The 55153-nt window shown below is 41.2% G+C and carries 62 protein-coding genes, 2 tRNA genes and 2 other annotated features (2 of these 66 running past the window's edge); of the genes, 47 read left to right on the top strand and 17 right to left on the bottom strand.

Annotated features, from left to right (window positions below; genetic code table 11):
* From HMPREF1516_RS07840 to trpA, 11 genes are all read left to right on the top strand, one after another.
* Positions 1 to 1356, top strand: partial view of an ABC transporter ATP-binding protein gene (locus tag HMPREF1516_RS07840; protein WP_001180126.1) — the 3' portion only. The gene continues 387 nt to the left of window position 1, outside the view; 1356 of the gene's 1743 nt are visible here — the last part of the coding sequence; its start codon lies off the left edge, out of view; its stop codon occupies positions 1354 to 1356.
* Between the two features lie 104 nt (positions 1357 to 1460).
* Complete coding sequence (locus tag HMPREF1516_RS07835; protein WP_000922228.1) at positions 1461 to 2153, top strand: sugar transferase; 693 nt, start codon at positions 1461 to 1463, stop codon at positions 2151 to 2153.
* Positions 2154 to 2195: 42 nt separating this feature from the next.
* Positions 2196 to 3425 carry a DegT/DnrJ/EryC1/StrS family aminotransferase gene (locus HMPREF1516_RS07830; RefSeq protein WP_001134487.1) on the top strand — a complete coding sequence of 410 codons (1230 nt, stop codon included), beginning with the start codon at positions 2196 to 2198 and terminating at the stop codon, positions 3423 to 3425.
* 34 nt (positions 3426 to 3459) lie between these two features.
* Positions 3460 to 3691, top strand: a binding site (T-box leader).
* A gap of 161 nt (positions 3692 to 3852) precedes the next feature.
* A complete protein-coding gene (gene trpB, locus HMPREF1516_RS07825; protein WP_033606253.1) occupies positions 3853 to 5031 on the top strand; it encodes a tryptophan synthase subunit beta in 1179 nt (392 codons plus the stop codon).
* Positions 5028 to 5253: a binding site (T-box leader), on the top strand. (Overlaps the previous gene by 4 nt.)
* Before the next feature lie 377 nt (positions 5254 to 5630).
* Positions 5631 to 6992, top strand: coding sequence for an anthranilate synthase component I (trpE, locus tag HMPREF1516_RS07815; protein WP_033606252.1), 1362 nt, complete (start codon positions 5631 to 5633; stop codon positions 6990 to 6992).
* On the top strand, positions 6989 to 7555 hold the full coding sequence (locus HMPREF1516_RS07810; RefSeq protein ID WP_033606251.1) for an aminodeoxychorismate/anthranilate synthase component II: 567 nt from the start codon (positions 6989 to 6991) through the stop codon (positions 7553 to 7555). Before trpE ends, HMPREF1516_RS07810 begins: the two co-directional genes overlap by 4 nt.
* Positions 7556 to 7565: 10 nt before the next feature.
* A complete protein-coding gene (trpD, locus tag HMPREF1516_RS07805; RefSeq protein ID WP_000658690.1) occupies positions 7566 to 8570 on the top strand; it encodes an anthranilate phosphoribosyltransferase in 1005 nt (334 codons plus the stop codon).
* Positions 8567 to 9334, top strand: a complete 768-nt coding sequence (gene trpC, locus HMPREF1516_RS07800; protein ID WP_033606250.1) for an indole-3-glycerol phosphate synthase TrpC — start codon at positions 8567 to 8569, stop codon at positions 9332 to 9334. The genes trpD and trpC overlap by 4 nt, the downstream gene beginning before the upstream one ends.
* Positions 9321 to 9920, top strand: coding sequence for a phosphoribosylanthranilate isomerase (locus HMPREF1516_RS07795; protein ID WP_033606249.1), 600 nt, complete (start codon positions 9321 to 9323; stop codon positions 9918 to 9920). The genes trpC and HMPREF1516_RS07795 overlap by 14 nt, the downstream gene beginning before the upstream one ends.
* A complete protein-coding gene (gene trpB, locus HMPREF1516_RS07790; protein ID WP_033606248.1) occupies positions 9898 to 11121 on the top strand; it encodes a tryptophan synthase subunit beta in 1224 nt (407 codons plus the stop codon). Before HMPREF1516_RS07795 ends, trpB (HMPREF1516_RS07790) begins: the two co-directional genes overlap by 23 nt.
* Complete coding sequence (gene trpA / locus HMPREF1516_RS07785; RefSeq protein WP_033606247.1) at positions 11114 to 11890, top strand: tryptophan synthase subunit alpha; 777 nt, start codon at positions 11114 to 11116, stop codon at positions 11888 to 11890. The genes trpB (HMPREF1516_RS07790) and trpA overlap by 8 nt, the downstream gene beginning before the upstream one ends.
* Here trpA and HMPREF1516_RS07780 read toward each other — a convergent pair.
* Complete coding sequence (locus HMPREF1516_RS07780) at positions 11862 to 12521, bottom strand: prepilin peptidase (protein ID WP_009730487.1); 660 nt, start codon at positions 12519 to 12521, stop codon at positions 11862 to 11864. The two genes, trpA and HMPREF1516_RS07780, sit on opposite strands and share 29 nt — an antisense overlap.
* Positions 12522 to 12590: 69 nt before the next feature.
* Here HMPREF1516_RS07780 and HMPREF1516_RS07775 point away from each other — a divergent pair, with 69 nt between their 5' ends.
* Both HMPREF1516_RS07775 and HMPREF1516_RS07770 read left to right on the top strand, forming a co-directional pair.
* On the top strand, positions 12591 to 13046 hold the full coding sequence (locus HMPREF1516_RS07775) for a GNAT family N-acetyltransferase (protein ID WP_033606246.1): 456 nt from the start codon (positions 12591 to 12593) through the stop codon (positions 13044 to 13046).
* Between the two features lie 79 nt (positions 13047 to 13125).
* Positions 13126 to 14385 (top strand): S41 family peptidase, encoded by a 1260-nt coding sequence (locus HMPREF1516_RS07770; protein WP_033606245.1) that lies wholly within the window; start codon positions 13126 to 13128, stop codon positions 14383 to 14385.
* A 532-nt stretch (positions 14386 to 14917) separates the two neighbouring features.
* Here the strand turns inward: HMPREF1516_RS07770 and HMPREF1516_RS07765 are convergent.
* Positions 14918 to 16063 (bottom strand): low temperature requirement protein A, encoded by a 1146-nt coding sequence (locus tag HMPREF1516_RS07765; protein WP_000209242.1) that lies wholly within the window; start codon positions 16061 to 16063, stop codon positions 14918 to 14920.
* A gap of 803 nt (positions 16064 to 16866) precedes the next feature.
* Between HMPREF1516_RS07765 and HMPREF1516_RS07760 the strand changes: the two genes are divergently transcribed.
* Together HMPREF1516_RS07760 and HMPREF1516_RS07755 are read left to right on the top strand one after the other, a co-directional pair.
* Entirely contained in the window at positions 16867 to 18156 is a 1290-nt protein-coding gene (locus HMPREF1516_RS07760) for a hypothetical protein (RefSeq protein WP_004256070.1), read from the top strand.
* 9 nt (positions 18157 to 18165) lie between these two features.
* Complete coding sequence (locus HMPREF1516_RS07755) at positions 18166 to 19254, top strand: AI-2E family transporter (protein ID WP_001055024.1); 1089 nt, start codon at positions 18166 to 18168, stop codon at positions 19252 to 19254.
* Positions 19255 to 19394: 140 nt separating this feature from the next.
* Here HMPREF1516_RS07755 and HMPREF1516_RS07750 read toward each other — a convergent pair.
* Together HMPREF1516_RS07750 and HMPREF1516_RS07745 are read right to left on the bottom strand one after the other, a co-directional pair.
* Positions 19395 to 19467 (bottom strand) — tRNA-Lys (locus tag HMPREF1516_RS07750).
* 62 nt (positions 19468 to 19529) lie between these two features.
* Positions 19530 to 20045: a DUF308 domain-containing protein gene (locus tag HMPREF1516_RS07745; protein ID WP_000672740.1), complete on the bottom strand. Its 516-nt coding sequence runs from the start codon at positions 20043 to 20045 to the stop codon at positions 19530 to 19532.
* A gap of 540 nt (positions 20046 to 20585) precedes the next feature.
* On the opposite strand from HMPREF1516_RS07745, the gene HMPREF1516_RS07740 reads away from it, so the two are divergent.
* The 8 genes from HMPREF1516_RS07740 (at position 20586) to HMPREF1516_RS07700 (ending at position 26647) form a co-directional block, all read left to right on the top strand.
* Positions 20586 to 20999 carry a hypothetical protein gene (locus HMPREF1516_RS07740; RefSeq protein WP_033606244.1) on the top strand — a complete coding sequence of 138 codons (414 nt, stop codon included), beginning with the start codon at positions 20586 to 20588 and terminating at the stop codon, positions 20997 to 20999.
* Between the two features lie 242 nt (positions 21000 to 21241).
* A complete protein-coding gene (locus HMPREF1516_RS09670) occupies positions 21242 to 21760 on the top strand; it encodes a hypothetical protein (protein ID WP_050595438.1) in 519 nt (172 codons plus the stop codon).
* 36 nt (positions 21761 to 21796) lie between these two features.
* Positions 21797 to 22018, top strand: a complete 222-nt coding sequence (locus tag HMPREF1516_RS07730; protein WP_033606243.1) for a hypothetical protein — start codon at positions 21797 to 21799, stop codon at positions 22016 to 22018.
* A 196-nt stretch (positions 22019 to 22214) separates the two neighbouring features.
* A complete protein-coding gene (locus HMPREF1516_RS07720; protein WP_033606241.1) occupies positions 22215 to 23522 on the top strand; it encodes an FtsK/SpoIIIE domain-containing protein in 1308 nt (435 codons plus the stop codon).
* Positions 23523 to 23871: 349 nt separating this feature from the next.
* The gene (locus HMPREF1516_RS07715; protein ID WP_033606240.1) at positions 23872 to 24141 is read left to right on the top strand and encodes a hypothetical protein; all 270 of its coding nucleotides are present in this window, start codon (positions 23872 to 23874) and stop codon (positions 24139 to 24141) included.
* A 133-nt stretch (positions 24142 to 24274) separates the two neighbouring features.
* Entirely contained in the window at positions 24275 to 25312 is a 1038-nt protein-coding gene (locus HMPREF1516_RS07710; protein WP_033606239.1) for a replication initiation protein, read from the top strand.
* A gap of 21 nt (positions 25313 to 25333) precedes the next feature.
* Positions 25334 to 25516 (top strand): DUF3173 domain-containing protein, encoded by a 183-nt coding sequence (locus tag HMPREF1516_RS07705; RefSeq protein WP_025271966.1) that lies wholly within the window; start codon positions 25334 to 25336, stop codon positions 25514 to 25516.
* Positions 25517 to 25519: 3 nt separating this feature from the next.
* Positions 25520 to 26647: a site-specific integrase gene (locus HMPREF1516_RS07700; protein WP_033606238.1), complete on the top strand. Its 1128-nt coding sequence runs from the start codon at positions 25520 to 25522 to the stop codon at positions 26645 to 26647.
* Positions 26648 to 26728: 81 nt separating this feature from the next.
* Here the strand turns inward: HMPREF1516_RS07700 and HMPREF1516_RS07695 are convergent.
* Both HMPREF1516_RS07695 and HMPREF1516_RS07690 read right to left on the bottom strand, forming a co-directional pair.
* Positions 26729 to 26801: transfer RNA gene (locus HMPREF1516_RS07695), tRNA-Lys, on the bottom strand.
* 264 nt (positions 26802 to 27065) lie between these two features.
* Complete coding sequence (locus HMPREF1516_RS07690) at positions 27066 to 28337, bottom strand: replication-associated recombination protein A (protein ID WP_033606237.1); 1272 nt, start codon at positions 28335 to 28337, stop codon at positions 27066 to 27068.
* Positions 28338 to 28452: 115 nt separating this feature from the next.
* Here HMPREF1516_RS07690 and HMPREF1516_RS07685 point away from each other — a divergent pair, with 115 nt between their 5' ends.
* The 7 genes from HMPREF1516_RS07685 (at position 28453) to pepF (ending at position 33901) form a co-directional block, all read left to right on the top strand.
* Entirely contained in the window at positions 28453 to 28923 is a 471-nt protein-coding gene (locus tag HMPREF1516_RS07685) for a DUF3013 family protein (protein ID WP_033606236.1), read from the top strand.
* A 9-nt stretch (positions 28924 to 28932) separates the two neighbouring features.
* Complete coding sequence (locus HMPREF1516_RS07680) at positions 28933 to 29361, top strand: NUDIX hydrolase (RefSeq protein ID WP_000451512.1); 429 nt, start codon at positions 28933 to 28935, stop codon at positions 29359 to 29361.
* Positions 29358 to 29723, top strand: coding sequence for a hypothetical protein (locus tag HMPREF1516_RS07675; protein WP_000575306.1), 366 nt, complete (start codon positions 29358 to 29360; stop codon positions 29721 to 29723). Before HMPREF1516_RS07680 ends, HMPREF1516_RS07675 begins: the two co-directional genes overlap by 4 nt.
* Before the next feature lie 64 nt (positions 29724 to 29787).
* Positions 29788 to 30261: a GNAT family N-acetyltransferase gene (locus HMPREF1516_RS07670; RefSeq protein WP_000614821.1), complete on the top strand. Its 474-nt coding sequence runs from the start codon at positions 29788 to 29790 to the stop codon at positions 30259 to 30261.
* 137 nt (positions 30262 to 30398) lie between these two features.
* On the top strand, positions 30399 to 31349 hold the full coding sequence (prmA, locus tag HMPREF1516_RS07665) for a 50S ribosomal protein L11 methyltransferase (RefSeq protein ID WP_084647665.1): 951 nt from the start codon (positions 30399 to 30401) through the stop codon (positions 31347 to 31349).
* Position 31350: 1 nt separating this feature from the next.
* On the top strand, positions 31351 to 32094 hold the full coding sequence (locus HMPREF1516_RS07660) for a 16S rRNA (uracil(1498)-N(3))-methyltransferase (RefSeq protein WP_001188222.1): 744 nt from the start codon (positions 31351 to 31353) through the stop codon (positions 32092 to 32094).
* A gap of 10 nt (positions 32095 to 32104) precedes the next feature.
* Positions 32105 to 33901 carry an oligoendopeptidase F gene (gene pepF, locus HMPREF1516_RS07655; RefSeq protein WP_033606234.1) on the top strand — a complete coding sequence of 599 codons (1797 nt, stop codon included), beginning with the start codon at positions 32105 to 32107 and terminating at the stop codon, positions 33899 to 33901.
* Between the two features lie 168 nt (positions 33902 to 34069).
* Here the strand turns inward: pepF and HMPREF1516_RS07650 are convergent, their stop codons facing one another.
* On the bottom strand, positions 34070 to 34459 hold the full coding sequence (locus HMPREF1516_RS07650) for a nuclear transport factor 2 family protein (RefSeq protein ID WP_000106208.1): 390 nt from the start codon (positions 34457 to 34459) through the stop codon (positions 34070 to 34072).
* A gap of 148 nt (positions 34460 to 34607) precedes the next feature.
* Here HMPREF1516_RS07650 and HMPREF1516_RS07645 point away from each other — a divergent pair, with 148 nt between their 5' ends.
* Both HMPREF1516_RS07645 and HMPREF1516_RS07640 read left to right on the top strand, forming a co-directional pair.
* Positions 34608 to 34955, top strand: coding sequence for a winged helix-turn-helix transcriptional regulator (locus HMPREF1516_RS07645; RefSeq protein ID WP_033606233.1), 348 nt, complete (start codon positions 34608 to 34610; stop codon positions 34953 to 34955).
* Between the two features lie 145 nt (positions 34956 to 35100).
* Positions 35101 to 35769 (top strand): MIP/aquaporin family protein, encoded by a 669-nt coding sequence (locus HMPREF1516_RS07640; protein WP_000714833.1) that lies wholly within the window; start codon positions 35101 to 35103, stop codon positions 35767 to 35769.
* A 254-nt stretch (positions 35770 to 36023) separates the two neighbouring features.
* On the opposite strand, the gene queF is transcribed toward HMPREF1516_RS07640, so the two are convergent.
* The 7 genes from queF to HMPREF1516_RS07600 form a co-directional block, all read right to left on the bottom strand.
* Positions 36024 to 36515 carry a preQ(1) synthase gene (gene queF, locus HMPREF1516_RS07630; protein WP_000082585.1) on the bottom strand — a complete coding sequence of 164 codons (492 nt, stop codon included), beginning with the start codon at positions 36513 to 36515 and terminating at the stop codon, positions 36024 to 36026.
* An 18-nt stretch (positions 36516 to 36533) separates the two neighbouring features.
* Positions 36534 to 37250, bottom strand: coding sequence for a 7-carboxy-7-deazaguanine synthase QueE (gene queE, locus HMPREF1516_RS07625; protein WP_000196476.1), 717 nt, complete (start codon positions 37248 to 37250; stop codon positions 36534 to 36536).
* The gene (gene queD / locus HMPREF1516_RS07620) at positions 37243 to 37686 is read right to left on the bottom strand and encodes a 6-carboxytetrahydropterin synthase QueD (protein WP_000464584.1); all 444 of its coding nucleotides are present in this window, start codon (positions 37684 to 37686) and stop codon (positions 37243 to 37245) included. The genes queE and queD overlap by 8 nt, the downstream gene beginning before the upstream one ends.
* Complete coding sequence (queC, locus tag HMPREF1516_RS07615) at positions 37686 to 38339, bottom strand: 7-cyano-7-deazaguanine synthase QueC (RefSeq protein WP_000820632.1); 654 nt, start codon at positions 38337 to 38339, stop codon at positions 37686 to 37688. Before queC ends, queD begins: the two co-directional genes overlap by 1 nt.
* Positions 38340 to 38541: 202 nt before the next feature.
* Positions 38542 to 38856 carry a thioredoxin gene (gene trxA / locus HMPREF1516_RS07610; protein WP_001029581.1) on the bottom strand — a complete coding sequence of 105 codons (315 nt, stop codon included), beginning with the start codon at positions 38854 to 38856 and terminating at the stop codon, positions 38542 to 38544.
* 15 nt (positions 38857 to 38871) lie between these two features.
* Positions 38872 to 39093, bottom strand: a complete 222-nt coding sequence (locus tag HMPREF1516_RS07605) for a DUF4649 family protein (protein WP_000570266.1) — start codon at positions 39091 to 39093, stop codon at positions 38872 to 38874.
* A 98-nt stretch (positions 39094 to 39191) separates the two neighbouring features.
* Complete coding sequence (locus tag HMPREF1516_RS07600; RefSeq protein ID WP_033606232.1) at positions 39192 to 39572, bottom strand: MarR family winged helix-turn-helix transcriptional regulator; 381 nt, start codon at positions 39570 to 39572, stop codon at positions 39192 to 39194.
* 196 nt (positions 39573 to 39768) lie between these two features.
* Between HMPREF1516_RS07600 and HMPREF1516_RS07595 the strand changes: the two genes are divergently transcribed.
* Together HMPREF1516_RS07595 and HMPREF1516_RS07590 are read left to right on the top strand one after the other, a co-directional pair.
* Positions 39769 to 40143 (top strand): CidA/LrgA family protein, encoded by a 375-nt coding sequence (locus HMPREF1516_RS07595; protein WP_000781326.1) that lies wholly within the window; start codon positions 39769 to 39771, stop codon positions 40141 to 40143.
* Positions 40140 to 40835: an LrgB family protein gene (locus tag HMPREF1516_RS07590; protein ID WP_001288934.1), complete on the top strand. Its 696-nt coding sequence runs from the start codon at positions 40140 to 40142 to the stop codon at positions 40833 to 40835. The genes HMPREF1516_RS07595 and HMPREF1516_RS07590 overlap by 4 nt, the downstream gene beginning before the upstream one ends.
* A gap of 33 nt (positions 40836 to 40868) precedes the next feature.
* Here HMPREF1516_RS07590 and HMPREF1516_RS07585 read toward each other — a convergent pair whose 3' ends face one another.
* The 3 genes from HMPREF1516_RS07585 to HMPREF1516_RS07575 are packed head-to-tail and all read right to left on the bottom strand — an operon-like array spanning position 40869 to position 42678.
* Positions 40869 to 41597 (bottom strand): hypothetical protein, encoded by a 729-nt coding sequence (locus HMPREF1516_RS07585; RefSeq protein WP_000498781.1) that lies wholly within the window; start codon positions 41595 to 41597, stop codon positions 40869 to 40871.
* A 15-nt stretch (positions 41598 to 41612) separates the two neighbouring features.
* Positions 41613 to 42308, bottom strand: coding sequence for an ABC transporter ATP-binding protein (locus tag HMPREF1516_RS07580; RefSeq protein WP_000173184.1), 696 nt, complete (start codon positions 42306 to 42308; stop codon positions 41613 to 41615).
* A 4-nt stretch (positions 42309 to 42312) separates the two neighbouring features.
* Positions 42313 to 42678, bottom strand: coding sequence for a GntR family transcriptional regulator (locus HMPREF1516_RS07575; RefSeq protein WP_000119122.1), 366 nt, complete (start codon positions 42676 to 42678; stop codon positions 42313 to 42315).
* A gap of 140 nt (positions 42679 to 42818) precedes the next feature.
* Between HMPREF1516_RS07575 and nrdR the strand changes: the two genes are divergently transcribed.
* The 13 genes from nrdR to alr form a co-directional block, all read left to right on the top strand.
* A complete protein-coding gene (nrdR, locus tag HMPREF1516_RS07570; protein ID WP_001203678.1) occupies positions 42819 to 43292 on the top strand; it encodes a transcriptional regulator NrdR in 474 nt (157 codons plus the stop codon).
* A complete protein-coding gene (locus HMPREF1516_RS07565; RefSeq protein WP_033606231.1) occupies positions 43293 to 44456 on the top strand; it encodes a DnaD domain protein in 1164 nt (387 codons plus the stop codon). It abuts the gene before it with no gap.
* Positions 44457 to 45353 (top strand): primosomal protein DnaI, encoded by an 897-nt coding sequence (gene dnaI, locus HMPREF1516_RS07560; RefSeq protein WP_000446480.1) that lies wholly within the window; start codon positions 44457 to 44459, stop codon positions 45351 to 45353.
* Positions 45350 to 46063, top strand: coding sequence for an NADPH-dependent oxidoreductase (locus HMPREF1516_RS07555; protein WP_000140864.1), 714 nt, complete (start codon positions 45350 to 45352; stop codon positions 46061 to 46063). Before dnaI ends, HMPREF1516_RS07555 begins: the two co-directional genes overlap by 4 nt.
* Positions 46064 to 46076: 13 nt before the next feature.
* Positions 46077 to 47387: a ribosome biogenesis GTPase Der gene (gene der, locus HMPREF1516_RS07550; protein WP_001207690.1), complete on the top strand. Its 1311-nt coding sequence runs from the start codon at positions 46077 to 46079 to the stop codon at positions 47385 to 47387.
* Positions 47388 to 47614: 227 nt separating this feature from the next.
* The gene (locus HMPREF1516_RS07545) at positions 47615 to 48481 is read left to right on the top strand and encodes a TPM domain-containing protein (protein WP_000749681.1); all 867 of its coding nucleotides are present in this window, start codon (positions 47615 to 47617) and stop codon (positions 48479 to 48481) included.
* 160 nt (positions 48482 to 48641) lie between these two features.
* Positions 48642 to 49238, top strand: coding sequence for a LemA family protein (locus HMPREF1516_RS07540; RefSeq protein ID WP_000812471.1), 597 nt, complete (start codon positions 48642 to 48644; stop codon positions 49236 to 49238).
* Between the two features lie 132 nt (positions 49239 to 49370).
* A complete protein-coding gene (locus HMPREF1516_RS07535) occupies positions 49371 to 49661 on the top strand; it encodes a hypothetical protein (protein ID WP_000415951.1) in 291 nt (96 codons plus the stop codon).
* Positions 49662 to 49802: 141 nt separating this feature from the next.
* Complete coding sequence (secA, locus tag HMPREF1516_RS07530; protein WP_001274109.1) at positions 49803 to 52316, top strand: preprotein translocase subunit SecA; 2514 nt, start codon at positions 49803 to 49805, stop codon at positions 52314 to 52316.
* 79 nt (positions 52317 to 52395) lie between these two features.
* Entirely contained in the window at positions 52396 to 53427 is a 1032-nt protein-coding gene (locus HMPREF1516_RS07525) for a 3-deoxy-7-phosphoheptulonate synthase (RefSeq protein WP_000232185.1), read from the top strand.
* Position 53428: 1 nt separating this feature from the next.
* Positions 53429 to 54460 carry a 3-deoxy-7-phosphoheptulonate synthase gene (locus HMPREF1516_RS07520; protein ID WP_033606230.1) on the top strand — a complete coding sequence of 344 codons (1032 nt, stop codon included), beginning with the start codon at positions 53429 to 53431 and terminating at the stop codon, positions 54458 to 54460.
* Between the two features lie 45 nt (positions 54461 to 54505).
* Entirely contained in the window at positions 54506 to 54868 is a 363-nt protein-coding gene (gene acpS, locus HMPREF1516_RS07515; RefSeq protein ID WP_025169591.1) for a holo-ACP synthase, read from the top strand.
* Positions 54858 to 55153, top strand: the start of a protein-coding gene (gene alr, locus HMPREF1516_RS07510; protein ID WP_000648091.1) for an alanine racemase. Its footprint extends 808 nt past the window's final position; 296 of the gene's 1104 nt are visible here — the first part of the coding sequence; its start codon is at positions 54858 to 54860; its stop codon lies off the right edge, out of view. Before acpS ends, alr begins: the two co-directional genes overlap by 11 nt.

Genomic DNA, 55153 nt, shown 5'->3' with positions numbered 1-55153 from the left:
GAGACTATCAGTGATATGTTTTCAGGGATTTTATCCAGCTTTATCTCAGCAGTTTTTATCTTTCTGACAACTCTGTATACCATGTTGGTGCTGGATTTTCGTTTGACAGCTTTAGTTTTGCTATTTCTACCCTTGATTTTCCTTTTGGTCAATCTCTATCGGAAAAAGTCAGTGAAAGTCATCGAAAAAACTAGAAGTCTCTTGTCGGATATCAATAGCAAGCTAGCAGAAAGTATTGAAGGGATCAGAATTATCCAAGCCTTCAATCAAGAGAAGCGCCTGCAGGCAGAATTTGATGAAATCAACCAAGAACACTTGGTCTACGCCAACCGTTCTGTAGCCTTGGACGCCCTCTTTTTACGACCTGCCATGAGTTTGCTGAAACTCCTAGGCTACGCCGTTTTGATGGCCTACTTTGGTTACCGTGGTCTTTCTATCGGGATAACGGCCGGAACCATGTATGCCTTTATCCAGTACATCAACCGTCTTTTTGATCCCCTGATTGAGGTGACGCAAAACTTTTCAACCCTTCAAACTTCCATGGTGTCTGCAGGCCGTGTCTTTGCCTTGATTGATGAGACGACCTATGAACCTCTTCAAGAAGATGGGCAAGCCAAAGTCCAAGACGGCAATATCCGTTTTGAACATGTGTGCTTCTCATATGATGGCAAACACCAGATCCTAGATGATATTTCTTTCTCTGTTAACAAGGGAGAAACCATTGCCTTTGTAGGACATACAGGTTCTGGGAAATCTTCGATTATCAATGTCCTCATGCGTTTTTATGAATTTCAGTCAGGCCGCGTTCTCTTGGATGGTGTGGATATCCGAAACTACAGTCAGGAAGAGCTGAGAAAGAACATCGGTCTGGTCTTACAGGATCCCTTCCTCTATCACGGGACTATCAAGTCCAATATTGCCATGTATCAAGAACTTAGTGATGAAGAGATTCAGGCTGCAGCTGCCTTTGTCGATGCAGATTCCTTTATTCAGGACCTTCCGCTGGGTTATGATGCCCCTGTTTCCGAGCGTGGTTCGAGCTTTTCTACTGGTCAGCGCCAGCTTCTTGCCTTTGCCAGAACAGTCGCCAGTCAGCCTAAAATCTTGATTTTGGATGAAGCGACAGCCAATATTGACTCGGAGACAGAAAGTTTGGTTCAGGATTCTCTGGCTAAAATGAGAAAAGGACGGACGACCATTGCCATCGCCCACCGCCTTTCGACCATCCAGGACGCCAACTGCATTTATGTTTTGGACAAGGGACGCATCATTGAGAGTGGAACCCATGAGGAACTCTTGGCCTTGGGAGGAACCTATCACAAGATGTATAGTTTGCAGGCAGGGGCTCTTACCTAAAGAAGAATTCCTCTAAATTACAGATTTCTTGCACCGCCTTTTCCATTTTGTGGTATAATGAAAAATGTTGACAAATAGTATAATAAAAACAAAGGAGAAACAGCATGCTGAAATGGGAAGACTTGCCCGTGGAAATGCAATCAAGCGAGGTTGAGTCTTACTACCAGCTTGTCTCTAAAAGGAAAGGTTCGCTGATCTTCAAGCGTTGTCTGGACTGGGTTCTGGCCTTGGTTTTACTGATTTTGACTTCTCCCATCTTTCTTATCTTGAGCATTTGGATCAAGTTGGATAGCAAGGGACCTGTCATTTACAAGCAAGAGCGCGTGACCCAGTACAACCGTTCGTTCAAGATTTGGAAGTTCCGTACTATGGTAACGGATGCGGATAAAAAAGGAAGTCTAGTGACTTCTGCTAACGATAGCCGTATTACCAAAGTGGGAAATTTCATTCGCCGTGTGCGCTTGGACGAACTACCTCAGCTAGTGAATGTCCTTAAAGGCGAGATGTCCTTTGTTGGGACACGACCTGAGGTGCCACGCTACACGGAGCAGTATAGTCCTGAAATGATGGCGACCTTGCTCTTGCCAGCAGGAATCACCTCTCCAGCTAGTATCAACTACAAGGATGAGGACACGATCATCAGTCAAATGACGGAGAAAGGTCTGTCAGTTGACCAGGCCTATGTCGAACATGTCCTTCCTGAAAAGATGCGCTATAACCTCGCCTATCTCCGAGAGTTTAGTTTCCTTGGAGACATCAAAATCATGTTTCAAACCGTGTTTGAGGTACTAAAATAAAGTAGTCATGAGAAAATGAGTACAGATAAAAGGAGCAAATCAATGCCAAATTACAATATTCCATTTTCACCACCCGATATTACAGAAGCAGAAATTGCTGAAGTAGCGGATACCCTTCGTTCTGGTTGGATCACAACAGGTCCGAAGACAAAAGAACTGGAGCGTCGCTTGTCTCTTTACACACAGACACCTAAGACTGTCTGTCTCAACTCTGCGACTGCGGCTCTTGAGTTGATTTTACGTGTTTTGGAAGTGGGACCAGGTGATGAAGTCATCGTTCCAGCCATGACCTATACAGCTTCATGTAGTGTCATCACTCACGTAGGAGCAACACCTGTCATGGTGGATATTCAAGCAGATACGTTTGAGATGGATTATGACTTGCTTGAGCAAGCTATTACTGAGAAAACTAAGGTGATCATCCCAGTAGACCTTGCAGGGATTGTTTGCAACTATGATCGTTTGTTCCAAATTGTGGAGAAGAAACGCGATCTCTTTACTGCTTCAAGTAAGTGGCAAAAGGTCTTTAACCGTATTGTGCTTGTCTCTGATAGTGCCCATGCTTTGGGATCAACTTATAAAGGACACCCTGCGGGCTCTATCGCTGACTTTACTTCCTTCTCATTCCATGCCGTTAAAAACTTTACAACGGCTGAGGGAGGAAGTGCGACTTGGAAGGCCAATCCAGCGATTGACGACGAAGAAATGTACAAGGAATTCCAAATCCTTTCCCTTCATGGTCAGACTAAGGATGCTCTTGCTAAGATGCAATTGGGTTCATGGGAGTACGATATCGTAACACCAGCCTATAAGTGCAACATGACGGATATCATGGCTTCGATAGGTTTGGTACAATTGGATCGTTACCCTGGTTTGCTACAACGTCGTAAGGACATCGTGGATCGCTATAATCGTGGCTTTGCGGGTACTCGTATTCACCCACTGGCACACAAGACTGATACTGTCGAATCTTGTCGTCACCTCTACATCACCCATGTAGAAGGTGCTAGTCTAGAAGAGCGTAATCGTATTATCCAAGAATTGGCCAAAGCAGGAATTGCAAGTAATGTACACTACAAACCGCTTCCTCTCTTGACAGCTTATAAGAATCTTGGCTTTGATATGGCAGATTATCCAAGAGCCTATGCCTTCTTTGAAAATGAAATTACGCTCCCTCTTCATACAAAATTAAGTGATGATGAGGTTGATTATATCGTTCAGACTTTGGTGAGAATTTCCGAAGAAATACTCGGTTCAGGAAAAAAATCATAAAAAAATCTTGACAAAGATAGAACAATAACATATAATATTCTCAATAAATCAGAAAAGTAACTATATTCGATCTTCAGGGAGCCTGTGGTGATTGTGAACAGGTGGTTGGAAGTAGTGAAAGTGGGCTGATTTTAAAAATGAATTTGAAACAATGAAAATTCGGTGCGCACACCTTATAGTGCAACTTGTTGTTAGACAAGGCAGAGATGTAAAGGGGGATAGTCCCTTTACAATTGAGGTGGCACCGCGTTACCAACGCCCTCACATGGAAGTAGATTCTGTGTGTGGGCTTTTTTCTTTCGGTCATTTTGTTTATCTTTTATTAGGGCGTTAAGTCGCTTTGATGAACTTGAGTTCTATCTGCAGCTCCTTGCCTACTACTAAAAGCAAACAAAAAGCCGAATTAATATGGAAAGAGGAAAAATTTATGACAACTAAAGGTTATTTTGGACAATTTGGTGGTAGTTTTGTACCGGAGCCGATTCAGGCTTTGTTGGATGAGTTGGAAGTGACATTTGACAAGTACAAGGATGATCCAGAATTTTTGGCAGAATTTCGCCATTACTTGAAGGATTATTCAGGTCGCGAAACACCACTCTATTTTGCGGAAAGTTTGACAGATCACTTAGGTGGTGCTAAGATTTATCTCAAGCGCGAAGATCTTAACCACCTTGGTTCTCACAAGCTCAACAATGTTTTAGGACAAATTCTTCTTGCCAAACGTATGGGCAAAAAACGAGTGATCGCAGAAACAGGAGCTGGTCAGCACGGTGTTGCGACAGCAGCTGCTGCAGCTAAGTTTGGTATGGCCTGTGATGTCTACATGGGGGCAGAAGATGTGGAGCGTCAACGTCTCAATGTTTTCCGCATGGAGATGATGGGAGCAACTGTTCACGCGGTTGAAACGGGGACACGAACTCTCAAGGATGCGGTCGATGCAGCCTTTGGAGCATGGATGAATGACCTTGAAGCCTTCTATGTTTTGGGATCGGCTGTGGGACCTCACCCTTATCCTACTATTGTCCATGAGTTTCAAAAGGTCATCAGTGAAGAATCTCGTCGTCAAATCTTGGGAAAAGAAGGCCGTTTACCAGACTACGTCATTGCCTGTGTAGGTGGTGGTTCCAATGCTATCGGTGCTTTTTCACAGTATGTGGCTGATGAAGAAGTCAAATTGGTTGGGGTCGAAGCTGCCGGTCACGGACTTGACACAGACAAGCATGCAGCCACTATGACAAAGGGTAGTGTCGGAATTGTCGATGGTATGAAGACCTATGCAGTCTTTAAGGAAGACGGAGAGCTGGCGCCAGTTTACTCTATCTCAGCTGGTTTGGACTATCCAGGGGTTGGCCCAGAACACGCCTACTTTAAAGATTCAGGTCGCGTGGAATATGTGGCAGCGACAGACGAAGAAGCTGTTCAAGCCTTGCTCCTTCTTAGTAAGACAGAAGGGATTATCCCAGCGATTGAAAGTTCGCACGCCATCGCAGAAGCGGTTAAACGTGCACCGAAACTAAGTAAAGATGACATTATCATCATCAATGTCTCTGGTCGTGGAGACAAGGACGTAGCTGCGATTGCAGACTACCTAGAAGCTAAGAAATAAGAGATGGAAAAATTACAGTACTTTCTTTCCCAGAGAGCTTGTGGTTGCTGGAAACAAGCAGAGAAAGCTGTAAGGTTGGGTCCATCTGAAACGAGAGAAGAAAACATAATTCTCAAGGGAGTGCCCTTTATCGCACAGCCTGTTACAGGAAAGTTCTGAGACAGGAATGAGAGATAGGAGAAATCCTATAATTGAGGTGGCACCGCGAATTTCGTCCTCACGCAAGTTATTTTGCGTGGGGATTTTTATATATTTATCGTAGATATGGTCATCAGTTTTAAATTATGCTTCATCAATAGATAGATTTCTATAAAATATTTGCAAACGAAGTGAGCATTGAAACGCTATTTCCCGCCATAGTGGTATTCTAGAGAAGCAAAGATGCTTCTCTAGAACGGAATTTTTGAGAGTAAAATAGTTCGGGGAACTATTTTAGCTTGAGCCTAGAAATGAATGAGCGAGGAGCTCGAAAATTAGGTCTTTCATTTTATGGTTTTCTAAAATCATCCACTGGATAATTTTACCTCCCGTCCGCACTATTTAAGGGAAATAGAAAAAAGACAAAAAATTAAAAATAAGAAACTGAAAGGGAAATTACAATGGAACGAATCATTCATGGAGATGTCTTATCACCAATCTTGGCTTATATGCGCCTAAAGGGGCAACACAAGGTGATCTTAGAAAGTATTCCGAGAGACAAGGAAACCGCTCGTTTTTCTATCCTAGCCTATAATCCTGTTTTTGAGATTCAGTTTGAAAATGGAGTCCTCTATCAAAATGGGCAAGTGATTGATCGGGATCCTTTGGATTTCCTTTATGATGTGACTCATAAGAGCCAGCACCATTCAGACCTCCCTTTTGGTGGGGGAGCTATTGGCTTTGTCGGTTACGATATGATTTCTCTTTATGAAGAAATTTGCCAAATCCCTGAGGATACCATTGGGACGCCAGACATGCATTTCTTTGTCTATGAGAGCTACATGGTCTTTGACCATAAGAAGGAAAAAATCCATGTCATTGAGGATGCTCTATATAGCGATCGCAGTCAAGAGGATTTGGAAAAAGCCTTGAACCAAGTGCTGGAGGAATTACGCATCCCTGCTTCAAATGAATTTGAAGACTTGGATTTATCTCCGCTGGACTTCAAACCGCATATCGCTCCTCATAAGTTTGAGCAAATGGTCGAAACCGCTCGTGACTTGATTCGTAATGGTGATATGTTCCAATGTGTGCTCAGCCAGCGTTTCTCAGCAGAGGTTACTGGAAATCCATTTGACTTCTACAGAAATCTTCGCGTGACCAATCCATCTAATTACCTCTATTTCTATGATTTTGGGGATTATCAAATTATCGGTGCTAGTCCAGAAAGTTTGGTTTCTGTCAAAAATGGCATCGTGACAACCAATCCAATTGCGGGTACACGACCAAGAGGGACTACGGATGAAGAGGACAAGGCCTTGGCAACTGATTTATTTTCTGATGAGAAGGAAACAGCAGAACATCGGATGTTGGTAGACTTGGGGCGTAACGATATTGGCCGCATCTCTGAAACAGCCAGTGTCCAAGTTACCAAGTATATGGAAGTGGAGCTTTTCCGCTATGTCATGCATTTGACCAGCGTGGTGAAAGGGCGTTTGCTTCCAGAATTAACAGCCATGGATGCTTTGAAATCTACACTTCCAGCTGGAACAGTTTCAGGAGCACCAAAGATTCGGGCCATGAGACGCATCTATGAACTAGAAACGGAAAAACGAGGCGTATATGCAGGAGCAATCGGCTACTTGTCTGCGACGGGTGATATGGACTTCGCCATTGCCATCCGAACTATGATTCTCAAAAATCAAACAGCTTATGTGCAGGCTGGGGCAGGGATTGTCTACGACTCTATCGCAAAAAACGAATACCAAGAAACCATTAACAAGGCAAAATCTATGACTAGAATTGGAGAACTAAGACCATGATTTTATTGATTGACAACTATGATTCTTTTACCTATAACTTGGCGCAATACATCGGGAATTTTGCAGAAGTGCAGGTCTTGAGAAATGATGATCCCAAGCTGTATGAAGAAGCTGAAAAAGCAGATGGTCTGGTCTTTTCTCCTGGTCCTGGTTGGCCAGTTGATGCTGGAAAGATGGAAGACATGATTCGTGACTTTGCAGGTAAGAAGCCAATTCTAGGGATTTGTTTGGGTCATCAAGCTATCGCAGAAGTCTTTGGTGGGAAGCTAGGCTTGGCTCCAAAAGTCATGCATGGGAAACAGAGCTATATCAGCTTTGAAGCGCCATCTGTTCTCTATCAAGGCATTGAGGATGGTCGTCCAGTCATGCGTTATCACAGTATTTTGATTGAAAAAATGCCTGAAGACTTTGAAGTGACAGCTCGTTCGACTGATGACCAAGCTATTATGGGAATTCAACACAAAAACCTTCCAATTTATGGATTCCAGTACCATCCAGAAAGTATCGGAACGCCAGATGGCTTGTCTTCTATTCGGAATTTTATCGAGAAGGTTGTAAAGTGAGGAAACTAGGATGAAAGAGATTATTGAAAAATTAGCAAAATTTGAAAATTTATCAGGTGTGGAAATGACGGATGTCATTGAGCGTATCGTAACTGGACGTGTAACCGAAGCGCAGATTGCTTCTCTCCTTTTAGCTCTTAAGATGAAGGGGGAAACACCGGAAGAGCGCACAGCTATTGCTCAAGTCATGAGAGGACATGCCCAACACATTCCAACTGAAATCCATGATGCTATGGATAACTGCGGTACAGGTGGAGACAAGTCTTTCAGTTTTAATATCTCCACAACTGCAGCCTTTGTCTTGGCTGGTGGTGGCATTCATATGGCCAAGCACGGTAACCGTTCGATTTCTTCTAAATCGGGTTCGGCAGATGTCCTTCAAGCCTTGGGCATCAATCTTGACCTCAAACCAGCTGAACTAGGTAAGGTTTTTGATAAAACTGGCATCGTCTTTCTCTTTGCTAAAAATATGCACCCAGCCATGAAATACATCATGCCAGCTCGTTTGGAACTAGGAATTCCAACGATCATGAACTTGACTGGTCCACTGATTCACCCAATGGCCTTGGAAACACAGCTTCTTGGTATTAGTCGTCCAGAACTTCTAGAAAGTACAGCTCAGGTTTTGAAAAATATGGGTCGCAAACGTGCCATCGTGGTTGCTGGACCAGAAGGGCTAGATGAAGCTGGCTTGAACGGAACAACCAAGATTGCTCTTCTTGAAAATGGCGAAATCACCTTGTCAAGTTTCACTCCAGAAGATTTGGGGATGGAACGCTACGCTATCGAAGATATTCGTGGAGGGAATGCTCAGGAAAATGCAGAAATTTTGCTCAGCGTTCTTCAAAACGAACCAAGTCCATTCTTGGAAACGACGGTCTTGAATGCTGGTCTTGGTTTCTATGCTAATGGTAAGGTAGCTAGTATCAAGGAAGGTGTTGCCTTAGCCCGTCAAGTGATTGCTAGTGGCAAGGCCCTTGAAAAACTCAGACTGTTACAGGAGTACCAAAAATGAGTCAGGAATTTTTAGCACGAATCTTAGAGCAGAAGGCGCGTGAGGTCGAGCAAATGAAGCTGGAGGAAATCCAGCCCTTGCGCCAGACCTATCGCTTGGCAGAATTTTTGAAGAATCATCGTGACCGTTTGCAGGTAATCGCTGAGGTCAAGAAAGCTAGCCCTAGTCTGGGAGATATCAATCTCGATGTGGATATTGTGAAACAGGCCCAGACTTATGAAGCAAATGGAGCAGTGATGATTTCAGTTTTGACAGATGAGGTTTTCTTTAAAGGGCATTTGGATTATTTGCGAGAGATTTCCAATCAGGTAGAGATTCCGACGCTGAACAAGGATTTTATCATCGATGAAAAGCAAATCATCCGCGCTCGCAATGCAGGTGCGACAGTCATCTTGCTCATCGTGGCTGCCCTGTCAGAAGAACGCCTCAAGGAACTGTATGACTACGCGACAGAGCTTGGTCTAGAAATCTTGGTGGAGACTCACAATTTAGCTGAACTAGAAGTGGCTCACAGGCTTGGTGCTGAGATTATTGGGGTTAATAACCGCAACTTGACCACCTTTGAGGTCGACTTACAAACCAGTGTAGACTTGGCCCAGCACTTTGAAGAAGGTCGCTATTACATTTCTGAATCTGCTATTTTCACAGGGCAGGATGCGGAACGAGTAGCACCATCCTTTAACGGAATCTTGGTGGGAACAGCGCTCATGCAGGCAGAAGGTGTAGACCAGAGAATCAAGGAGTTGCAGATTGACAAAGGTTAAGATTTGTGGACTATCGACCAAAGAAGCGGTAGAGACAGCCGTATCAGCAGGGGCAGACTACATTGGTTTTGTCTTTGCGCCTAGTAAAAGACAGGTGACCTTGGAAGAGGCTGCTGAGCTGACAAAGCTCATTCCTGCAGATGTAAAAAAGGTTGGCGTATTTGTCTCACCAAGTCGGGTAGAATTGCTAGAAGCGATTGAAAAAGTTGGCTTGGACTTGGTTCAAGTTCATAGTCAGGTGGCGGATGATTTGTTTGAGGATTTGCCTTGTGCTAGCATTCAGGCTGTGCAGGTGGATGGAGAGGGTCATGTGCCTCATTCTTGGGCAGACTATCTACTCTTTGATGCCCCTGTGGCAGGGAGTGGCCAGACCTTTGACTGGGGTCAACTAGATACGACGGGACTAGCTCAGCCTTTCTTCATCGCAGGTGGGCTAAAGGAAGACAATGTAGCAAAAGCAATTCAACACTTTACTCCCTATGCAGTAGATGTATCGAGCGGAGTGGAGACAGATGGACAAAAAGATCAGGAAAAGATTAGAAGATTTATAGAGAGGGCAAAGCATGGCATATCAAGAACCAAATAAAGATGGATTTTACGGAAAATTCGGCGGACGTTTCGTCCCAGAAACATTGATGACAGCAGTTTTGGAGTTGGAAAAAGCTTATCGTGAAAGTCAGGCGGACCCAAGTTTCCAAGAGGAATTAAACCAACTTTTGCGCCAGTATGTAGGACGTGAAACTCCTCTTTACTATGCAAAAAACTTGACCCAGCATATCGGTGGCGCCAAGATCTATCTCAAACGGGAAGACCTCAACCATACAGGGGCCCACAAGATTAACAATGCCTTGGGACAAGTTCTTCTCGCTAAACGCATGGGCAAAAAGAAAATTATCGCAGAAACTGGTGCTGGTCAGCACGGTGTGGCAACTGCAACAGCTGCAGCCCTCTTTAACATGGAATGTACCATCTATATGGGTGAGGAAGATGTCAAACGCCAAGCACTCAATGTCTTCCGTATGGAGCTTTTGGGAGCCAAGGTTGAGGCAGTAACAGATGGTTCGCGCGTGCTCAAGGACGCGGTCAATGCAGCCCTTCGTTCATGGGTGGCTAATATCGACGATACCCACTATATCCTTGGTTCTGCCTTGGGACCTCATCCATTCCCAGAAATCGTTCGTGACTTCCAAAGTGTGATCGGTCGAGAAGCTAAACAACAGTACCGTGAATTGACAGGTCAAGACTTACCAGATGCCCTAGTAGCCTGTGTTGGTGGTGGTTCCAATGCCATTGGTCTCTTCCATCCATTTGTGGAAGATGAATCTGTAGCTATGTATGGAGCTGAAGCGGCAGGACTTGGTGTGGACACGGAGCATCACGCAGCGACCTTGACCAAGGGTCGTCCGGGTGTCCTTCACGGTTCCCTCATGGATGTGCTTCAAGATGCTCATGGTCAAATTCTTGAAGCCTTCTCTATCTCAGCAGGTTTGGACTATCCTGGTATCGGTCCAGAACATTCTCACTACCATGATATCAAACGCGCCAGCTATGTTCCTGTGACAGACGAGGAAGCCTTGGAAGGATTCCAGCTCTTGTCTCGTGTGGAAGGGATTATCCCAGCCTTGGAATCTAGCCATGCCATTGCCTTCGCGGTGAAATTGGCCAAAGAACTTGGACCAGACAAGTCTATGATTGTCTGCCTATCCGGTCGTGGGGACAAGGATGTAGTTCAAGTCAAAGACTGCTTGGAAGCAGATGCAGCAAAGAAGGGAGAAGATCATGCCTAAGACACTAACAGAAAAATTAAATGCTATAAAAGCGACTGGAAAAGGAATTTTCGTTCCCTATATCATGGCTGGAGACCATGAGAAAGGTTTGGATGGTCTCGCTGAAACAATCCACTTTTTAGAAGATTTGGGTGTTTCAGCTATTGAAGTGGGTATTCCCTTTTCAGACCCTGTTGCAGATGGACCTGTGATTGAAGAAGCAGGCTTACGCAGTCTAGCTCACGGGACTTCTACCCAAGCTTTGGTTGAAACCTTGAAAACCATTCAGACTGAGGTGCCACTGGTTATCATGACCTATTTCAACCCCCTCTTTCAGTACGGTGTTGAGAACTTTGTTAAAGATTTGGCAGATACAGCGGTTAAAGGATTGATTATCCCAGACCTGCCTCATGAGCATGCCAACTTTGTAGAGCCCTTTTTGGCAGATACAGACATTGCCTTGATTCCCCTAGTTAGCTTGACAACAGGGATTGAGCGTCAGAAAGAGTTGATTGAAGGGGCAGAAGGATTTGTCTATGCTGTTGCCATCAATGGGGTGACAGGGAAATCAGGCAATTACCGTGCAGACTTGGACAAGCACTTGGCACAATTGCATCAAGTAGCTGACATCCCAGTCTTGACAGGTTTTGGTGTGTCTAGTCAGGCCGATGTAGAACGTTTCAATGCGGTGTCAGATGGCGTTATCGTCGGTTCGAAAATTGTAAAAGCTCTCCACCAAGGAGAGCCGATTGAGGACTTTATCAAACAAGCAGTAGCTTACCCAAAATAATCAAACAAGCAGCAAGTAAGAGGAAAGGCACAAAAGGAAGTCTTTCCTTTTTCTTTTGCGAAAGAAAGGCTAAAATCCCTGCCGCAGAAGCAAACTGGATCAAGATGAGTAATTCTGTCACGCTAAAGACGAACGCACAAGAAGCTAGAAAGAGAAAATCGCCTGCTCCTATACGAATGTCGATAAAATGGGCCATAATTCCGAGAACAAGGAAGAAGACCATAACCAGATTCCAACCACAGAAAGCCATGATGATTAGGTGGAAAGTCAGCCAGACCACTAAGGGATATTCCTGATGGCGAAAGTCGTAGATGCCCAAGGTCAAACCAGCAGTGATTAGGATGACTTGACCCAAGGAAAGAAAGCCCCAAGACCAAGACAGAAAGAGGCATCCCAAGCCCAATTCAAAGAGGGCATACCAGAATGGATAGCGAACCTTGCAGTAGCGACAGCGAAAACGATTAACCACCTGCGAAAGGATAGGAATCAAATCTAGCGGACGCAAGCGAGTCTGACAGGAATCGCAGTGGCTAGCTGGACTGATAATGGATTGCTCAGGGAAACGGTCAATGACCAAACCGAGAAAGGAAGCGAGAATGCTCCCGACAAGAAAATAATAAAGATCAATCATACTTATTTATTCGTAAAAAATAGGAGAAGTAGTATAATGGAGAAACATAGATAAGGTGGTGAGGTCAAGATGACAATTCGTTTTGAAGAAAATGTGAGCCCAGAAAATGCTCAACTCGTATGCCAATGCTCCAACTCCCTTGGCAAATCCTTTCAAGAACAATGGATGGGAACAATGATTCCTTTTCCCTTGACAAGTCAAGTCTTGCAAGATTTGGAAGGAATCTTTTCAATCTTTGATGGACAAGAGTTTGTGGGGCTTATCCAGAAAATCAGACTAGAAGACGGCAATCTTCATATCGGGAGATTTTTTATCAACCCTCAGAAGCAGGGGCAGGGCTTAGGTAGCCAGGCTTTAAGGGAATTTGTTAGTTTGGCCTTTGAAAATGAAGACATAGATACTATTTCTCTAAATGTCTACGAGGCAAATCAAAGAGCCAAGGACCTCTATCAAAAAGAAGGATTTGAAATCGTTCAAATGGTTGAAACACCTATACGAAAATACATCATGAAAAAGGGGAGATAGCAGATTAACTTTGTAGTAAAAACTCCTTTTTCGCTGTGAAGAAGGCTATACTATTTTAAAGGTAGAAGGAACGGCTCGTATGAAAAAAACAGATATTTTTAAAGACATTATTTGGATTATGACACATGATTCATCTACAGTAAAAGATCGCAAAGGGTGCAACCCTCAGCCTTTTCTAGAAAAGATTACAGATGATATGGCTGAGCAAGAATTTCTCTATCAAGTCAGGACTTATCTTGCTAGTTTTGGGATTATTGGGCATGTTTCTTTTCATGATAAAAAATCAGGTCCGAAAGGTTTTCTTTTGAGGATAAGTGATCAGGAAATGTTTGTTGAGGAAGCAAACCAAGATACAGACCTCCAAGTGGGGGATCGAATCCTCAGTCTGGACGGGATGAGTTTGGAGCAAGTAGCTTTGCAACACCCAAATTACTTTATTAGTCTGACTCTAGAAAGACGATACCGAGAATGGGCAGATTTGCTACTGATGGCAGAGCAAGTGACCGTCTTGCGAGATGGACAGGAGATGTCTATTACAGTTCGTGCTAGCCAGCAAGCTCAAAAAGCTCAGATCTTTTGGAAAGAGTTGGAGTCAGATATCCTCTATCTACGCTTAGATAATTTTATGGATGAAGAAGCGATTAGCCGTTTATACCAAGAGTGCTTGCAGAAGATTACTGAGACAGAAACTCTTATTATAGATGTCCGTTACAACAATGGGGGCACGGATTCTTTGTATTTTCCGCTCTTACATCTTGGCTTGGAGGAAGGGAAAGGCTATGACACTCTTGATTTACAGGATGATGGAATGGAAATTCTCTATACAGAAGGAAATGTCGAACGACGCTTAAAAGACTTTGAAACATGGCTTCAACAAGAAAATATCAGTCCTGATACGGTGAAACTGCTTGAAGATTTTCGTAATAACTTACTCCAAAATCGAGGGAAAGGCTATGTTCGGTATCAGGATGATCAGGACGAGCTTTTTCCAGGTGTTAAGGGTGGTCACTATCCAGAGCAAATTTTTGTTTTGTCGGATATTTATTGTGCCTCATCAGGAGATAATTTTGTCAAGATGATGAAGAATTTTAAGAAAGTAACAGTTATCGGCCGTCCAACGCTTGGTATTTTAGACTACTCAAATTGTTGCAAGGTAGATTATGATGATTACTTTTTGATGTTCCCAACTTCTCGCTGGTTGGCTATAGATAAAGGCAAAGGGATGACGAACAAAGGTGTTCTTCCTGATATAGAAGTCCCTTGGACTCCTGCACATTTTGAACGAGATGTAGATCTAGATAAATGTCTGGAGTTGATTGAGATGAAGAGGAAACATTAGATTGTTTAAATAAAAGACTTAGTTCTGTATGAAATAGAGCTAAGTCTTTTGCTTTTGATTTGTTTGTAATTGAGTAAAATGATTGTATCACTGAGGGGTAAAAGAATTTTTTACACACCAAATATATCTTGAGCATCCGTTGATAGAATAAAAGTAGGGAGGATACAAAAAAAGCCTTGAAACCAAGGCTTTTTCCTGTTGATTTAGATGCCCCCTGCATGAATTTGTAAGAACTTTTCATATTGAAAATAAACAAAAATGTTGAAATATAGCTGATTTTAGGGAAATACTTTTAGGTATTTTCAATGTCAGGATTTAAAAATGGGGCAAAAGTGGGGCAAAAACAAATTAACGAAAAAAATATCGAGTTCGTGCATCAAGTAAATGATAAATTGCAAGAATAAGTGCAACATTTACTCGAACTCATCCTCTAGAGCTTCACTAGCAGTTCTGTAAGCTAAACATTTTTGTGGTCGGTGATTGATATCATATAAAGCCTTGGTTCCCAAAGCTTTTTTATGTTATAAACTCATTAAAAGAACCCCCAGTTAGATTTGGAATATTTTTTATTCTGTGTCACATAAAAATAAATAAAATGAATGGCTATAGCTAGAGTAAAAATGGTTGCAATACTCAACACTGTTATAGGATTAGAAGCGAAAAGCAAAGAGAGAATCAAGGCAGCCAGATAGAGTGTCGCTTGAGCACAGTAGTAACTTCTCGGATAGCGAAGATAGTTTTTGTTATAGGGCCCATTTGCTAGGACAGCAGCTTGGAAGAGGCCAATTCCGATATAAAAGAAGCTGATTGCAACGAGAAGATTAGCCTCGGGATTCAGGAGATAACCCATCGAAACTGTCATCAACATAAGCCCGATGAAAATAGGATAGTGACTATAAATTACAAATAATCCCTTTTGACTAGATCCTTCATCAATAGCATGGTCAAATTCGCCAAAATAAAACAAGAACAGGGAAAGCATGATAACGAAATTGAGAACCGAATAAATCGAGAAATTCTCGACTGTAAAGAAGCTAGCTAGCCCAACAACCATCTCTCCAAACGTAATAATCACAAGAAGGGAGACGCGCTCGATTAAATGGGGAAGATTTACCTGGAAATGCTCATCTTTAGTAATCAAGAAAATTGGCACAATAAATGTTAGCAGAATACTAGCAATAAAGATATAGACTCCAACGTAAATAGGAAAAAGAGCTGCCAGATAGACTCCTAAACTTCCTAGACCTGTTAACCATAGAAAACCTTTGATACTTTCCCGATCAGTATTATCGGTTGATTTTCTAAAAAATTCAACCAAATATTGAAAAAATAAGGTAAGGGTCAATGTACCAACAGCCCAACAGGTATAATAGAACCATTGTTGCCAATTGTATCCAATCATATTGGACATAAAGAGCATAAGTCCCATGTTGATAAACATGATTACCATGTTAAATAACGAGTTTGTTCCATAGCGATTGGTATAAATGGTTTGAATCATCCAGGAATTGATGATAACCATGACAGAGATGAAGAAATCAAGTAAAGAATCCCAAGCCACAACACCGCTATGAAGAGGGTGAATTAAAGCAGTTGCTTTTGAAATTGCAAAAACAAACACTAGGTCATAAAATAGTTCTGAAAATTCTACACGTTTATGCTTAATAAGAGTTGTCATATTAATACCTTTCTACTTTAGAAATACAATACATTATAACAGAAAATGGTAATGAAAGAAAAGGATATGCTTAAATAATTTCATGTGACGCGAATGAACTGCGCCACAAAAGTTAGGTTTTTTCTGTCTAACTTTTGGGGTGCAGTTCAGAAGGGGTGTTTTTTCTATCGTTTTTTAGTGCTAAGACTACACAAAAAAGCCTTGATTCCAAGGCTTTTTCCTGTTGATTTAGATGCCCCCTACAGGGATTTGGAAAGGACTTTCATATTGAGAGCAATTAAAAATATTGAAATATAAGTGATTTTAGGTATTTTCAATGTCATGATTTAAAAATGGGACAAAAGTGGGGCAAAAACCATACAGATTCTAAACTGTATGGTTCTTTTTTTATCTAACCAAGAAAGGTTAAAACTTATTAAAACAAATGCAATCAACTGTTGAAAACTTTTTAGTCCGTGTAATATAAAAACAAGTAAAAAGTTGAACTATAGGGAATATTGTGTCATAATAGGTAATAGATGAATAATTAATAGATTGGAAATAATGCTTTCTTACCTTAACAAGTTGAATTGGTTATACATTTTTTCGTCGCAATTGTGTCTATCTCTCGAGTTTAGCTAGTTTTTATAAGCTCTGGTTTCTAATCAATATAACAAATTTTAGAAGTGCATAAGACAAGATGGTGACATTACTACAGTCATTTCTAGTCACCATATGTTGCTGGCACAGGCTGTTTGTAGTGTTGGCTATTTACTAGTCAGTTTAATCGGAGTGTTTAATTTTTATTGTTGAAAGGTTTTTATATGGCGAAAATTCTATCTTTAGGTCTGACAGGTAAGAAATTACTTGCTCAGGGGTTCTTGTTTGTTCTGCTAGGTCTCATCTTGATGGTCACGGGGACTTGGTTGCCAGTAAAGGTTATTCGACTGGTTCTGTTTTTAGCTTGGATAGCAACGGTCTTAGATTTAGTATTACGTATTTTCAAAAAAAGTCAGTCAACGGACACCTTGGGAGTTGCACTGGTTAAATTGTTAGTGCTGGGATATTTGCTTGGCTCCAATCTTGCGACGGATGTGCCGATTTATATTTTGGCTCTTGTGATTGGAGTTTATCAGATTTTTCATGCTAGTATTAACCTTGTCACCTATGTTCTCTACCGCAAAAACAAAATTCGACCTCGTTTTCGTCTCTTACTAGATGGACTCGTACTAGTTTTTCTTGGTGGGACTAGTCTTTTGTCCTCTACAGGAAATTCTGTCTTTCAACTCTTTGTATTAGGGGCTTATTTTTTCCTTTATGGTGTGTCCAATATCCGTGATGGTTTCTTGTTTGAGGAGGAAATTGGGAAAAACCATCTCAAACGTCGTATTAGAATTAGCTTACCTATTGTCCTAGCCGCTCTCATCCCTGCAAGAACTTTAGCAAAAGTTAACAAATTTATGCTGGAAAATGCTGATGAGGAAGAAGATATCCATCTTGGAATAGTGAAGTCTGGTAAGACAGCGGAGCTTGAAATTTTTGTTCATACAGCTGAGACCTCTCTGTTTTCGGCAATTGGTCATGTGGATATCTGCTATCAAGGCCGTGTTATTTCTTATGGCAACTATGATCCGTCTTCTGAGACCTTATTTGGCATGGTAGGAGATGGTGTCTTATATTTCTGTGATCGTGACAAGTACATTGACCTATGTAAACGTGAGAGTCAAAAAACGCTTTTTGGTTATGGGATAGATTTGACGCCTGAAATGGAAAAAGCAGTTCAGAAAAAGTTGGCTGAATTGAAACAACTGACGATTCCATGGGAGCCAAGTGCAGATAAAATCATGACAGGTGATGGTAAGGAAGACTACACCTACGCTTATAAAATCAGACATGAGACAGATGGGGAACTTTATAAATTTATCAAATCTAAGTTTAAATCCTACTTTGTCTTATCTACAAACTGTGTGCTCTTGGCTGATACCATAGTCGGTCAGGCTGGCACCGATATCCTCTCACCCAAAGGATTTATCGCTCCAGGAACTTACCAAGCCTACCTTAATCGAGAGTTTGAAAAACCAAATAGTATAGTCGTATCTAAACATGTTTATTAAGGAGAATTTATGAACTTAGTAAAAAAATACACCCCATTAATACTTTTTATAGGGCTGGTTACTCTTGTAATTCTGAATGCATCAAGCTTTATATCAGGGGCAGTATCTCTCTTTGAAGTAACTTCTACCTTGATTTATGGTGCTGTCATTGCTTTTGTGCTCAATGTTCCCATGAAAAAAATTGAAGAATTCCTAGTTAAAATGAAGGTAAAGGCAGGGTTGCGCCGTCCGATTGCTATGGTGCTTGTTTTCCTATCTCTTATCTTAATCGTGATCTGTCTTTTGGTTTTGGTGCTTCCAACCCTTGCTCAGACTATTAGTCAGCTGGGAGCAGTCCTTTCAACAGTCCTGACTCAACTTGGGAAATTGCTAGACAGCTCGGAATTTGTAACCAAAGACATGCTGTCAACTATCGTATCAGGAATTCAGGGACAGTCTAGCTCTATTAGTCAAGCTTTGATAACCTTCTTATCCGGTCTGACTAGTAATATAGGAAATATTTTTTCAAGTATAATGAATGCCTTTCTGATTATAGTATTTACCTTTTTATTTTTATCCAGTAAGGAACATCTGGCAGCGATGACGAGTAGACTTCTAAAAGTTATATTTCCAGAGAAAGTGGTGACAAAGTTAACTTACATTGGACAAGTAGCACTAGAGACTTATGACCAATTTTTGATGAGTCAGCTGATTGAAGCAGTCATCATAGGAGTTATGATAGCGGTTGGCTACAGCCTGTTTGGACTACCTTATGGGGTAATGACAGGTATATTTGCAGGAGTGCTATCGTTCATTCCTTATGTAGGGCCTATGATTGCTTGTGTTGTGGGAGCGATTTTTATCTTCACAGTGAGTCCTACTCAAGCCTTACTTTCTCTTCTTCTATATCAAGTTATACAGCTGATTGAAGGAAACCTTATTTATCCTAGAGTTGTAGGTCAATCTATTGGTTTGCCAGCTATTTTCACGCTTGCGGCTGCTAGTATTGGAGGCAATCTCTTTGGCTTACTTGGGATGATATTCTTTACACCGATATTTGCTGTTATCTATCGATTGGTTAAGGAATTTGTCGTTGCAAAGGAAAATCAGCTAGATTAAGAAAAACTAAATTTAATAAGATATACTGAGAAGAGAGTGAGAGATTCTCTTCTCTTTTATTTTTAAATACTTTTCTACAAAAAGCTATTAGACGTTAAAAAAAGCCTTGGTTTCAAGGCTTATTTCTGTTGATTTAGATGTGCCCCCTGCAGGGCTCGAACCTGCGCCCCATAGCTTAAGAGTCTACTGCTCTACCAACTGAGCTAAGGAGGCAACAGAAAAAGCTGAGAATGTAACTTCCCAGCTATTTTAATATGCCCAAAATGGCAGCTAGATTATTTACGAAAGGCATCAAGGATATAGGTGAAACCAACAATTAAAAATGCAAAGGCAACGACATAAACGACAAAGACACTTGTAGCTACTGGATTGAACAAAATCACTAGACCTAGTAAAAATGCAAGCAACGCTATCCACATGATATGGTTGCCAATAATAGGGAAAATCAATCCCAGACGATTGCCTTTAAAGAAAACTATAATGGCTTCTACAATTAACCAAATTCCTAAAATAGTTGGAATGACAACTGGCAGCGTCACAAAGCCATAGGCAACGAGGTAAAGAGCTAAGAGAAGATTAACAATCCCTTGGAAAAGATGAGCTGGTGAGCGAAGCTCTTTTGGTACAGAGAAATAGCCTAAAATAGCTGCTATAGAAGAAACCAGTAAACCAAATGCAATCCACCAGCTGTAAGCAACAAGATTAGCTACTGGGTTTGTAAATAGGAAAAGTCCTAAAAGGACAAAAACAACTCCTGCAAGGAATAGCAGTAAACGATTAGAAAATTTCATTTCAATACCCCCTATATAGTATAGTATAGTTTGATAATAAAAATATTATACACCTTTTTAGAGGAAATGTCAATAAACAAAATGGAAAATTTGGAAGTTTCAGTCTGATTTATGAAAAGAAAATCAGTTTTTATTATTTTGAAAATAAAAAGAGAAGATAAAATTTGTCTTCTCTACATGAAAATATTGTATGGAATCAAAGCAAAAGTAACTGGCTTTACACTATTTGTAAAGATGTAATTTGATTCAAAAAGAAAAGATAGATTTAAAATGTGGGACAAATGATGGGGTAAATCAGTTATAGACAAGCAAAAAAAGCCTTGATTTACAAGGCTTTTTCCTGTTGTATTTAGATGCCCCCTACAAGTATCTTAGAATGTACGACGTTCTGAGTTTGTGATTGTATGGCGTTTTTATGCTTATGTGAGTGAGTATGAATTTTTATCGTATTTATGAAACACGGCAATTTCACGACAAATTGCTTGAAAATGAATTTAAAATATAGTATAGTTAATTATAGATTAACACCTGGAGGAACTTATGAAGAATAATGAAAGATTAGGTATTAAATTAAGTAGAGATAGCGTGTTAGGATTGAAGGAGGTTAGAAGGCTTTATCTAGGTAGTCCAGATATCCCAGTTCCTGATAGTTACGTTATCGAAGTTGCTTATAAAGAAATATTAAATGATATTGATAATATTGATTGGTTAGAGTTGAATAATTCAAAACTCAAGATAAGCGATATTAGTGAAAGCGTGGATATGAATGCTACTAGCTTGAGAACGACTTTGACTTTAGATACGTTAGTATATGCTGGTATGAGAGATATACAGTTGAAGCTAAGAGAGCTTACAAAAGGGAGAGTATTCTTTTCATTTGTAGTGAAGTTAGTTTTGTTTGCTTCTATTTTAAAGAAAAAAGATTTGCTAGAAAAATTTCAAAAAAAGTGTTAATCAAGTATTGACACTTTGCCTGAATTTCTGTATAATATGCTTAGAAAGGAATCTTTCTAAATTTTTTTCGCCCTTATGTGTTAATCAATGACAAACTCTTTGTCTTATTTTTTTAACGCTTGGATGTGTTAATCAAAGATGTATATATTGGAGAATGAAGATGAAAGCTAGAGCATCACCTATTAAGAAAAATTGTTAATTGTTGATAAAAATAATTCACGAGTTAAAAGGAGTATTAAATAATGAATAGCGAAACATTCAAACAAAAATTTATTGACGGAGGGTATGAGTGCCCTAGAAGCAATGAGCAAACTTCGAGATTGCAGAACATTCATTTTGAGTATAATTTAGGTTTTGTTTTCGATAAAGACTCACAAGCATATCTGCGAAAGATTCTACGTTTACCTTATACTTATCCTTGTTCTATGAAAATGGCCAACTCTATCTTATTAGCAAATATGTTAGTTCATAAGTCAACAGGGGAAACTTTGTTAACGTGGCTTAACGAGGAAAAACAAATACATTTAGATTCATTTTTTTTAAGTATGAATTCCTCAAAATATATTAAAGATGGTTTGTTAGAGGAGATTCGAAAAAATCATCGTTCGATTGCTAGAAAAGCTACGCCTAGTAATATTTCCCTTATAGAAAAAGAACTAAACTATAATAGCGATTTGTTTTATTATTATATTAATGCGTTGGAGTGGAAACATGTTAAACGTTCCTATCTAGTTAAGTGCCTTGCAGGTGCTATTGCTTAATTTGTTATTGAAAAATTGAAAGGAAAAATATAAAAAATGAAGGTTACTGAATATTTCTGGAGAACGAGTTGTCTTATATTATTGGCCATTATGAGCTTTTTTGCTGGATTTGGAGGAAAACTGTCCTTCAATTCCTATAATCCCTTCTTATCCGCCAAGTTTGGATTAGTAGTAGCTTTGATAGTCTTTGTAGTTCAATTATTAGCTATACTACCAGCTATGATTAAGAGAGTAAATAAAAATGATAAAGAAATATAGATTTTGCTTTTTTGGTATGTTCATCTTTGCTCTTCTATCAGTGTATACTCCTACAGGGGTGGGGTCTGCACTTAGTGTGCTGTTCTCAATCCTAGCATTTCTTTTCTTTGCCATATTCCTTTACTATTTTATCCGGGTCAAGTTATTCTCTGTTTTTCTTTTAATTAAAGATCTCAGAAATAAAATGAGGTAAAAAATGTTTCAAATTAAACAAACGGCTTCTTTGTCTGAGAATTACTTTGTTAATACATCTAAATTGAGGACGATGCGCTGGTTTACTATAGGATTTTTGAGCATATTGTCCCTTTCTAGTAGTATTCTTTTTAAGGGATTGTTTCTCCAAATGTTGACGTTATCTGTTGGATTAATTATAACCTTGTACATTGAAAGAAAAATCAAGGGATGGGCTCAGCAGATTGAACCGCTGTTAATTGTCAGAGAAAACCTTCTATTTATGCTTCGCAGAAATTCCTTTCTTTTTACAGCAACAAAAGATGGCGCTATTCTTCGTTCAGCTAAATTTAATTACCAATTGAATGATGTTTCAATTGTAATCCATGCATTGAAATCTGGGGATGAATTCACGAAAGAGATGGACAATTTAGACGTTCTCCTAAGCAGTGCTCTAGGGATAAGCTTATCGTCTAAAGAAGTTTATCCGACTCATGTTGAATATGTTTTTGTATATAGACAACCTGAGCGTTTACATGTTACCTCACTCCCTCTTGAAGATGATAGCTTGAAAATTAAAATCTATGATGATTTTGTTATCGATTTGAGAAAAAACTTTTCCATGCTTATATCGGGGGCCTCAGGTAGTGGTAAATCATTCTTTACATATTATTACTTGACTCGTTTCATATCTCAGACCGTAAATGGGAAACATGCAAAAATATATGTGATTGATCCAAAGATGTCAGATCTTTATAAGCTTTCAAGACGCTCAGGTATGCTAGTAGAAAATTATGGAACAACTAATGAGGATGCCTTTAGAATTGTACGTCAGTATATTGATGAGATGAGTAGGCGGATGGAAATTTATAACAAAAGTGATTTATTTGATAGTATTGGAATAGACCTCGGCCTTCCTCCTTTACTTTTGGTAATAGAAGAATATAGTTCATTAGTTGCTTCGATGGATAGTAAAGCTAAAAAAGATTTTGAAAATATGGTTGCTATCGTTGCTCAAAAAGCAAGGTCTCTATCTATGGGGGTTTGTATTGTTATGCAACAACCCCGTTCCGATAGCCTTTCTACCAATATTAGAGAACAGCTTGTCAATGCTATATTTCTTGGAGCCCCAACTCGCGAATCTAGCCAGATGATGTTTGGCACAACAGATGTACCCAAAGTCAAGAAAGATAAAGGAGTTGGGCTTTACTCTACAGATAGAGAGCCTCCCAAGGAATTCCATTCCCCGATGTTTGATAGAGATGTATTTGAGGTGATACTTCCTGTGTGGGCTACCAAAGATTATATGAAGGATGAAGATGAGGATGTATGAGATAGAAATACTTGTGAAGCTAGGAGATGTAAATGTAATGAAGGATTATGAATCTGATACCAATCCATATAAGGCGTTGCTAAAAGCAATGAATATGGCTCACATGTTTATCGTTGACGAGCTGGAATAGAGGGATTGAATATTATGATTTTAAAACACATCTGTGGTGTGTGAGAATCTTAAGCGTTTTGAAGATGAATAAAATTCTTTTATTCATTTTCAAAATGCCATTGTGCAGCCGGCGAACAACAAGGCCGGTTCGAACGAACGTTCGAATAAATGTATTTATGTCCAATACTGATTGACATTAAAAGCTGTATATTATTTAAAATAAGGAAGGTTCTTAACTATGAAAGAAACTGTTGTTGTACTAGCTATATCAAATAAGCAAGAGAAAGAAAAGGGATGGTTGAAAATTGCCACAATTACGAATTCGTGGAGTGACCTAGGTATGCATTTCGATAAATCCAAATTTGGAGCTGTCTTTTCTGCTCCAGGCCTTTATGAGGTTGAAGTCGTTAATAATGCTTCATTTGGTCAAAATGCCCAATATGAGGTAACTCAAGCTAGAAAGATTGGGACTTTTGAAGAATTGATTGAAATGGCAAAAATTAAATAATTTATATTTTAGGGTAAGACTGGGCCTGCCAGCTTTGCTGGCAAGTGGAGCGTGGTCAGTGGAACGGCAGTCTTGCCCTAAAATTTAAGTGTATAGAATGTTTCAACTTTGTGTTTTTTGAAGGAGAAATTTCATGGATAAACAAGTTTTTAATCGGGCTCCCTCTAATAGCCCGATAAGTATACATCAAATGTCTAATAAGAGTTACTCCAAATTTCAAGAGGAGGTATCTCTGAAGTATGGTTTTATTGGTCTGAAATTAGACAAACTGAGTTTAACTGCTGAAGTCAGTGAGGAATTTCATTCTGCGATTCTTAACGGGAGTTTTATCTTATATGATTACTTTGGTGTAGTTGAGCCAAATTTAAATAGAAATGGTGAACTATCTAGTTATAAAGGGCAATTCTTTGATGATGGGAAAGAAAATTGGTACATAGAATATACCCCCGTTGCGTCTATTAAGATGAACAAAAGACCTTTAAAGATTGAATTTACTCCTTCTAAAGTTTCAAAAAAGAATTTTTTAGTTGTTTTTCATAGACTGTTTCCGTATATGTCTAACATTGCAATATCTACTTTTCATTTAGCTTATGATTTTGAGCGGGATTTATCGGCTTTACGTGTAAATTGGCCAAAAGTAATGTATCGTCCTATTTATAAGGGCATGAAACTTGAAACTATGGATTTTGGTGCTCCTAAAGGTAATTATCATTTAACCGCTTATAACAAACTTAAAGAACGTATGGATAGTGGAGATATGGCTGAAATAGAAATTTATAAGCAATACGATAATCTATGGAGAATTGAGTATAAATTCTATAATGAAGGCAACATAAAAAAGGAATTAAAAAATGGATTGCCATTTTTAGCTAAAATTCCAGTGTATATTGAAAATTTTAAAGGCTTAGAATTTAATAATTTAGGTGTTAATGAGAAGATTTATCTTTTTGCTCTTCGTAATAAGCCTGAATTATTTGCAGAATCTGATAAACGAACGGTAGCTAAGTATAAAAAACTTGCTGAAAGTATATCTGAGGTTAATTTAAATGTTTTTTTTCAAAATGCTTTAGATTTTGTTGAAATCTTTAATCAAGAGCCTTGTTTGATAAATTTTTTTGAGTTTATGAATTCTATGTTACAAGGCGATATTCCAAAGTTAGCAATAAACTAAGAATAATGAGAGGGTAACGGTATGAAAGATACGATTTCGAATAAGGATTTGATTTCCATGGGTTATAGACCATCAACAGCTAACGCTATTATTCATCAAGCTAGAGATATACTTGTCTCCAGAGGGTATACATTTTATGAACGTAAACGATTAATGGTAGTCCCTAAATCCATTGTAAAAGAGTTGTTAGGAATGGATTTGTAAAAAATGGCTTATATTGAATATAAACAGCGTGGGAAGAAAAGGCTTTGGTCGTTCTCTATACGTGAGAGGAGTAAGAGTCTACTCCATAGGAGTGGATTCAAGACAAAAAGAGAAGCTAAAATAGAAGCGGAGAAAGTCCTTCATAAGCTAAATACTGGGAGTGTTTTGCGTTCTAATATGACTTTATCGGAACTATATCAAGAATGGCTTGATTTAAAAATTTTACCAAGTAGTAGAAGTGAGGTCACAAAAAAGAAATACATCATGAGAAAAAAGGTCATCGAAAAGCTATTTGGAGATAAACCTGTATCACAAATTAAGCCCAGTGAGTATCAAAAAATCATGAATGAATATGGAAAAAATGCCTCAAGGAATTTTTTGGGGAGATTAAACTCTTGTATTCGAGCAAGCATACAGATGGCTATTGCTGATAAAGTAGTGATAGAAGATTTTACTGCTTATGTAGATTTGTTTTCAACTAAGAGTGGACAAAAGGTTGAAGAAAAGTATTTACATACTGAATCTGACTATCAAAAAGTCTTAGTGTATTTGAAAAACAAGTTTGATTATCAGAAATCTATTGTACCGTATGTGATTTATTTTCTTTTTAAAACTGGCATGCGTTTTTCTGAGTTGATAGCTTTGACTTGGGATGATGTGGATGAGGTTGGAGAGCAAGTTAAAACTTATCGTCGTTACAATACCGCTATTCATAAGTTTACTCCACCAAAAAACAATACTTCAATAAGATTAGTTCCCGTTACTTCAGATATGCTTTCCTTGTTAAAAACATTGAAAATGTTACAACTAAAAACAAACAAAGAATTAAACATTGACAATAAAAATAATTTAATTTTTCAGCATTTTGGCTATGCCTACGATGTTCCAGATATTGGAACAGTTAATAAGGCTATAAAGGTAATGTTAATGGAACTGGAGATTTTTCCGATAATTAGTACCAAGGGTGCTAGACACACTTATGGTAGTTACCTATGGCACAATAACATTGATTTGGGAGTTATTGCGAAAATTTTAGGACACAAAGATATCTCTATGCTAGTTGAAGTTTATGGTCATACATTGGAGGAGAAAATTAGTGAGGAATTTATGGCTGTGAAAAGTTTGTTGTAAAAACACGGCAAATTGCACGACAATTTTTAAAAGGAAAGTAAAAAAAGCCTTGGAATTCAAGACTTTTCCTGTTGATTTAGATGCCCCCTACAGGGATCGAACCTGTGACCCACGGATTAAGAGTCCGCTGCTCTGCCAGCTGAGCTAAGGAGGCAAAGAAAAAAGCTGTATTGGTGCCGAAACTTCACGGTTTGTATTGAACCCGCGCAATTAAGCAGGTGGGCAACTCGCTCTAACTGAAGCTGTTTCCGTGTGAGACGGCCTACATGCTGTTAGAAGACTTTTGTTTCCCTAATAATACAAAAAATAGTCGGTCAACACTTAAGTGTGAAGTCGTACACCACAGCGTTTCTATGTTTATATGATACCACTTTTTCAAAAAAAATCAAGAGGAAAGCGCAATTTTTTGAAAAGGATTTCAGATTTTTCGCAAACGGTCGATAGCTTCCTTTCTTTGAGCCAAAGCCCGTTCATATTTACCAGTATCTTCTGCTTGGAAATAGTGATGATTACGAATTTTTTCTGGTAGATAGTCTTGCTTGACCCAATTTCCAGGATAGTTGTGTGGATAGAGATAGTCTTGGGCATTCCCCAGTTCCTTGCTTCCGCTGTAGTGCCCATCACGCAGGTGCCGCGGAATAGGCAAGTGCCCTGATGTTTTGAGGTCAGCAAGTGCCTTATCCATAGCTACATAGGCTGAGTTGGATTTTGGAGAAAGAGCTAAATCAATCACGACGTTGGCAATGAGGATGCGAGCTTCGGGAAAACCAATCTTTTGGGCAGCATCCAGAGCAGTCACAGTGTGAATCTGGGCTTCAGGATTGGCCAAACCGATATCTTCATAAGCGATAACAGTCAAACGACGAGCGAGACTTGGCAAATCACCAGCCTCAATCAAGCGAGCAGCATAGTGAAGACTGGCATCGACATCCGAACCTCGTATGGACTTTTGCAGGGCTGAGAGTACGTCATAATGTCCATCCCCATCCTTATCCATGGTAATGTAGCTTCTCTGAAGGCTATTTTCCATGATGTCTAGAGTGATATGGCGGATGTCCTCGTCATTCTCAGGGGTAGAAAGAACAGCCAAGTCCAGTGAGTTAAAGGCAGAGCGAAGGTCTCCGTTTGTAGAGGTAGCAATGAAATCCAGCGCATCCTCATCTAGTTCTACTGGAAAATCAAAACCACGCTCAGGGTTACTTAGAGCTATCTGCAGGGCCTCTTTGACGTCTTGGTTAGACAGAGGTTCCAACTCAAAAATTTGAACACGGCTACGAATGGCAGGAGTGACAGAGAAGAAAGGATTTTCAGTCGTAGCCCCAATCATGATGACCAGACCACTTTCTAAGAGTGGCAAAAGAAAGTCTTGCTTGGTTTTGTCAAGACGATGGATTTCGTCTAGTAATAGGACGAGACCACCAGAGAATTTAGCCTCTTCCGCAATTTCTTGCAGTCGTTTTTTACTATCAACTGTCGCATTGAAAGTTCGAAAGGCATACTTAGTAGTCCCTGCGATGGCAGAGGCAATACTGGTCTTGCCGATTCCCGGAGGGCCATAGAGAATCATGGAGGACAGGCGGTTGGCTTCTACCATGCGGCGGATGATTTTTCCTTGTCCGACCAAATGTTCCTGACCAATGACCTGGTCGATGGTTTTAGGGCGCATGCGAAGCGCGAGATTGTCTGGCATAGCAGTCCTTTCTAACGTGGATTTTCTGATGTATATGTGGTAAGATGGTAGTATCTATTTTAGCATATTTCCGAGCAATCGGGGCGATTTAAGAGTCGCATAGAAAGAGGACAAAATGGCAACATATGGATTTTTAGATGTTTTAGAGGAAGAGTTGGAGAAGAACTTTCCCTTTGACTTTGAGATTAGTTGGGACAAGCGCAACCACGCGGTTGAAGTGAGTTTTTTATTAGAAGCGCAAAACTCTGCAGGCGTGGAGATGGTGGATGAAGACGGAGAGGTTTCGTCAGATGACATTCTCTTTGAAGAAGCAGTGCTTTTTTACAATCCTGCCAAATCAACAGTCAATGAGGAAGACTATTTGACTGTCATTCCTTACCTGCCTAAAAAGGGATTTTCCCGTGAATTTTTAGCTTATTTTGCCCTTTTCCTCAAAGATACTGCTGAGGTTGGGCTGGATGCGCTTATGGACTTTTTGGAAGACCCAGAAGCAGAAGAATTTGTCATGGAATGGAACCAAGAAGTCTTTGAAGAAGGGAAAGTCGGCTTGGAAGAAGGAGAGTTTTATCCTTATCCGAGATATTAGGAGTCTGATATGGAAGTAGAAATTTCTGATTTCACAGGCTGCAAAATTGCCCTCTTTTGTGGTGATAAGCTCTTAACTATCTTACGTGATGACAAATCAAACATTCCATACCCTAATACCTGGGAACTGCCTGGTGGTGGGCGAGAAGGCGATGAAAGTCCTTTTGAGTGCGCGGCGCGTGAAGTTTATGAAGAACTGGGAATTCATCTGACTGAAGATTGTCTGCTTTGGACTAAGGTGTACCCAAGCATGCTTTTCGAGGGGAAGGAATCCGTCTTTCTAGTTGGTAAGTTAACGCAGGAACAGTTTGATAGTATCGTCTTTGGCGATGAAGGACAGGGATATAGAATGATGAGCACTGATGAGTTTCTTGGCTCAGATAAGGTCGTGCCCCAGTTGCAGGAGCGAGTGAGGGATTATTTGGAGGAAGTAAAATGATTTTTGCAATTGCAACAACGACGTTAAATAAGGAAGTTAAACGCAAACTAAAAACTGGACAATATTCTAGAGAAGAAGCTACATTCATCTATATGGAATATTTAAAGTTAAAGAAGCAGAGAGAAAGTGGCACGAAAGTAGCTGGGATTTCTATGGCTATTATTTGGGTATTAATGCTTGTTATACCCTTACTGAGTGGTAGAGGTCTCGTACTGCCCCTTTCAGTATATTTTTTATTTTTGATACTGTTTGCAGGAATTGTTCTATTTGTTTATTATCTTATGTTTGGTATTTTTAAACAGCAGATTCATAGCACAATGAAAGAACACTACACAGATGTAATTGAGGAATTTGAGGGTTAGTAAAACAGCGTGTGGAAGAGCATAGAAGTGCTAGTTGAGAGAATGTGTATTTGGAGGTATTAGTATGATTCAGATTGTCCGAGCAGGAGCAGAAGATTTAGAAACCGTAATTGCAATTCAAAGGGCTAGCTTTAAGGCTATCTATGAGAAATATCAAGATGAGTATGATCCCTATCTAGAGGATCGTGAACGAATCAAGTGGAAATTGGTTGAGCGTCCCAATAGCTATTACTACTTTGTGAAAGAAAAGGACGAAAATATCGGATTTTTACGAGTTCAGACCAATGAGGAATTGACGGAGGCTTGGTTGGGAACGGCAGCGATTTTGCCCCAGTATCAAGGAAAAGGTTATGGTTCTGAAGGATTGGAATTGCTGGAAAAGGAATTTCCGACGATTAAACAGTGGGATTTGTGTACGGTATTACAGGATGCGGGCATGGTCGCTTTTTATGAGAAAAACGGCTACCGTCAAACTCATATCGAGCCTGAAAAAGAAGGTATGGATATGGTTTACATGAAAAAATTGATTGACAAATAGAAAGGATGGTTCGGTTAAATTTCTAAACTGAACCCGCCCTAAACACTGTGCCAAAAAGATAAACTTCTCTTAGACACAAGCGTCTTCAGAGAGTTTCCTATTTTGGCTTTGTGTTTTACGGGCTTGGTATCTTAATGATGGAAACATGGCAAGAGTTAAAAGTTACAGTGAAGCGTGAGGGGGAGGAGTTGGTGTCCAATCTCTTGATTGAGTTAGGTGCCCAAGGCGTTGCGATTGAAGATAGTATGGACTATGTGGGGAATGTGGATCGTTTTGGTGAGATTTTCCCAGAAGTCGAGCAACAAGAAGAAATCGTGGTGACCGCATACTATCCAGATACGGTTGATGTGGCAGTGGTTGAGGCAGATTTGCAGGCTCATTTAGCAGAATTGACAGACTTTATGGATTTGGGAGAGGTCAAGATGGGCACGACTGCCTTGGCTGAGGAAGACTGGGCTGACAACTGGAAGAAATACTATGAACCAGCTCGCATTACTCATGACTTGACCATCGTGCCGTCTTGGACGGACTATGAGGCGACTGCGACAGAAAAGATTATCAAGCTGGATCCTGGTATGGCCTTTGGTACGGGTACTCATCCAACGACCAAGATGAGCCTCTTTGCCTTGGAGCAGGTTCTTCGTGGTGGCGAAACGGTGCTAGATGTGGGTACTGGATCAGGTGTCCTTTCTATTGCCAGCTCACTTCTTGGTGCCAAGGAAATTTTTGCTTACGACCTAGATGATGTGGCAGTTCGTGTTGCTCAGGAAAATATTGAGCTCAATCCTGGCATGGAAAATATCCATGTAGCGGCAGGAGATTTGCTTAAGGGGGTTGAGATTGAGGCAGACGTGATTGTGGCTAATATCTTAGCGGATATTCTCATTCATTTGACAGACGATGCCTATCGTTTGGTCAAGGATGAAGGCTACCTCATCATGAGTGGCATTATCAAGGACAAGTGGGATATGGTGCGCGAGTCAGCTGAGTCAGCTGGATTTTTCCTTGAAACCCACATGATTCAAGGGGAATGGAATGCCTGTGTCTTTAAGAAAACCAAGGATATTTCAGGTGTGATTGGAGGCTAGCATGCAACAGTATTTTGTCAAGGGTAGTGCAGTCTCTCCTGTCACCATTGAGGACAAGGAAACCAGCAAGCATATGTTTCAGGTCATGCGCTTGAAAGAAGATGATGAGGTGACCTTGGTCTTTGATGATGGCGTCAAGCGCTTGGCGCGCGTGATAGATGTGGAAGCGCGTCAGTTTGAGTTGGTTGAAGAATTAGTTGACAATGTGGAACTGCCAATCCAAGTGACCATCGCATCAGGCTTTCCCAAGGGAGACAAGCTGGAGTTCATCACTCAAAAAGTAACCGAACTAGGAGCCAGTCAAATCTGGGGCTTTCCTGGAGATTGGTCAGTAGCTAAATGGGATGGCAAGAAGTTGGGTAAAAAGGTTGAAAAACTAGAAAAAATCGCCCTTGGAGCAGCAGAGCAAAGCAAGCGTAATCTGGTCCCAAGTATCAAACTTTTCGAAAAAAAAGCAGATTTTTTAGCGCAACTAGACAAATTTGACTCTATCGTAGTGGCCTATGAAGAATCAGCGAAAGAAGGAGAAGCCGCTGCGCTCTTACAAGCAGTTGCTGGTCTTGAAAAAGGAGCCAAATTGCTCTTTATCTTTGGTCCGGAAGGTGGTCTCTCACCAGCAGAAATTGAAAGTTTTGAAGCTAAAGGAGCCGTCTTGGCAGGCCTTGGTCCTCGGATTTTGCGAGCAGAAACAGCGCCACTTTACGCCTTATCAGCCCTTAGTGTTTTAGTAGAATTAGAGAAATAAGAGGAAGAAAATGGAACAAAAACATCGTTCAGAATTTCCAGAAAAGGAACTTTGGGACTTAACAGCCCTATATCAAGACCGTGAGGATTTCTTGCGTGCAATCGAGAAAACGCGCGAAGACATCAATCAATTTAGCCGTGACTACAAGGGTAATCTTCATACTTTTGAAGATTTCGAGAAGGCCTTTGCGGAATTGGAGCAAATCTATATCCAGATGAGTCATATCGGCAATTACGCCTTTATGCCTCAGACGACAGACTATAGCAATGAAGAGTTTGCTAATATCGCTCAAGCTGGGATGGAATTTGAAACAGATGCCAGCGTAGCCTTGACCTTCTTTGACGACGCCTTGGTGGCAGCAGACGAGAAAGTCTTGGATCGTCTGGGTGAGCTGCCACACTTAACGGCAGCCATTCGTCAGGCCAAAATCAAAAAAGCCCACTACCTAGGGGCGGATGTGGAGAAGGCCTTGACCAATCTGGGTGAAGTTTTCTACAGCCCACAGGACATTTATACTAAGATGCGAGCTGGGGACTTTGAAATGGCTGACTTTGAAGCCCATGGCAAGACTTATAAAAACAGCTTTGTGACTTATGAGAATTTCTACCAAAACCACGAGGATGCTGAGGTTCGTGAGAAATCTTTCCGCTCCTTCTCAGAGGGACTTCGTAAGCACCAAAATACGGCTGCGGCAGCCTATTTAGCCCAAGTCAAGTCTGAAAAACTCTTGGCAGATATGAAGGGCTACGACTCAGTCTTTGATTATCTCCTAGCTGAGCAAGAAGTGGACCGTGCTATGTTTGACCGCCAGATTGACCTCATCATGAAGGACTTTGCGCCAGTTGCCCAGAGATACCTCAAGCATGTTGCCAAGGTGAATGGTCTTGAAAAGATGACCTTTGCAGACTGGAAATTGGACTTGGATAGCGCCCTGAATCCTGAAGTGACTATTGACGATGCCTATGATTTGGTCATGAAGTCAGTAGAACCTTTGGGACAAGAATATTGTCAGGAAGTTGCGCGCTATCAAGAAGAACGCTGGGTGGACTTCGCTGCCAATAGTGGCAAGGATTCTGGTGGTTATGCGGCGGATCCATATCGCGTGCACCCTTATGTCCTCATGAGCTGGACAGGCCGTTTGAGCGATGTCTATACCTTGATTCATGAAATCGGGCATTCTGGTCAATTTATCTTTTCAGATAATCACCAAAGTTACTTCAATGCCCACATGTCTACTTACTATGTCGAAGCGCCATCAACCTTCAATGAATTGCTTTTAAGTGATTACTTGGAGCACCAGTCTGATGACCCACGTCAAAAACGATTTGCCCTTGCCCACCGCTTGACAGACACCTACTTCCATAATTTCATCACCCACCTCTTGGAAGCAGCCTTCCAGCGTAAGGTTTATACATTGATTGAAGAAGGGGAAACTTTTGGAGCAAGTAAGCTCAACAGCATTATGAAGGAAGTCTTGACAGATTTCTGGGGAGATGCCATTGAAATTGACGACGATGCGGCTTTGACTTGGATGCGCCAAGCCCACTATTACATGGGCTTGTATAGCTACACCTACTCTGCTGGCCTTGTCATCTCGACAGCTGGCTACCTCCATCTGAAACATTCAGAAACCGGAGCTGAAGACTGGCTCAATCTCCTCAAATCAGGTGGTAGTAAGACACCGCTTGAGTCAGCCATGATTATCGGAGCGGATATCTCAACAGACAAACCACTCCGTGATACCATCCAATTCTTGTCTGATACAGTTGATCAGATTATCGCCTACAGTGCTGAGTTGGGGGAGTAAATTAAAAGAGTCTGGGACAAAAGTCTAACCTTAAATATAAAAAGCGAACAAAACGAGTTATCTGACACTCAGAATACTGTCTTGTTCGCTTTTTTTCTAATCTATCGATTTTAAAAATTTATAATAAAGAATTCCTAAAATCAAAATTTTTTGTCCCAGCCTCTTAAATTATCCCCAAAAGCTATCTTCTTCAGCTTGATCTGAAGAGAAGAGCCAAACTTCTTTGATTTTTCCGTCTTCAATACGGAAGAGGTCAATCCCGTTCATATTGAGTTCAGTACCATCAGCACGTGTTCCGAGAAAAGTAACATTAGCTGCGATTAAATCCTTATTGTCAGAAACCCAATTTGTTATCACCTTAAAGGTTCCATTAGTTTTCTCAGCAAATGTAGCTAGGTGAGATCCTAGCTTGTCCTTACCAACAACTGAACCAGATATACTATGATTACCAGGTTGATGCCAGACAATATCATCTGCCATCGTTTCAAAGACACTAGGAAAGTCACCAGCAATTAAAGCTTGGTTATAAGCATTGAAAATTTCTAAGTTTGTTGACATATCTATTCTCCATTTCTTTTTTATGATATAATTGTAATAGTTAAAATCAAAAAAACAAGTAGACACTTTTTCGATAGCTAGTATCAAAAGTAGTACTATTATCGATACTAAAAGATAAATTTTAAAAAAAATAGAAAGAAGATATTTTATGCCAAATAAAGTGAGTGAGTATGGTATTTGTCCATTTGCGACAACGCAAAGGGTTTTAACAGGGAAATGGGTACTGGTAATCATTTATCAGTTGAGTACGGGTACTAAACGATTTAAAGAATTGCAGAGATTATTGCCTGGGATTACTCAAACTATTTTGACCCGTCATCTCCGTCAATTAGAAAAGGATAAGATTGTTCAACGAAAGGTCTATGCCGAAGTTCCCCCACGAGTTGAGTACAGCTTAACCGAAATGGGGCAGGAATTCAGAGTTGTTTTAGATGCTGTCGAAAACTGGGGTCTGGATTATATTAAGTTGCTAAATGCTAATGAGATAGGCAACTGATAAGTTCCATAGAGGGAATGTATTTTTTATCGCATCCCTCAATTAAAAGACAGTAAGGCAAACCAGTAAATTTCCAGTCAATTTTCTTGAAACCCTTTCCTTCTTTTGATAGACTAATACATAGTTTAAAAAAAGGAGACTTATCATGAAAAAATTTGTTGCTGAATTAATCGGTACATTTATGCTTGTGTTCATCGGAACAGGAGCTGTTGTTTTTGGAAATGGTGTTGAAGGTCTTGGGCACCTTGGGATTGCTCTTGCTTTTGGTTTGGCCATCGTAGTCGCAGCTTTCTCAATCGGAACTGTTTCAGGGGCTCACTTGAACCCGGCTGTTTCGATTGCTATGTTTGTGAACAAACGTTTGTCATCTTCAGAGCTTGTAAACTACATCCTTGGACAAGTAGTTGGAGCTTTCCTTGCGTCAGCTGCAGTATTCTTCCTCTTGTCTAACTCAGGGATGTCAACTGCTAGTCTTGGTGAAAATGCCTTGGCAAACGGTGTCACTGTCTTTGGTGGTTTCTTGTTTGAAGTTATCGCAACTTTCTTGTTTGTCTTGGTTATCATGACTGTCACTTCAGCAAGCAAAGGCAATGGCGCAATCGCTGGTTTGGTGATTGGTTTGTCATTGACAGCCTTGATCCTTGTAGGCTTGAACATCACTGGACTTTCAGTAAACCCAGCTCGTAGCTTGGCTCCTGCTGTATTGGTAGGTGGCGCAGCTCTTCAACAAGTTTGGATTTTCATCCTTGCTCCAATCGTTGGTGGTGTACTTGCAGCTCTTGTTGCGAAAAACTGCCTTGGAACAGAAGAATAATTGAAACTCAAAAAGCCTTGCTCCTCATCTTGAGGGACAGGGCTTTTTCGTATCCGTTTATACCCAATGAAAATCAAAGAGCAAACTAGGAAACTAGCCGCAGGTTGCTCAAAGCACTGTTTTGAGGTTGTAGATGAAACTGACGAAGTCAGCTCAAAACATGGTTTTGAGGTTGTGGATGAAACTGACGAAGTCAGTAACCATACATACGGCAAGGCGACGTTGACGAGGTTTGAAGAGATTTTCGAAGAGTATTAGCGGTTGTCAATTTTCTCTGGATAAAGGTCGTGCTGGAAGAGGCGTTGTTCTGCCAATCCTTCATACTTAGTTCCAGGCTTACCGTAGTTGTAGTAGGGGTCGATTGAAATGCCACCGCGTGGAGTGAATTTTCCCCATACCTCTAAATAGCGAGGGTCTAGCAAGTTGACTAAGTCTTTCCCGATGGTGTTGATACAGTTTTCGTGAAAATCCCCATGATTCCGGTAGCTGAAGAGGTAGAGTTTGAGGGATTTTGACTCGATACAGAGCTTGTCAGGAATGTACGAAATATAAATCGTCGCAAAGTCTGGTTGAGCCGTAATAGGGCAAAGGGAGGTAAATTCAGGACAGTTGAATTTGATGAAATAATCATTTTCCACATGACGATTGTCAAAGGATTCGAGAACTTCTGGTTGATATTCGAAAATGTAGTTGGTTTCTTTGTTGCCCAGTAGGCTTAGGTTTTTCATTTCTTCTTGTTGTGACATGATTTTTTCTTTCTAATCTTAAACACCACGTTGGTTATCGTAGAGGAGGGTATGAAGTTGGGGAAGGACGCGGACATTGCCCCAGCTGTCGTCAGCAGCGACACGTTCCCAGAGTTCTTTGAGACGGTCTAGTTGGTCTTGGACAATATTGCCTGTAGCCTTGGGCTCAGGATTTCCAGCCGATAAGAAGAGGACATCTGGTTGATAGCGTTCTTGAATGCCTTTGGCAAAGGCCAAATCGGCATCATCAAAGACAGGGATTTTAAAGGTGACCTTGTCTGGATCTAGTTGGGAAACAATGAAGTCCAAGGTCTCGAAGTTGACTTCCATCTTGGATGAAGGAGGTTTGGGACTCAGAGTGACCTGGTCGATGTCTTTTAACCAATTTTGCCAGCGGGAGCCTTGAGTCTCAACAGCCAGAGTGACACCACGTTCCTTGAGCTTGGTGACGAGTTGAGCCATGTTGGCTGCTAGGATAGCAGGATTTCCCCCAGACAGGGTTACATAGTCGTAGCTTCCTAGCTTGTCTAATTCAGCAATGACTTCGTCAGCTGTCATGCGAGTTGGTTTTTCAGAACCATCCCAAGTAAAGGCGGAGTCGCACCAATCGCAGTGGTAGTCGCAACCTGCAGTGCGGACAAACATAGTTTTCTGCCCAATAGCACGACCTTCACCTTGAAAGGTTGGGCCAAAAATTTCCAGAACTGGTAGTTTGAGGACACGTTCCCTAGTCATCTAACCACTCCCGTCTAAACTCTGCAAAGGCGGTCGGAGTTTCATAGAGGCGAACGTATTCCAAACGGAGACCGTGTTCGTCTGGCAACTCTTGACTCATGGTTTGGAAAATCCAGTAAACCATATTTTCAGCAGTCGTGTTCATATAAGGCAGGGTTTCATTGAGATAGCGATGATCCAAATGGGGCTCTAAGTAGTCCTTGTAGATAGCTTTGATGTCTCCAAAATCGTAGGTCATGCCACGTTCATCTAAAAATCCACTAATAGCAATCTGCAGACGATAAGTGTGTCCGTGCAGGGATTTGCATTTTCCTTCATAGTGAAAGAGGTGGTGGGCAGCGTCGAAAGTGAATTCTTTTGAAACTAAGGTTCTGTGAGGATTGTAGACGAGAGACTCCCCAGTTTCCTGTTTGATTTCTTTAGGTGCGAAAAACATTAGCCCTCTCCTTTCTGTGAAAGATAAACATCTAAACCATGCTGACGTAGGTGGCAGGCTGGGCAATCTCCACAGCCACTTCCGATAATTCCGTTGTAGCAGGTCAAGGTCTTTTCACGAACATAGTCAAAGGCACCGAGTTGGTCGGCTAATTCCCAAGTTTCAGCCTTGTCTAGCCACATGAGAGGTGTTTGGATAACGAAGTCGTAATCCATGGCAAGGTTGAGGGTGACATTGAGAGATTTGACAAAGACATCACGGCAGTCAGGGTAGCCTGAGAAGTCTGTCTCGCAAACACCTGTCACGATGTCTTTAATACCACGTTGCTTGGCAAGAACCGCCGCAAAGGACAAAAAGAGGTGGTTGCGACCATCAACAAAGGTATTGGGAACCTCTCCCTCTTTTTGCTCGATTTCCATATCAGAGGTCAGGGCATTTTCAGTGATTTGTCCCAGCAGAGACATATCTAGGATGTGATGACGAATACCCTGTTCCTTAGCGATTTCTCTAGCAACTTGGATTTCGAGATGATGGCGTTGACCGTAGGCAAAGGTGACAGCTTCGACTGTTTCATAGTGTTCTTTAGCCCAAAAGAGGCAGGTTGTGGAATCTTGACCGCCACTAAAGACGACCAAGGCTGAATGACGTTTCATAGTACTCCTTCTAAAATGGGAAATGTTCAGAGCACGCAAAAAGCTCCCTTGAGGGGAGCTAAAAAATACCAAGTAGAGGTTTTTTTTAGCGATGGCATGTCCCAAACATCGTAATATTCTACCTACAGTCTAGCATATTTTTTGAAAAATGGCAAAGGGCAAGAAAAAAGAGACCAAATGAAGCACTTGGTCTCTAGTGTGATTAGCTCAATTCAGCAACGATGGCCTTGATTTGTTCTGCAGTATGAACACCTGCAACTTGTTTCACCACTTGGCCGTCTTTTTTGAAGAGAAGGGTTGGGATAGACATGATTCCAAAAGCACGAGCCGTGTTTGGATTTTCATCAACGTCCATTTTAACGATTTTCAAGACATCTTCTGAAAGTTCTTCAGACAATTTGTCCAAGATTGGACCTTGCATACGACATGGGCCACACCAAGTTGCCCAGAAGTCTACCAAGACCAAACCGTCTTTTGTTTCTTGTTCAAATGTTGCATCTGTAATTGCTTTTGCCATTGTATTTCTCCTTTTTTAGTTATATTGGCTTAAATCTTGTTTCATGAGATAGAAGAAGACATCTCCATAAGTCCCATGGTAGTCCAAATCATGACCATTATAGGTTAATTTTTGAACTGGGTAATAGTCTGCGACACCGATAAGGCAAGCTTGTTGAGAACGTTCAAAGTCTTCGTAAGACTCGAAAGTCATGGTTCTCTCTTGTTTGCTGGTGTCTAGATAGGTAATTTCGATCATATAAAACTCCTTTGTTCGATCTTGACTTTATTGTACTCCTTGAAAAGAGGAATGTCAAGAAAAATGATTGCGCACGCAACTTTTTTTAAAAATACTTATTAAGGCAAGAAATCAAGACTGGTTTCCAATCTTTCTTCGACGGCTTTTTGTAGATAAGCCAGGGTTGTTTGTCCCTCGTCAGTCAGGCAGATAAAACTAGCCCGTCTATCCTGGTCGCAACATCTGCGACTAAGCAAGCCACAGTTTTTCTCTTCTAACCTAGCCACCATTCGAGAAACAGCGCTTGGACTGAGATGGAGTTTATCTGGCAGGTCAATTTGTCGTAGAGATTTTTCTTGGGCCAGATTCAGATAGTAGAGCAGGTAAAACTCTTTCAAGTTCAGCCTTTGTTCACTCTGCTGGGCAATAGTTTCTTCCAGCATGGCTTCCATTTCCTTTTGACGGCAGTTGTAGTCAAACCACTTTTCCAAATAGGTCATTGCTTTCTCCTTTCTTTTCAAAGTAAAAATCACAAAGTCATTACTGAGTATCTTTATAACACAAGATGATTGCGCATGCAATGATTATACTACTTTTAACTAATCCTTGCAAGAAAGAAGAATTTCAATATTTCCTTGAAATTTTCTGAAAAAAGAGTAAACTGGTATGCAAGAAGTTTATTTCATGGAGTTTAGGATGAAATTATATGTTCAATTAATGATTCTCTTTGTGATTTCTCTAATCGGTGAGGGAATCTCCAGTTTCTTTCATCTGCCCATCCCAGGCAGTATTATCGGTTTGATTATTCTCTTTCTAGCCCTACAGTTCAAGTGGCTAAGGACCAGGCATGTCAACATGGTTGGGAATTTCTTGCTGGCCAATATGACCATTCTCTTTTTGCCACCAGCAGTTGGTATCATGGAAAAGTTTGATGTGATTGCTCCTTATCTTTTGCCTATCGTCTTGATTGTCTTTTTTGCGGCTGTCATCAACATTATCCTCATAGCCCTAGTGGTTCAGTTTATCAAGAGACGATTTGAGGGAGATTATGAGAAGGGAGAAACGAAATGAGTGAATTTGTATCGAATCCTTTGTTTGGGATTGCATTATCTATCCTAGCTTATCTAGTGGGGATGTTGATTTACAGACGTTTTCCCCATCCTTTGACAACGCCCTTGCTGTTGTCGGCTATTTTTATCATTATTTTCCTTAAGGCGACGGGGATTTCTTATCAAGATTATTACCAAGGTGGGGTTTATCTGAATAATTTGATTGTCCCGTCGACGGTGGCTCTAGGGATTCCGCTTTATAAGAGTTTTCACTTGATGAAGCACCATGCTCGGAGTATTCTCTTTGGTAGTCTGCTAGCAGTAGTTGTCAATACTAGCTTCACTGCCATAGTGGCGAAAATATTTGGCATGGACTTTTTCCTAGCCATTTCTCTTTTTCCTAAGTCAGTAACAACCGCCATGGCAGTGGGAATCACAGAAAAATTGCAAGGTTTGACGACTGTGACCTTGGTCGTCGTAGTGGCGACTGGGATCTTAACTAGTGTTATTGGACCAACCCTTTTGAAGTGGTTGAAAATTGATGATCCAGTGGCTGTCGGACTCTCTCTTGGAGGAACAGGACACGCAGTTGGAACGGGAACGGCTTTTCAGTACGGTTCTGTAGCAGGGGCCATGGGGGGCTTGGCTATCGGTGTTACTGGTATTCTCTACGTCTTTGTTAGTCCAATTGTAGCCAGTTTGATATTGAGTTAAAGAAAAAACCAGCTCTTGTAAGCTGGGTATTTTTTATTGCAAGTTAACCTTGTTTTTCAAGATATAGTAGGTACCGAGATAGTAGATAGCCGATAAAAAGAGATCGCGCAAGATTTCTGTACCAATCATCATGTTAAAGTCATTTTCAATTCGGAAGAAGAGAGAAACATAACCAATGACGATGGCAATGACGATATAGGCTAGAATTCCCATAGCTGTTCGATACTCATTAAAGAGTTGTCCGATTGAGATTGCGAGGTAAATGGACAAGATCCATGTAATCGAACCTGCTAGAAGAGACAGGGCATAGAGCCAACCGTAGCTGAGGTAAGGGGAAATGAAGTTATAGAGGACAGTGAAGTCTTTTTCTATTGGTGTTAAGAAGAAGATAATCAGTACACTCAAGATAAAGACGATATAGCTTAAGATGGACCAGACAAGACCACCTAAAAGTTTTGCGATGATGATTTGGTGCTCAGAGACAGGTAGGGTCAGGGTCAAATACCCTTGGCGGTCATAAACACTCCCCTTGAATCTTCGGATGATTAAAAAGATTGTTGCAATCCAAAGAGTGACGCTGAGTCCTCCAAAGACTAGTACCAAAAAGAAGATGAAATAAACAGCATTGTTAGAATTGTAACTCTGGCTAAGACTACCAAGAAAAGTTCCAATTAAAACTGAAATTGCAAGCACAGCTCCATAGAGCGCTAAATACCATTTATTGACATTCTTAAATTCATAACGAACTAGATTCCAAAACATAATAATCTCCTTTGCTTAGGCTTTAAATTCCTGGCGGAAGAGCTGGTCAATTGATTCACCTGACTCGTAACGAATATCATCAACATTTCCTTGGCGAACGACTTTCCCGTCTTTGAGGAAGATAATCTCATCCAAGATTGGCTCAATATCTGAAATCAAGTGGGTTGAAATCAGGACTGTAGAAGTTGGGGAATAGTTGTTGATGATGGTATTGAGGATATAATCACGGGCAGCTGGATCCACACCTCCGATTGGTTCGTCAAGAACATAGAGGCGGGCTTCACGGCTCATAACGAGGATTAGTTGGACCTTCTCCTTGTTTCCTTTTGATAATTTCTTTAAGCGACTATTTTCATCAATGCCAAGGTCTGCAAGCAGATGTTGGGCGCGTTCAAGATTGAAATCCTGATAGAAGGTTTTAAAGTAAGTCAGGGCTTCTTTAACCTTCATTTGCTCATTGAGATAAGTTGTGTCTGGTAGATAAGAGACAATTGCCTTGGTAGCAGGACTTGGATCCTGTCCGTTAATGAGGACACGTCCTTTGTCTGTCTGAAGGAGACCGTTAATCAGTTTGATCAAGGTTGTTTTTCCGGATCCATTTGGTCCGAGGAGCCCGACAATCTTTCCAGCTGAGATCTCTAGTGAGATATTGTCAAGTGCCGCAGTTGCTCCATATGATTTTGATACATTTTCAAGTGCTAGTAGTGTCATAGTCTTAAACTCCTTTAATATAGTCGCTTAATACATTTGGCAGTTCTTCTTTTTTGTAGCCAAATTGAAGCATGCAAGAGACGAAGTGTTGCAGTTGCTCCTCGGAAAGTTGTTTACGGGACTGAACGATGAGGTCCAAATCCTCGGTGACAAAACGACCAGTTGTTCGCTTGCTGTATACAAATCCTTCACGTTCAAGGTCAGACAAGGCGCGCTGAATGGTATTGGGATTGACCCCAGCCTCGCTCGCCAGTTCTCTTACGGTTGGGAGCTGTTGGTTGGGTTCCAGTTCATGGGAAACAATCTGTAGTTTAATTTTTTCCATAATCTGTAAATAAATGGGTTTTGTATTATCAAATGACCAGGACATCATAGTCTCCTTTCTTTTTCTTTATTGTTCTAATTAAATAATACAATAAAACAAAAAACTTGTCAAGTAAAAATAAGAATTGTTTTGGGAATTGCTCAAAAAATGGTATAATGAAAAGAAAACGACAAGGAGGGAAATGCATGCGTTGTCCAAAATGTGGGGCTACCAAGTCTAGTGTTGTTGATAGTCGACAAGCCGAAGAAGGAAATACCATCCGTCGAAGACGTGAGTGCGACGAGTGTCAGCATCGTTTTACAACCTATGAACGAGTAGAAGAAAGAACGCTAGTTGTCGTCAAAAAAGACGGTACGCGAGAACAATTTTCAAGAGATAAAATCTTTAATGGGATTATCCGTTCAGCCCAGAAACGCCCGGTTTCAAGTGATGAAATCAACATGGTGGTCAATCGTATCGAGCAAAAACTCCGTAGTCGCAGTGAGAATGAGATCCAAAGTGAATATATTGGATCTTTAGTCATGGAAGAATTGGCAGAGCTTGATGAGATTACCTATGTTCGTTTTGCCAGTGTTTATCGTAGCTTTAAGGATGTGAGTGAGTTGGAGAGTCTGCTCCAGCAGATCACCCAGTCCTCAAAAAAGAAAAAGGAAAAATAGATGAAGCCAAATGACCGTTTTTCTTTTCTAAAGAATAATCGGGTGTCACAAGATACCTCTTCTCTGGTGCAGTGCTACCTCCCGATTATCGGTCAGGAGGCACTGAGCCTCTATCTATATGCCATTACCTTTTGGGATGGTGGGCAGAAGGAACACCTCTTTTCTCATATCCTCAACCATTTGAACTTTGGCATGCCGACCTTGCTCCAATCCTTCAAAGTCTTGTCTGCCTTGGATTTGTTGACCCTTTATCAAAAGGGAGAAACCTATGAATTACAGCTTCATCCTCCCATCTCCAGTCAGGAATTTCTAAGTCATTCTGTCTATAGCAGATTATTAGAGAGAAAGATTGGGGATACAGCTGTTTCTGCTATGAAGCAGGCTCCAAGTGAGGGAGAAGCGCTCTCGGTTGCTTTGAGTCAAGTCTTTCCAACCCTGACTGAAGAAGTGACACCAATCAAGTCTAAAAGCAAGTTAAAAAATGATTTTGACTTGGAACATTTTCAGCGGCTGATGGCTCGAGATGGTTTGCGTTTTGAAAACGAGCAAGCAGATGTTTTGGAATTGTTTGCCATCGCAGATGAAAAAAAATGGACCTGGTTTGAAACCTATCAATTAGCCAAGGCGACAGCGGTGGCTCAGGTTATTTCAGTCAAACGCATGCGTGAAAAGATTGCGCAAAAGCCAGCATCTTCTGACTTTAGCCTCAAAGAAATGACCATTATCAGGGAAGCCAAAAATAAAACTCCCCTGGAATTTTTAGCCGAAATCAAGCAAACACGTAAGGGAAACATCACCCAAAGTGAAAGAGAACTCCTTCACCAGATGGCGTCTTTAGGCTTGTTGGACGAAGTTATCAATATCGTCTTGCTTTTAACCTTTAACAAGGTTGATTCGGCCAATGTCAATGAAAAATATGCTATGAAAGTCGCCAACGACTATGCCTATCGCAAGATTCGGACAGCTGAGGAAGCCGTGCTTCGGATTCGAGAACACCAGCAAAAAGGACAAGAGGAACAGAAAAACAAGGCCAGCTCAACTAAGACAAATGTTCCTAAGTGGAGTAATCCAGAATACAAGAATCAAACCAGTGAGGAAACTCGTCTGGAACTAGAACGCAAAAAACAAGAAATGTTAGCCCGATTAGAAAAAGGAGGAGACTAGATGGAAAGTGTTGGTGATGTAATCAAACGTCAGACAAGTCGTTTTCAGTATCAGGACTTGGTCCAGCAGATCATGAAGGACCCCGATGTAGCGGCTTTTATCCAGAAAGAATCCCTCAACCAAGAGGAGTTAAATCGTAGCATCTCCAAGTTCAACCAATATATCACAGAACGGGATAAGTTTCTTCGTGGGGATGCTGACTATATAGCTCGTGGCTACAAGCCTATCTTGGTCATGAATCATGGCTACGCGGATGTATCTTATGAAGAAACACCAGAACTAATCGCGGCTGAAAAAGAGGCGGCCATCAAGAATCGTCTCAAGTTGATCAATCTACCAGCAAGTCTCAAGAAAGCGAAATTGGCTCAGATTGACCTGGATGATCTAGGACGGTTGCCGATTTTTGAGAGACTCTATTCCTTTGTTGACCTTTACCCAAGCATCCGAAAAGGCCTCTATCTTTACGGAGATTTTGGTGTTGGAAAGAGTTTCATGATGGCAGCCTTGGCTCATGACCTATCTGAAAAACGTGGTGCTTCAACAACCATTCTCCACTATCCAAGTTTTGTCATTGATGTGAAAAATGCCATCGGTGAAGGATCTGTGAAGACCTTGGTAGATGAGATTAAGCTTTCTGAAGTTCTGATTTTAGATGATATTGGTGCAGAGCAATCCACCCCTTGGGTGCGCGATGAGATTCTCCAAGTCATCCTCCAGTATCGCATGCAGGAAGATTTGCCGACCTTCTTTACTTCCAACTTTAGTTTCCAAGATTTGGAAAAACATTTTGCCAAAGGAAAGAATGGAAATGATGAAACTTGGGAAGCTAGACGGGTCATGGAAAGGATTCGTTATTTAGCTGAGGAAACAAGACTAGAAGGAGAAAATCGCCGATGACAGAAACCATTAAACTGATGAAAGATCATACTTCAGTTCGTCGCTTTCAGGAGCAAGAGATTCCTCAAGAACACTTAAATGAAATCTTGACTGCTGCTCAAATGGCGTCATCTTGGAAAAATTTCCAATCCTACTCGGTGATTCTTGTGCGTAGTCAAGAGAAGAAAGATGCCCTATACGAACTGGTTCCTCAGGAAGCCATTCGCCAGTCAGCAGCCTTTTTGCTTTTTGTAGGTGACTTGAATCGAGCTGAGAAGGGAGCAAGCCTTCATACGGACAGTTTCCAACCTCAAGGAGTGGAAGGTCTCCTTATCACGTCTGTGGACGCTGCGCTTGCAGGGCAAAATACCTTGCTTGCAGCAGAGAGTCTGGGATATGGTGGTGTTATCATCGGTTTGGTCCGTTACAAGTCAGAAGAAGTGGCAGCGCTTTTTAACCTGCCTGACTATACCTACCCTGTTTTTGGGATTGCCCTTGGCGTGCCAGATCAACAACACGATGTCAAACCAAGACTGCCTTTGAACAAAGTGGTTTTTGAAGAAGAATACCAAGAACAGCCTGTAGCAGCGATTTTGGACTATGACAAAGTTCAGGCAGACTATGCTGGTGCGCGTGCGACGGCCTCTTGGAGTCAACGTTTGGCTGAGCAGTTTGGTCAAGCCGAACCTTGTTCAACTCGGAAGAATCTAGAACAGAAAAAGTTATTGTAGAAAGTGAGAAAACATGGCCTTACCAACTATTGCCATTGTGGGACGTCCCAATGTTGGGAAATCAACCCTATTTAATCGGATCGCTGGTGAGCGGATCTCAATCGTAGAAGATGTCGAGGGTGTGACACGTGACCGTATCTATGCAACGGGTGAGTGGCTCAATCGTTCCTTTAGTATGATTGATACGGGAGGGATTGACGATGTCGATGCTCCCTTCATGGAACAAATCAAGCACCAAGCAGAAATCGCTATGGAAGAAGCTGATGTCATCGTCTTTGTGGTGTCTGGGAAAGAAGGAATCACAGATGCAGATGAGTACGTAGCTCGCAAACTCTATAAAACCCATAAACCTGTTATCCTCGCGGTTAACAAGGTTGATAATCCTGAGATGCGAAATGATATCTATGATTTCTATGCTCTGGGCTTGGGTGAACCTCTGCCAATCTCGTCTGTCCACGGTATCGGTACGGGTGATGTACTGGATGCCATCGTGGAAAATCTTCCACATGAAGTCGAAGAAGAAAATCCAGATATCATTAAATTCAGCTTAATTGGCCGTCCAAACGTTGGGAAATCAAGTTTGATCAACGCCATTTTGGGAGAAGACCGTGTGATTGCTAGTCCAGTAGCTGGAACAACGCGCGATGCCATTGATACCCATTTTACAGATGCTGATGGACAAGAGTTTACCATGATTGATACGGCTGGTATGCGTAAGTCTGGTAAAGTCTATGAAAATACGGAGAAATACTCTGTCATGCGTGCCATGCGTGCTATTGACCGTTCTGACGTGGTCTTGATGGTCCTCAATGCCGAAGAAGGGATTCGTGAGTACGACAAGCGTATCGCAGGTTTTGCCCACGAAGCCGGTAAAGGGATGATTATCGTGGTCAACAAGTGGGATACCCTTGAGAAAGACAACCACACCATGAAGAAATGGGAAGAGGATATCCGTGAGCAGTTCCAATATCTGCCTTATGCGCCGATTGTCTTTGTTTCAGCTCTTACCAAGCAACGTCTCCATAAACTGCCTGAGATGATCAAGCAAATTAGCGAGAGTCAAAACACCCGTATCCCATCAGCAGTCTTGAACGATGTGATTATGGATGCCATTGCTATCAATCCAACACCGACAGACAAAGGAAAACGCCTCAAGATTTTCTACGCAACCCAAGTGGCAACCAAGCCACCAACCTTTGTCATCTTTGTCAACGAAGAAGAACTCATGCACTTCTCTTACCTGCGTTTCTTGGAAAATCAAATCCGCAAGGCCTTTGTCTTTGAAGGAACCCCGATTCACTTGATCGCAAGAAAGCGCAAGTAAGCCTTGCTTGTTTTCCTATAAAAATAAATTGAAAGAAGACTTCATAGTCTTCTTTTTTCTATCTAAAAGGGGAGAAAAGAACCTATCAAATTGGAGGAGAATCTGTCATCAAATTTCAATCATTTTCCTAGCTTTTGTAATCTATTTGTAATGAAAATGCACTTTTTTTGTAAAAATCAAAATGCTATAATTCCTTAAATCAATTTTCCTTTATCAGGGAGGTTATTATGAAAAAAAGCAGATTATTTAAACATAGTTTGTTGGTTCGCTTGCTTGGGTTGCTGATGGTCTTTCTCTTCTTGTCAGCATTCACAGCACCTGAAAAACCTGAGTACGGAATTTATGACCCGGATCATTATTTAACGGATGAGACTATAAGTCAGATTCGGGAATTGAATAATGTCAATAGTAAAAAATCAGAAAAATTCCAGATGGGTGTTTACGTTGTGAAAAGCCTAGATGGAGAAACAATCGAAACAGTTGCCAATGAAACGGCTAGGGCTTGGAAGATTGGCTATTCGGGAGATAACAATGGTGCCTTGGTCGTCATAGCAGTCCAAGATAGAAAATCACGGATTGAAACCAGTAATAATGTGGCCAGTAAAATCACTGACTATCAGACTCACAGGTTCTTGACAACAGCACGCCCTTACTTTCAAAAGGGAGACTACAACAATGGAGTTCTCTCAATAGTCAATAATCTCAACTACATGTTCTATAGTGGATCGAGTACGACTGCTTCAAGTTCTAAAAGTAGTTACGACTATACTACCAACTCTAGTCGCTTAAGGGAACTGGAAAGGTATGCTGGTGAGAGTAGTTCTTCGAGACGTCATCGAAAAAGCAGTTCGAGCGACGGAGTTATCGTATTTGGAGTTCTCATTTACTTCATCGTGATGATTATCGGATTTCTATTTGGTGGTCGTGGTTCACGTGGAGATGGTTCTGGCGGTGGCTGGTGGGGCGGTGACTCATCAGACTCAGGTTCCTCTTGGTCTGATTCGGGCTCCTCTTGGTCTGACTCTGGCTCCGACTCATCTGGAGGCTGGGACGGCGGTGGCTTCGATGGTGGCGGTTCGTCTGATGACTGGTGAGTAATCATATATTGCTCAAACCGATTTTTCCATACAGTAAGATGACTCCTTTGCAAGAGTTTACTCCTTAATTAAAAATAAAAACAAAGTTTGGGAAATTGATTTAAAATCTGAGTATTTTCTCAGAAAAATTGATAAAAGAAAGTGTTAAGGTTTTGATATGAAACAAAATAAAGTAATTCTCTCAATAGTGGCGATTTTCTTTGGACTACTAATTCTGGGAAGTTGTTCCGCAGTGACGACCTATAATGGTCTGGTTGGTGAACAGACTAAAGTGGAGCAGGCTCAGGCCGATGTTTCGACAGCCCTCCAACGTCGTTCGGACTTGATTGGTAACTTGGTGGAGTCCGTTAAAGGACAAATGAATCATGAAACCGAAGTCTTTACCAAGATTGCGGATGCTAGAGCTAAAATCGGTAGTAGCTCAGTGACATCGGAAGAAAACCAAAAGGCTCAGGGAGAGTTGAGTTCTGCTCTTTCCCGCTTGATTTCCTTGACGGAGAATTATCCAGAACTCAAGAGCAATCAAAATGTTGAGCAACTAATGGTCGAACTTTCAGGCAGTGAAAATCGTATTTTTGTAGCACGCAAGGACTATAATAAGGTTGCAGCTGAGTACAATCAAAAGTTGAGAAGTTTTCCAACCGTGCTTTTTGCGAATATGATGAACTTTAAAGAAGCTGAAACCTTTAAAGAAACAGAAGAAGCCAAGACAGTTCCTAAGGTCGATTTTGGAACATCTTCATCAAGTCAATAAAGTGAATCATCCTATGAATAGAGTGATTTTTCTAGCATGACTAGTGATTTCAAACTCAAACCTGGAAAGTCTTTTCCAGGTTTTTTTGGTATAATAAAAGGGAAGAGACAGTGACTCAAATGGAGGTTTGCTATGGAGAAAACGAAAGCCTTTCTTGAAGCGCATTACAAGAGATATATCTTTACGATTTGCTTTCTCTGGTTCCTCATGTTTTTCCTTCCTTGGGATTGGCATATAGGAGGAGTTTCAATTTATTATTTCGTTATGAAAAAACTCTTTGTGGTCTTTGGCGTTTTATCCATCCTATACTCCGTGCTGATTAAAAAAATCAGTCTTCTCATCTTTGGCATCATCTTTTGCTTGGCCTTCTGGATTAATCTCTTTTGGTATTTTGGGATATTACCTGCATTCTTGGGAAATTAAACATTAAAAATGATGGACTAGACTGGCTTCTAGTCCTTTTTTCCCCTTGTGAAACAAGGATTCTTTCTTGAAAAATAATGGTAAATATGCTAAAATTAAAAGAACATTCTAAAATATTCAGAATAAAAAGTAAGGAAAATCATGGCTAATATTTTAAAAACGATTATTGAAAATGATAAAGGAGAACTTCGTCGTCTGGAAAAGATGGCTGATAAGGTTCTTAACTATGAGAGCCAAATGGCTGCAATGTCAGACGAAGAACTAAAAGCGAAAACTGACGAATTTAAAGAACGATACAACAAGGGTGAATCACTTGATTCATTGCTATATGAGGCTTTTGCAGTAGTTCGTGAAGCTGCAAAACGTGTCCTTGGGCTCTTCCCTTATAAGGTTCAGGTCATGGGTGGGATTGTTCTTCACCATGGTGACGTTCCAGAGATGCGTACGGGTGAAGGGAAGACCTTGACAGCGACCATGCCAGTGTACCTCAATGCCCTTGCAGGTAAAGGGGTTCACGTAGTTACAGTCAACGAATACCTAACAGAACGTGACGCGACTGAGATGGGTGAATTGTACTCATGGCTTGGTCTGTCAGTAGGAATCAACTTAGCAGCCAAATCTCCAATGGAGAAAAAAGAAGCGTACCTCTGTGATATTACCTACTCAACCAACTCAGAGATTGGTTTTGACTACCTTCGTGATAATATGGTCGTTCGTGCAGAAAACATGGTACAACGTCCGCTTAACTATGCCTTGGTCGATGAGGTTGACTCGATCTTGATCGATGAAGCCCGTACTCCTTTGATCGTTTCAGGTGCCAATGCAGTTGAGACTAGCCAACTCTACCATATGGCGGATCATTTTGTGAAGTCTTTGGACAAGGATGACTATATTATTGACATTCAGTCTAAGACGATTGGTTTGTCTGATTCTGGGATTGACAAGGCTGAGAGCTATTTCAAACTGGAAAATCTCTATGATGTCGAAAACGTAGCTCTTACCCACTTTATCGATAATGCCCTTCGTGCCAACTATATCATGATTCTTGATATCGACTATGTGGTTAGTGAAGAACAAGAAATCTTGATCGTCGACCAATTTACAGGTCGTACCATGGAAGGTCGTCGTTACTCTGACGGCTTGCACCAAGCGATCGAAGCAAAAGAGGGTGTGCCAATCCAAGATGAGACTAAGACTTCAGCTTCTATCACCTACCAAAACCTCTTCCGTATGTATAAGAAATTGGCAGGTATGACGGGTACTGGTAAAACAGAAGAAGAAGAATTCCGCGAAATCTACAATATTCGTGTTATCCCAATCCCAACCAACCGTCCAATACAACGTATCGACCACTCAGACCTTCTCTATGCCAGTCTTGATGCGAAATTTAAGGCTGTAGTTGAGGATGTAAAAGCCCGTCACCAAAAAGGTCAACCGGTCTTGGTAGGTACAGTTGCAGTTGAAACGAGTGACTTCCTTTCTAAGAAACTGGTAGAGGCGGGTGTTCCTCACGAAGTCTTGAATGCGAAGAACCACTACAGAGAAGCACAAATCATCATGAACGCTGGTCAGCGTGGCGCAGTTACTATCGCAACCAACATGGCCGGTCGTGGTACCGATATCAAGCTTGGCGAAGGGGTTCGTGAACTTGGTGGCCTTTGCGTCATTGGTACAGAGCGCCACGAAAGTCGCCGTATTGATAATCAGCTTCGTGGACGTTCAGGGCGTCAAGGAGACCCAGGTGAGTCACAATTCTACTTGTCTCTTGAAGATGATTTGATGAAACGTTTCGGTTCAGAACGTTTGAAAGGTGTCTTTGAACGTCTTAACATGTCTGATGAAGCCATCGAATCTCGCATGTTAACGCGTCAAGTGGAAGCGGCTCAAAAACGTGTCGAAGGAAACAACTACGACACTCGTAAACAAGTCCTTCAATACGATGATGTTATGCGTGAACAACGTGAAATCATCTATGCACAACGTTATGATGTCATTACTGCAGATCGTGACTTGGCACCAGAAATCCATGCTATGATCCGTCGTACCATTGGCCGAATCGTAGATGCACATGCTCGTTCGAAAGAAGATGAAAAACTGGAAGCAATCCTGAACTTTGCTAAGTATAACTTGCTTCCAGAAGATTCAATCAGCCGTTCAGATCTTGCAGGTCTGTCAGATCAGGCCATCAAAGATGAACTTTTCCAACGTGCCTTGAAAGTTTATGACAGTCAAGTTGCTAAGCTTCGTGACGAAGATGCAGTAAAAGAATTCCAAAAAGTCTTGATCCTACGTGTTGTAGACAACAAGTGGACAGACCATATCGATGCTCTTGATCAGTTGCGAAATGCTGTTGGTCTTCGTGGATATGCCCAAAACAACCCTGTTGTAGAATATCAAGCAGAAGGTTTCCGCATGTTTAATGACATGATTGGATCAATTGAATTTGATGTGACCCGCTTGATGATGAAAGCACAAATCCACGAACAGGAACGTCCTCAAACTGAACACAATATCAGTACAACTGCGACTCGTAATATCGCAGCGCAGCAGACTCAGCTTCCAAAAGATGTGGACTTGAGCCAAGTCGGACGAAATGATCAATGCCCATGTGGATCTGGTAAGAAATTCAAGAACTGTCATGGTAAGAGACAATAATACGAGATAAGATACAGGCGGATACCTGGTAAAAGTCATTTTTTGCTTGGTGTCCGTTTGCTTTATAAGGAGATGAATCATGGTATTTACAGCTAAAAGTCCTAAAATTAACATTGAAGAAGTTCGCGCCTTGTCTAAATTAGAGGGAGCAGCTCTTGCGAGAAAAAACCGACGTGATCAGGAATTGGAAGCCATTATCCGTGGGAAAGACCAACGTATTCTCTTGGTGATAGGACCATGTTCATCTGATAATGAAGAGGCGGTTCTCGAGTATGCCAAGCGTCTATCTGCTTTGCAAGAAGAGGTCAAAGACCGCATTTTTATGGTCATGCGAGTCTATACGGCTAAACCTCGTACCAATGGAGATGGCTATAAGGGATTGATTCATCAACCAAATGCTAAAGAAGCACCTAGCTTGATCAATGGGATCAAGGCTGTTCGTCATTTACATTACCGCGTTATTTCTGAGACTGGCATGACAACAGCGGATGAGATGCTTTATCCTGAAAATCTTCCGCTGGTGGATGATTTGATTTCTTATATGGCTGTTGGAGCTCGTTCTGTAGAGGATCAACAGCACCGTTTTGTAGCGAGCGGAGCAGATTTTTCAACAGGATTTAAAAATCCAACATCTGGAAATCTCAATGTTATGTTTAACGGGATTTACGCAGCGCAAAATAAGCAGAGTTTCCTCTTCCTTGGTAAAGAGGTGGAAACGACTGGGAATCCATTGTCCCATGCCATTCTTCGTGGTGCCTTGAATGAATATGGCAAGAATATTCCCAACTACTACTATGACAATTTGATAGATACCATTGCCCAGTATGAAAAGATGGGCTTGGAAAATCCCTTTATTATCATCGATACCAATCATGACAATTCAGGCAAGCAGTATATGGAGCAAATCCGTATCGTTCGTCAGACCTTGATTAACCGTGACTGGAATGAGAAAATCAAGAAATACGTTCGTGGTTTTATGATTGAGTCCTATCTAGAAGATGGACGTCAAAATGAGCCAGAAGTTTTTGGTAAGTCCATTACAGATCCGTGTCTAGGATGGGACAACACAGAAGCACTTGTTCGCGAAATTTACCAAACGCTAGGAGAGTAAGATGGCATTTATCGAAAAAGGTCAAGAAATTGATATTGAAGCAATCAAGGCTGCGACCCAGTTGTCAGCTGAAGCATTGCGAAAAAAAGAAGCCCGTGATAGAGAGTTGGCAGCTATCATCTCAGGTGAGGACGACCGAATCCTTTTGGTGATTGGGCCTTGCTCTTCGGACAATGAAGAAGCTGTGCTCGAATATGCTCGTCGCTTAGCAGACTTGCAGAAAAAAGTTGCGGATAAAATCTTTATCGTGATGCGTGTCTATACGGCTAAACCTCGTACCAATGGAGATGGCTATAAGGGTTTGGTTCATCAGCCGGATACTTCAAAAGCTCCAAGCCTGATTAACGGCTTGCAGGCTGTTCGTCAGCTGCACTACCGTGTGATTACCGAAACTGGATTGACAACAGCTGATGAGATGCTTTATCCGTCAAATCTCGTTTTGGTTGATGACCTGGTCAGCTACCATGCTGTAGGGGCTCGTTCAGTGGAAGACCAGGAACACCGCTTTGTAGCGTCTGGGATTGATGCTCCAGTTGGGATGAAAAATCCAACATCTGGAAATCTCGGGGTCATGTTTAATGCCATCTATGCGGCTCAAAACAAGCAAACCTTCCTTTACCATGGGCAAGAAGTGGAAACTTCAGGAAATCCTTTGGCCCACGTTATCCTTCGTGGGGCCATGAACGAATATGGTAAAAATGAACCCAATTTCTACTATGAAACCCTCTTAAATGCCATCAATCGCTATGAGACTATGGGACTTGAAAATCCCTTCATTATCATCGATACCAATCATGACAATTCAGGCAAGCAGTATATGGAACAAATTCGCATTGTTCGTCAAGCCTTGCTGAATCGTGACTGGAATGAAAAGATTAAAAAGACGGTTCGAGGCTTTATGATCGAATCTTACCTAGCTGATGGTCGTCAAAATCAACCAGAGGTCTTTGGTTGCTCCATAACGGACCCTTGTCTAGGTTGGGAAAATACAGTAGCCTTGGTAGACGAAATTTATACTACCTTAACAAAATAAGTGAAAAGGATGGAGTTGGGGGAATCTCAACTCCTTTTGATGAAAATGATAGTTGGACACGGAATTGACATCGAAGAATTGGCTTCGATAGAACGCGCAGTTACACGACATGAAGGCTTTGCCAAGCGCGTGTTGACCGCTAAGGAAATGGAACGCTTTACCAGTCTAAAAGGGCGCAGACAAATCGAATATTTGGCAGGTCGTTGGTCGGCTAAGGAAGCCTTTTCTAAGGCCATGGGAACTGGTATTGGGAAACTCGGTTTCCAGGATTTGGAAGTATTGAACAATGAACGTGGGACGCCTTATTTTAGTCAGTCACCATTTTCAGGAAATATTTGGCTGTCTATCAGCCATACAGATCAGTTTGTGACAGCCAGTGTCATTTTGGAGGAAAATCATGAAAGCTAGTCCACATAGACCAACCAAGGCTCTGATTCATCTGGGAGCTATTCGACAAAATATTCAGCAAATGGGGGATCATATCCCTGAAGGAACGCTCAAGTGGGCAGTGGTTAAGGCCAATGCTTATGGTCATGGAGCTGTTGCCGTTGCCAAGGCGATTCAAGATAATGTCGATGGCTTTTGCGTTTCCAACATTGATGAAGCTATTGAACTTCGTCAGGCAGAAATTGACAAGAAAATCCTTATTTTAGGTGTGTCTGAGGTAGAAGCTGTTTCACTAGCTAAAGAATA

Source organism: Streptococcus sp. CM6, from assembly GCF_000526095.1.
GTDB classification, from domain to species: Bacteria; Bacillota; Bacilli; order Lactobacillales; family Streptococcaceae; genus Streptococcus; species Streptococcus oralis_BW.
Note: the sequence above shows the minus strand (reverse complement) of the source record. Positions and strands in the feature narration are given on the sequence as shown.

Bases quoted from the DNA above. Each gene is read 5' to 3' on its own strand.
- HMPREF1516_RS07765 (WP_000209242.1), bottom strand. From the start codon at position 16,063: ATGACAACTCTTATTAAGCATAAACGTGTAGAATTTTCAGAACTATTT.
- queC (WP_000820632.1), bottom strand. From the start codon at position 38,339: ATGAAACGTCATTCAGCCTTGGTCGTCTTTAGTGGCGGTCAAGATTCC.
- HMPREF1516_RS07590 (WP_001288934.1), top strand. From the start codon at position 40,140: ATGAGTGAATTTGTATCGAATCCTTTGTTTGGGATTGCATTATCTATC.
- queE (WP_000196476.1), bottom strand. From the start codon at position 37,250: ATGACTAGGGAACGTGTCCTCAAACTACCAGTTCTGGAAATTTTTGGC.
- HMPREF1516_RS09670 (WP_050595438.1), top strand. From the start codon at position 21,242: ATGAATAGCGAAACATTCAAACAAAAATTTATTGACGGAGGGTATGAG.
- pepF (WP_033606234.1), top strand. From the start codon at position 32,105: ATGGAACAAAAACATCGTTCAGAATTTCCAGAAAAGGAACTTTGGGAC.
- der (WP_001207690.1), top strand. From the start codon at position 46,077: ATGGCCTTACCAACTATTGCCATTGTGGGACGTCCCAATGTTGGGAAA.
- HMPREF1516_RS07640 (WP_000714833.1), top strand. From the start codon at position 35,101: ATGAAAAAATTTGTTGCTGAATTAATCGGTACATTTATGCTTGTGTTC.
- HMPREF1516_RS07760 (WP_004256070.1), top strand. From the start codon at position 16,867: ATGGCGAAAATTCTATCTTTAGGTCTGACAGGTAAGAAATTACTTGCT.
- HMPREF1516_RS07660 (WP_001188222.1), top strand. From the start codon at position 31,351: ATGCAACAGTATTTTGTCAAGGGTAGTGCAGTCTCTCCTGTCACCATT.
- HMPREF1516_RS07835 (WP_000922228.1), top strand. From the start codon at position 1,461: ATGCTGAAATGGGAAGACTTGCCCGTGGAAATGCAATCAAGCGAGGTT.
- HMPREF1516_RS07730 (WP_033606243.1), top strand. From the start codon at position 21,797: ATGAAGGTTACTGAATATTTCTGGAGAACGAGTTGTCTTATATTATTG.
- trpB (WP_033606248.1), top strand. From the start codon at position 9,898: ATGGCATATCAAGAACCAAATAAAGATGGATTTTACGGAAAATTCGGC.
- HMPREF1516_RS07540 (WP_000812471.1), top strand. From the start codon at position 48,642: ATGAAACAAAATAAAGTAATTCTCTCAATAGTGGCGATTTTCTTTGGA.
- HMPREF1516_RS07720 (WP_033606241.1), top strand. From the start codon at position 22,215: ATGTTTCAAATTAAACAAACGGCTTCTTTGTCTGAGAATTACTTTGTT.
- HMPREF1516_RS07535 (WP_000415951.1), top strand. From the start codon at position 49,371: ATGGAGAAAACGAAAGCCTTTCTTGAAGCGCATTACAAGAGATATATC.
- HMPREF1516_RS07755 (WP_001055024.1), top strand. From the start codon at position 18,166: ATGAACTTAGTAAAAAAATACACCCCATTAATACTTTTTATAGGGCTG.
- queD (WP_000464584.1), bottom strand. From the start codon at position 37,686: ATGTTTTTCGCACCTAAAGAAATCAAACAGGAAACTGGGGAGTCTCTC.
- trpE (WP_033606252.1), top strand. From the start codon at position 5,631: ATGGAACGAATCATTCATGGAGATGTCTTATCACCAATCTTGGCTTAT.
- HMPREF1516_RS07705 (WP_025271966.1), top strand. From the start codon at position 25,334: ATGAAAGATACGATTTCGAATAAGGATTTGATTTCCATGGGTTATAGA.
- secA (WP_001274109.1), top strand. From the start codon at position 49,803: ATGGCTAATATTTTAAAAACGATTATTGAAAATGATAAAGGAGAACTT.
- HMPREF1516_RS07555 (WP_000140864.1), top strand. From the start codon at position 45,350: ATGACAGAAACCATTAAACTGATGAAAGATCATACTTCAGTTCGTCGC.
- HMPREF1516_RS07600 (WP_033606232.1), bottom strand. From the start codon at position 39,572: ATGACCTATTTGGAAAAGTGGTTTGACTACAACTGCCGTCAAAAGGAA.
- HMPREF1516_RS07565 (WP_033606231.1), top strand. From the start codon at position 43,293: ATGAAGCCAAATGACCGTTTTTCTTTTCTAAAGAATAATCGGGTGTCA.
- HMPREF1516_RS07745 (WP_000672740.1), bottom strand. From the start codon at position 20,045: ATGAAATTTTCTAATCGTTTACTGCTATTCCTTGCAGGAGTTGTTTTT.
- HMPREF1516_RS07780 (WP_009730487.1), bottom strand. From the start codon at position 12,521: ATGATTGATCTTTATTATTTTCTTGTCGGGAGCATTCTCGCTTCCTTT.
- acpS (WP_025169591.1), top strand. From the start codon at position 54,506: ATGATAGTTGGACACGGAATTGACATCGAAGAATTGGCTTCGATAGAA.
- HMPREF1516_RS07605 (WP_000570266.1), bottom strand. From the start codon at position 39,093: ATGATCGAAATTACCTATCTAGACACCAGCAAACAAGAGAGAACCATG.
- trpC (WP_033606250.1), top strand. From the start codon at position 8,567: ATGAGTCAGGAATTTTTAGCACGAATCTTAGAGCAGAAGGCGCGTGAG.
- HMPREF1516_RS07585 (WP_000498781.1), bottom strand. From the start codon at position 41,597: ATGTTTTGGAATCTAGTTCGTTATGAATTTAAGAATGTCAATAAATGG.
- trpA (WP_033606247.1), top strand. From the start codon at position 11,114: ATGCCTAAGACACTAACAGAAAAATTAAATGCTATAAAAGCGACTGGA.
- HMPREF1516_RS07580 (WP_000173184.1), bottom strand. From the start codon at position 42,308: ATGACACTACTAGCACTTGAAAATGTATCAAAATCATATGGAGCAACT.
- HMPREF1516_RS07575 (WP_000119122.1), bottom strand. From the start codon at position 42,678: ATGTCCTGGTCATTTGATAATACAAAACCCATTTATTTACAGATTATG.
- HMPREF1516_RS07650 (WP_000106208.1), bottom strand. From the start codon at position 34,459: ATGTCAACAAACTTAGAAATTTTCAATGCTTATAACCAAGCTTTAATT.
- prmA (WP_084647665.1), top strand. From the start codon at position 30,399: ATGGAAACATGGCAAGAGTTAAAAGTTACAGTGAAGCGTGAGGGGGAG.
- HMPREF1516_RS07645 (WP_033606233.1), top strand. From the start codon at position 34,608: ATGCCAAATAAAGTGAGTGAGTATGGTATTTGTCCATTTGCGACAACG.
- HMPREF1516_RS07675 (WP_000575306.1), top strand. From the start codon at position 29,358: ATGATTTTTGCAATTGCAACAACGACGTTAAATAAGGAAGTTAAACGC.
- HMPREF1516_RS07525 (WP_000232185.1), top strand. From the start codon at position 52,396: ATGGTATTTACAGCTAAAAGTCCTAAAATTAACATTGAAGAAGTTCGC.
- HMPREF1516_RS07700 (WP_033606238.1), top strand. From the start codon at position 25,520: ATGGCTTATATTGAATATAAACAGCGTGGGAAGAAAAGGCTTTGGTCG.
- HMPREF1516_RS07775 (WP_033606246.1), top strand. From the start codon at position 12,591: ATGACAATTCGTTTTGAAGAAAATGTGAGCCCAGAAAATGCTCAACTC.
- HMPREF1516_RS07685 (WP_033606236.1), top strand. From the start codon at position 28,453: ATGGCAACATATGGATTTTTAGATGTTTTAGAGGAAGAGTTGGAGAAG.
- queF (WP_000082585.1), bottom strand. From the start codon at position 36,515: ATGTCACAACAAGAAGAAATGAAAAACCTAAGCCTACTGGGCAACAAA.
- HMPREF1516_RS07680 (WP_000451512.1), top strand. From the start codon at position 28,933: ATGGAAGTAGAAATTTCTGATTTCACAGGCTGCAAAATTGCCCTCTTT.
- HMPREF1516_RS07710 (WP_033606239.1), top strand. From the start codon at position 24,275: ATGGATAAACAAGTTTTTAATCGGGCTCCCTCTAATAGCCCGATAAGT.
- HMPREF1516_RS07830 (WP_001134487.1), top strand. From the start codon at position 2,196: ATGCCAAATTACAATATTCCATTTTCACCACCCGATATTACAGAAGCA.
- HMPREF1516_RS07740 (WP_033606244.1), top strand. From the start codon at position 20,586: ATGAAGAATAATGAAAGATTAGGTATTAAATTAAGTAGAGATAGCGTG.
- HMPREF1516_RS07810 (WP_033606251.1), top strand. From the start codon at position 6,989: ATGATTTTATTGATTGACAACTATGATTCTTTTACCTATAACTTGGCG.
- HMPREF1516_RS07520 (WP_033606230.1), top strand. From the start codon at position 53,429: ATGGCATTTATCGAAAAAGGTCAAGAAATTGATATTGAAGCAATCAAG.
- HMPREF1516_RS07715 (WP_033606240.1), top strand. From the start codon at position 23,872: ATGAAAGAAACTGTTGTTGTACTAGCTATATCAAATAAGCAAGAGAAA.
- HMPREF1516_RS07690 (WP_033606237.1), bottom strand. From the start codon at position 28,337: ATGCCAGACAATCTCGCGCTTCGCATGCGCCCTAAAACCATCGACCAG.
- HMPREF1516_RS07595 (WP_000781326.1), top strand. From the start codon at position 39,769: ATGAAATTATATGTTCAATTAATGATTCTCTTTGTGATTTCTCTAATC.
- nrdR (WP_001203678.1), top strand. From the start codon at position 42,819: ATGCGTTGTCCAAAATGTGGGGCTACCAAGTCTAGTGTTGTTGATAGT.
- HMPREF1516_RS07770 (WP_033606245.1), top strand. From the start codon at position 13,126: ATGAAAAAAACAGATATTTTTAAAGACATTATTTGGATTATGACACAT.
- trpD (WP_000658690.1), top strand. From the start codon at position 7,566: ATGAAAGAGATTATTGAAAAATTAGCAAAATTTGAAAATTTATCAGGT.
- trpB (WP_033606253.1), top strand. From the start codon at position 3,853: ATGACAACTAAAGGTTATTTTGGACAATTTGGTGGTAGTTTTGTACCG.
- HMPREF1516_RS07545 (WP_000749681.1), top strand. From the start codon at position 47,615: ATGAAAAAAAGCAGATTATTTAAACATAGTTTGTTGGTTCGCTTGCTT.
- trxA (WP_001029581.1), bottom strand. From the start codon at position 38,856: ATGGCAAAAGCAATTACAGATGCAACATTTGAACAAGAAACAAAAGAC.
- HMPREF1516_RS07670 (WP_000614821.1), top strand. From the start codon at position 29,788: ATGATTCAGATTGTCCGAGCAGGAGCAGAAGATTTAGAAACCGTAATT.
- dnaI (WP_000446480.1), top strand. From the start codon at position 44,457: ATGGAAAGTGTTGGTGATGTAATCAAACGTCAGACAAGTCGTTTTCAG.